The following is a 57671-nucleotide window of genomic DNA, read 5'->3' as shown; positions in this document are numbered from 1 at the left end:
GGAGAAGCACAACCCGGGTTCCGACCACGACGACTTCGCCAACGTGATGTCGCAGCGGATCATGAACGGGCTGGTCAACTGCGTGAACCGCGGGCGGACCTGCCGGGCCTGACCACTTCGGACGCCCCTTCGAGCGCCCCGTCACCCCTCGTGGGTGGCGGGGCGTTCGTGCGTGCGTCACCCGGGCTCCCGTGGGTTTCGCACATCCCCGCCCGTGCACAACTCCGGAGCCCGGGTGTGCGGATCGCACTTTTGAAGACGTCAGAGTGCACCCCCGGACCACAAACTTGTTCACGTCACCCCGTCCCGGAATCCACACCGGAGACCCGACCCAGCAGGAGGAAACCTTGATCTCGTCCTTCGAGCGCCCCACCGCCGCCGTCGTCCACAACCGCGCCGTGGTCCACAACCGCGCCGTCGTCCACAACCGCGCGGTGGTCCACAACCGGGCCGTCGTCCACAACCGCGCTTCGGCGAAGTAGCCCGCCCGCTCTTCCGCCCGGCCCGTGCCGCGGCCCCGCCCCGGGGCCGCGGCACGCCCGTATCCGACCAAGGGGGTCCGCCATGCCGTCCGACGACGTCCGCCTGGAACTGACCGGGATCGAGGTGCACGACCTCGAACCGGCGCTGTGCCTGCTCATCACGCCGAACGGCGGCCAGTACCGGATCACCGCGCCCACCGGGGAGTTCCGCGCGTGGCTCGCGCGCTGCGACGGCACCCGCACCCGCGCGCAGCTGCTGTCCGGAGTGGACCCCGCCTACGCGGAAGTGCTCGACGTCCTCGCCGAGGACGGCAGCCTCCGCCCCACCGCGGACCGCGCCGGCGCCCGGACCCCCGCCTCGACGACCGTGCTCATCGCCGGCACACCCGAGTTCACCGTGCCGCTCGCGCGGATCCTCGCACCGGCGGGCTACGCGCGGGTCGAAACCCTTTCCGACTTCGACGGCCGCCCCTTCCCCGCCGACCCGGCCGACACCGTAGTCGTCGCCGCCTTCACCCACCCGGCGTATTCCGAACTCACCGCCCTCGATGCGTACTGCACGGACCGCGGGCTGCGGCTGCTGCCCTTCCGCTGCGAGCGCGGCCAGGGCCTCGCCGGGCCGGCGATCACCCCCGGCGGCACCGGGCCCGACTTCGCCGACGTGCTCGCCCGGCGCCGCGCGGCGGCCCTCGACCCGCGGGTGGTCGACGCCTTCGCCACCGCGGACCCGCCACCCGGCCGCCGGTTCCGCCCGGGCGACGCCCAGTGGATGCTGACCGTGCTCGCCGTCCAGCTCGACCGCTGGCTCGCCGGCGAACCCGCCGAGACGACCACCGGCGAGCTCGAGCTCGACCCCGCCCGGCTGACCGTGCTGCCCCGGCCCGTGCTGCCGCTGCCGGACCGCCCCCGGCCGGTCGAGCCCCGCGGTCCGCGACCCGACCTGCTCGTCGACGACCGGACCGGCATCGTGACGGCGGTCCACGAACTCCCGCCCGCCCAGGGCATGCCCGCCCGGCTGAAGGTGTGCGCGGTCGACGTCGCGGACATGCGCCGGGTCGTCGGCTGGCCCAACGACCGCCAGGCGTTCGGCACCTCCTGGCACGACTTCGACCTCGCCCGCGACTCCGCGATCGGCGAAGCCGTCGAGCGCTACTGCGGCAGCTGGCTGCCCCCGGAACGCGAACTCCGGCGCGCGAGCTACCGGACGTTGCGCCGCGACGGCGTGCCCGCGCTCGACCCACGCCGGCTGAACCTGTACTCGCCACGGCAGTACGCCACCCCCGGCTTCCCCTTCGAGCCCCTCACGCCCGACACGGAATGCACGTGGCTCGAGGCCTTTTCCCACACCACGGGAGAAGCCGTGTGGGTGCCCGCCTGCCTCGTTTCGCCGGAGGCCGACAGCGGCCGCTTCACCGATCCGCTGATCGCCGGGCTGGCCGGCGGGACCAGCGAAGAGCACGCCGTGACGTCCGGGCTGGAGGAGGTGCTCGAACGCGACGCGACCATGATCTGGTGGGCCAACACCCCGCGGCTGCGCCGGCTGGCGATCCCGGCCGAGCTGCAGGCGCTGATCGCGGACACCACCGGGACCTACGACGTCACGCTGATCCCGCTGGACAACGAATTCGCCGTCCCGATCGTCGCCGCGGCCGTGTTCGACCGCGCCCGGCGCTGGCTCTCGATCGGGTTCGCCACGCGTCCCGACGCGTTCGAGGCGGCCAAGAAGGCGCTGGCCGAAGGGTTCACGCTGCACCACACCTGCCTCGCCCTCGACGACGAGCGTGAGCTCGCCGGGATGCAGGCGGACCTGCCGCACCTGGGCAACCTCAAGCCCTACCGCGCCGACCGCCGCTACCTCGACTCCTACCGCGAAGACTTCGGCGACGTCGTGGACCTGCTGTGCCAGCAGCAGGTCTACCTCGACCCGCGGGCCGCGACGCGGGTGGCGCCGTGGGTGCGCGACCTGCCGGTGCGTTCGTGGGAAGGCCTGCCCGCGCTGGGCGAGCGACGGCTGAAGGCCTACCGGGAACGCGTGGAGGAGCGCGGGTTCGAGGTGCTCAGCGTCGACCTGACCACCCGGGACGTCGCGGCCGCCGGGTTCCGCGCCGCGCACACGATCGTGCCGGGCCTGGTGTCGAACTTCCCCGCCGGGCTCCCGTACTGGGGTGACGGCCGGGTGCGGCGCGCCGCCGTCGACCTCGGCTGGCGGTCCGCGCCGCTGCCCGAGGAGCGGCTGAACACCTTCCCGCTCCCCCACGCGTGAGGACGGCGATGACGGTCACCGAACTGCTCGGCCTGCCCCGCACCCGCGGGCGGCGGCCCCTGGTCGCCGCCCAGGCCGTCGACGCGCTCGGCACGGGGCTGTTCCTGCCGTTCGCCGTCGTGTACTTCCACGCGGCCAAGGGCCTCCCGCTGACCGTGGCCGGCGGGGCGTTGTCGGCCGCCGCGCTGCTGGCGCTGCCCGCGGGCCCGCTCGCGGGGCCGCTGGTCGACCGGCTCGGCGCCCGTCGGGTCGTCGTCATCGCGAACCTGCTGCGGGTGCTGACGTTCGCCGGCTACGTCGTCGCGGGCTCGCTGTGGCAACTGGTCGCCCTGGCCGCCCTCACGTTCTGGGGCGAAGGACTGTTCTGGCCCGCCTCGAGCGCGCTCGTGGCGCAGGTGGCCGACGACGGCCAGCGCGCCCGCTGGTACGCGATGGACCGCGCGCTGCGCAACGTCGGCATCGGCGCCGGCGGACTGGCCGGCGGCGTGCTCGTCGCCTGGGGCGGCACCGGTGGCTACACGGCGATCGTGCTGGCGAACGCGGCGACGTTCCTGGTCGCGGCCGGGCTGGTCGCCTCCTGGCGCGGAGCGGCCGCCGCCCCCGCACCCCCGCCCCGCGAGCCGGCGGCGCGGGCGGGCTACCGGGCCGTGCTCGCCGACCGGGCCTTCCGGCGCGTGCTGGTGACCGTGTTCGTGTTCGCCCTGTGCGACCTGGCTTTCACCGTGCTGCTGTCGGCGTACGTGATCGACACCCTCGACCTGCCGTCGTGGCAGCCGGGCCTGCTGTTCGCCCTCAACACGGTGCTGGTGGTGGCCGGGCAGACGGTGGTGGCGAGCCGCCTGGAGGGCCGCGGCCGGCCCCGGGTGCTGCAGGTCGCGGCCGCGGTGTGGGCGCTGTCGTTCGTGCTGTTCGCGGTGGTGCCGTCGGCGGTGCCCGGCGTGGCGATCGCCGTGCTCACGGTGGCGACCGCGGTGTTCACCGCCGCGGAACTGCTGCAGGCGCCGACGAGCAGCGCGCTCACCGTCGCGCTGGCTCCGCCGCACCTGCGCGGGCGCTACTTCGGGCTGGAGGAACTGCTGTGGGGCGCCGCCCGCGTCATCGCGCCGGTGACGTTCACCGCGCTGCTGGCCGGGAGCGCGCTGCTACCGTGGCTCGTGCTCGCCGGGTGCTGCGGGCTCGCGTTCACCGTCCTCGCCGGACTGAAGCCGGTGACGGCGGTGGTGGCCGAAGCGAAGGAGCCGGCGGGTGCGTGACCGGTGGGACGAACTGGCGGACGCGTACCTGTCGGTCTACCGCGAGCCGCCGTACGGCGAGAACGCCGCCGACGCCGCCCGCTTCCGCGAAACGGTGGTGGCGCACGCGCGGCTGCCGGGGTTCGCGGTGGCGACGGTCCGCGACGGCGACGCGCTCGGCGGGTTCGCCTACGGCGTCGGACACGAACCCGGCTGGTGGCACCCGGCCGCCGCGACGCCGGCGCCCGGGTGGCTCGCCGCGGGTCCGCTGTTCTACGTCTACGAGCTCGCCGTCCTGCCGGGCCTGCGCGGGCGCGGGCACGGCGGCGGGTTGCTGCGTGACCTGCTGGCCGGGCGGCCCGAGCCGTTCGCGGTGCTCGCGGCCGCGCCCGCGGCCCCGGCGTACGCGATGTACCTGCGCTGGGGCTGGGAACGGGTCGGGTCCCTCACGCCCGGCCCGGCGCTGCTGGCCCGGCCCCTCGACGTTCGCGCGGGAAAGCACGGCTGAGCCGCGAACGGCCCCTGCCCGGGGATGGTGGGCAGGGGCCGGTTCCGCGGTGAGGCGGTGGAAAACGCCTGCGGCGGGGTCAGCGGGTCAGTGGTTCAGTGGTTCACCTTGAACCACGGCTGCGACCAGCCGAGGTAGGTCTGGCCCCACTTGCTCTTGATCTGCGCGATGGTCGTCTCGGTGTAGCTGCCGTAGCCGTTGATGTCGTTCGACAGGAACTTGCCGCCGCCGATCGAAATCATCGTGTGCCCGGCGCCGCTGCTCTTGAAGAACGCGAGCCCGCCGGCCGGGACCTGGTAGTCACCCGGGTGCTTGAACGACGCCGGGATCTGCGTCCAGTGGACGTAGGCCGTCTCCGAGCCCGAGGCGGACCAGCCGTAGTTCTGCGCGTTGATCCGGTCGCACCAGCCCTCGTAGGAGTCGAGGTCGCCGGTGTGGATGCGGGACTTCGCCTTGGTGACCGCTTCGGCGCAGGTGTTCGGGTCGCCGGTGCCCGCGGTGGAGCAGGTCAGCGTCGAACCGGCGCAGTCCGGCGCGACCCGGCCGTCGGAGCCGGTGTAGACGTAGGCGTCGCTGACGTAGCCGTTGCCCACCTTGTCCCAGATGTCCGAGGTGCCGTACTTGCCGTCGACCGTCGAGCCGTTGGTCTGGCAGCTGATGGTCACCGCGGTGCCGTCGGCGATCGAGCCGACGGCGCTCCCGCTCGCGCTCGGGGTGGCCCGCACGGTCAGCGCGGCGCCCGAGTCGGTGTGCACCGTGCCCGACGCCGCGAAGGCCGGGCTCGCCCCGACGACCGCGATCGCCGTGGCGATACCGGCCACCCCGGCCACCCGCTTCAGGATCCCCATGTTCATTCTTCCGTCCTCCAGTTTCGGTGTGGGGACAGCATGGGGACCGCCGGTACAAGGGCCGTACAAACCGTGGCCGGATTTGTGGAGATGCGGCAAAGCGGACGAAACCCCGCCATGGTCGCGGGGTTTCGCCCGTTTTCAGGCCAGATATTCCGCGGCGGCGCGCAGACTGACCCAGGAACCGCTGAACGTGTCGATCCGCGGGCCGTCGCCGGCGGGCCCCGGCACGCCGGTTTCCACCCGGATGAACTCCACGGTGGACAACGCGGCCAGCAGGTCCCGCACCCGCGGGTGCCGGTGCGCCTCCCGCGTGACCACGACGACGCTGCGGAAGCCCCGCGCCGCTTCGAGTACCGCCTCGGCGTCGTCCGGCGTCGCGGTCATCGCCCGCGTCCCCGGCACCAGCTCGGCCAGGTGCGCGCCGAGGCCCCACGGCATCGGCCCGGCGGCGATGGTCGGCTCGGTCTGGACGTCGACCACCAGCGGCGGCCCGGCCAGCCGCGGCGCACCCTGCACCCGCAGCGCCTTGCGGGCCGCTTCCAGGCCGAGCCGCCGATCCACCGGGCCCACCGAGGCGGGCGCCGGGTCGGTGCCCAGCGCCGCCGTCCGCGAAGCCGCCTCGGCCAGCCGGTCCAGGGGCAGCTCCCCCGCTTCGACGGCGGCCACGATCGCCGACACGCACGCGTCCAGGTGCTCGGCCTCGAAGGCCGCGCCGCCGAGGCACAGGGCGTCCGCGCCCGCGGCCAGCGCCCGCACGGCCGAGCGGCCGAGGCCGTCGTGCTTGCCGTACGCGCCCGACACCGCGCCCATCTCCAGCGCGTCGGTGATCACCGCGCCGGTGAAGCCGAGCTCGCCGCGCAGGACGTCGGTGAGCGCGACGCGGTTGAGCGTCGCGGGCTCCTCGCCCCAGGCCCGCACGACCAGGTGGCCCGACATCACCGAGCGCACCCCGGCCCGGATCGCCGCGGCGAACGGGACCAGCTCGATCTCCCGCAGCTCTTCGACCGTCCGCGGCAGCACCGGCAACGCCACGTGCGAGTCCTCGGTCGCGGCGCCGTGGCCCGGGAAGTGCTTCGCGCAGGCCGCGACGCCGTACTTCTGCAGCCCGGTCACGTACGCGGCGACGTGCGGCGACGCCTTCACCGGGTCGGACCCGAACGCCCGGACGCCGATGATCGGGTCCTCGGCGGCCAGCGTCAGGTCGGCGCACGGCGCCAGGTCGACCGTGACGCCGCAGGCCGCCAGCCGTTCGCCGAGCGCGGCCGCGACGGCCGTGGTCAGCTCCGGGTCGTCGGCCGCGCCGAGGGCCAGCGGCCCCGGCACGAACGAGCCGGTGTTCACGTCGAGGCGGGTGACGTCGCCGCCCTCCTCGTCGATCCCGACGACCACGCCGTCCCGCTCGCCCCGCAGCTGCGCGGTGAGCGCGGCGACCTGCTCGTCGTCCTCGACGTTGCGGCCGAACAGCACCACCCCGCCCAGGCCGCCGGCGATCCGGCGGCGCAGCCAGTCCGGCGCGGTGGTCCCGGCGAACCCGGGCAGGAGGACGGCATCGGCGAGCTTTGCGGCTTCCGAAGTCAACGCGCTACCCCTTCACGGCGCCGGCGGTCGCGCCGGACACCAGCTTGCGCTGCACGAGCAGGAAGAAGACCAGCGCCGGGACCGCGTAGATGACCGACGCGGCCATCACCCCGCCCCAGTCGGTGGCGAACGCCGTCCGGAACGACGCCAGCCACACCGGCAGGGTCTCCTTCGGCTTGTCCTGGATGAAGACCAGCGCGAACAGGTACTCGTTCCAGGCGGTGATGAAGCTGAACACCGACGTGGTGACCAGGCCCGGGCCGAGCAGCGGCAGCGTCACCCGGCGGAACGCGCCGGTCTGGCTGCAGCCGTCGATCATCGCCGCCTCTTCCAGCTCGTACGGGATCCCGTTGACGAACCCGTAGAGCATCCACACCGTGAACGGCAGCGTGGTGGCGAAGTAGATCAGCAGCAGCGACGGCAGCGTGTTGAGCAGCCCGGCGTCCCGCATCAGCAGGAACAGCGGGATGAACAGGGCCGACACCGGCGCCAGCTGCGCCACCATGACCAGCACCAGGAAGCCCTTGCGGCCGGTGAACCGCAGCCGCGACAGCGGGATCGCCGCCAGCGTACCGGCGATCAGCGCGCACAGCACCGAACCGACGGTGACGATCAGGCTGTTCATCAGGTAGGTCGGGAAGTTGTCCTTGCCCAGCGCGGTGGCGAAGTTGCCGAAGGAGAACGATGTCGGGATCAGGTCGTACTTCGGCGACAGGATCTCCCCCGGCGTCCGCAGCGACGTGACGAACATCCAGTACGTCGGGAAGAGGATCAGCAGCGCCACGACCACGCCCACGACCGAGAGCACGATCCGCTGCGGCAGCGACTTCCTCACTTGAGATCACCTTCCGGGGTCCGGACCAGCAGCTGGATGTACCGCCCGGTGATGAGCGCGAGCACGATCAGCATCAGCGTGGCGATCGCGCCCGCCGCGCCGAAGTGGTTGCCCGCGATGCCCTTGAGGTACAGCACGACGGCCAGCGTGGTGCTCCCGCCGTCCGGGCCGCCCTCGCGGATCGCCCAGATCTGCGCGAACGCGTTGAAGTCCCACAGCACCGACAGGAACGTCACCATGGTGGTGATCGGCCGGATCGCGGGCCAGGTGACCGCGCGGAACGTCTGCCACGCGCTGGCGCCGTCGATGCCGGCGGCCTCGTACTGCTCGCGCGACACGCCGATGATGCCCGCGTACAGCGAGAACGTCACGAACGGCACGGCCTGCCAGACGATGAGCAGCCCGATCACGGTCAGCGTGCTGGGGCCGCTGGAGAACCACGAGAACCCGATGAACCCGGGGAAGCCCAGCTTGTCCAGGGTCTTGTTGAGGATGCCGTACTGCTGGTCGAAGATCCACTGGAACACCGTGGTGGTGGCGATCACCGGGGTCGCCCAGGCGAGTACCAGCGTCACCTGGACCATGATCCGCACGACCGGGCCGAGGTGGCGCATCAGGATCGCCAGCAGCAGGCCGCCCAGGATGGTGGCGGCCACGATGGCGGCGGTGAAGACCAGGGTCCGGACGGTGATCGTCCAGAACTCCGGGTCCGAAAGCGTGTTCGTGTAGTTGTCGAACCCGATCCAGATGGTCTTGCCGGAGACGAGCTGGCCGATGTCGAGCTTGCGGAAGCTGATCGCGAGCACCTGGACCAGCGGCCAGGCGAGCAGGACGAGGATCGCGACGAGCGCGGGGAGCAGGAGCAGGTACGGGAGCACCCGGTCGCCGAACCGGCCCCGCCTGCGCCGCTTGACCCGCGGGTCGCGCGGCGATGCCGGCGGGGTCGCCCCCGCCGGCATCGTCACGTTCGCGGTCGCTGTCATCCGCCGATGAGCTTGTTCAGCGCTGCGTTGGCGTCGGCGGTCGCCTGGTCGAGCGTCTTCTTGCCGGTCAGGTACGCGGTCAGCATGTCCTTGACCGGGTTCTGGCCGGACTCCACGTCACCCCACTTGGGGCTGGCCGGCACGGCCTTGCCGTTGGTGGACGCCTTGGCCATCACGCTGCCCAGCGGGTCCTTGTCCAGGCCGGTGAGGTCGGTCGACGTGCCGGGCACGACGCCGGCGGCGGCGAGCTGGCTCTGGTACTTCGCGCTGGAGAGCAGCTTGATGTACTCCTTGGCGGCGGCCGCGTTCTTGCTGTTGGCCGGGACCGCCAGGTTCGAACCACCCAGGAACACCGGGGCGCTCTGGCCGGCGGTCTTGCTCGGGATCGCGAACGCGCCGGTCTTGGCGGTCAGGCTCGGGTCGGTCTTCGCCGCCGTCGCCAGCTCCCACGGGAGACCGATCATCATGGCCACCTTGCCGGCGCCGTAGACGGTCGCCTGCTGCGGCTTGGCCTCGTCCGCGTCCTTCGGCGCCTTGGTGCCGGAGACGTCGACGAGCTTCTTGTAGAAGTCCAGGCCGGCCTTGGCCTCGGGGGTGTCGAGGGTGGCCTTGAAGTTCTTGCCGTCGGCCTTGGCGATGTCACCGCCGTTGTCCCAGATGAACGACAGCAGGGCGTACCAGTTCTGGCCCGGCATGTACAGCGGCTGGAACTCGGGGTCGGAGCCGAACTTGGTCTTCAGCTTGCCGATCGCGTCGACCCACTCGTCGTTCGACGCCGGGGCCTTGGTGATGCCGGCCTGCTCGAACATGTCCTTGCGGTAGATGACCTCGCGGTTGGCCGCGTAGAACGGCACGCCGTAGGTCTTGCCGTCGTAGGTGCCGGAGTCCGCGAGGCCCTTGAGCCACTGGGCGCCGTTGAAGCTGTCCTTGTCACCGGACAGGTCGGTCAGCACGCCGTCCTGCGAGGCGAACGCCGCGGTCTGCGTGTTGCCGATCTCGATGACGTCCGGCGGGGTGCCGCCGGCCAGCGCGGTGGTCAGCTTCTGCTGGATGCCGTCCCACTGCTGGATTTCGTACTTGACCTTGACCCCGGGGTGCGCGGCCTCGAACTCCTTGTTCAGCGCGTCCGTGAGCGTGGTCGGCGCGGAGCCCGTCATCAGCCAGACCGTGACCGTGCCGCTGAGCTGCGCGGGAGCGCCGCTCGACGAAGCGGCCGTGTCCGAGCCGCTGGAGCCCGCGCAGCCTGCGGTCGCGAGGGTGAGTGCGGCGGCGCCCGCCGCCAGCTTGAGCCAGCGTTTCACTCGATGCCGTCCTTTCGATGCCCGGCCATCGTGGCCAGGCGCCCCAAATGGTGTAGACCAATGTTGGGGTTAGAGTGGTACGTACCACAGGCCCTGTCAAGGCGGTTGCCGGAACGTTGTAAACGCATGCGAGGAGTAGCCGGGCGGTTACCGGTGATGCGGCCGCCGCGGCAGAAGTCGTCCGGATAGGAACGTGTCCCGGACGTTTTTCACCGCCTGCGCACCGGAATCCGGCGCGCCCGCGGTCGCGGGGCACGACGAAAACCGCCCCGGGAAAGGGTTCCCGGGGCGGCGGTGGCGGTCAGGCCGGTGTTTTCACCGGTGGCGCCGCAGGTCGCCGGGCGCGGTGCGCGGCCATCCGCACCGGCGCGTTCGCCACCCCGTACCCGCGGTACCCGCCGATCCGCTGCACCACCTCGAAGAACATCCGCGCCCCGGCCAGCGCCGTGTAGAAGTGCAGGAACTCGCCGCCGGTGTCGCGGTCGTACAGCACCGAGTGCGCCCGCAGCCCGGCCAGGCGCCCGGCCGGCAGGTCCAGGCGCGCCTCGAGGTCGTCGTAGTAGTTGGCCGGCACGGCCAGCAGCGGCGCGCCCGCGGCCCGCATGGCCGCGGCCGCCGCGAGGGCGTCGGTGCAGGCGAAGGCCACGTGCTGCGGTTCGGGGACCGCGGGCGCCCATTCGCCGCGGCGGACCAGGGCGCTGTCCAGCGTCAGCCGGACCTCCCCCGCCGCCACCGCGCGGCTGCGCACCAGCCCGAACGGCGCCGCGAACTCGGTCACCGGCGACGGCGTCAGCCCGAACACCGACCGGTAGAACAGCGCGGCCTCGTCGAAGTGGTCGAAGGGCTGGGTGAGCGCCACGTGATCGATTCCGAAGACCCCCGCGCCGGCCGCCGTTTCGCCGGTCGGCACGAAGTCGTCGCGCCAGTCGTCGCCGCAGAGGAACACCTGGGTGCCGTCCGGCGCCGCCACCGAGGCCAGGTCGGCCTCGCGCGGGCCGTGCACCCGCGGCAGGACCGGCGCGAGCAGCGCTTCGGCCCGCCGGGCCGAGCGGGCCGGGTCGGCGCTGGCCAGGGCCACCGCGCCGACGGCGCCGTGCGCCGCGCCGCCCTCGTTGACCACCACCCGGGCGTCGCCCTGCTCCCACAGCTCGACCGGCTTGGTCCGGTGCACGCCGGTGCGGGCGAAGCCCAGCGAGGCGAGCACCCGCCCGCCGCCCGGGTCGGTGACGACCTCGGCGAACGCGTGGCCGGTCAGCGCCGGTGCGGGCGGCAGGTCGCGCACCCCGAGAGCTTCTTCCAGCGCCAGCAGGGACCGCATGGCGTCGACCGCGGCCGGCCGCGGGTCGGCTTGGCGGAAGACGTCGTTGAAGACCTCCAGGGACAGTGGTCCACGGTAGCCCGCGGCCAGCACGTGCCCGGTGAACGCCGTCAGGTCGAAGTCGCCCTGGCCGGGGAAGAGCCGGTGGTGGCGGCTCCACGGCAGGACGTCCATCGGCAGGCGCGGGGCGTCGGCGAGCTGCAGGAAGAAGATTTTGTCGCCGGGGATCGCGCGGATCGGTGCCGGGTCGTGGCCCCGGGAGAGGATGTGGAAGCTGTCGAGGCAGACGCCGAGCGCGGGGTGCGCGGCGCGGCGCACGATGCGCCACGCGTGTTCGTAGCCGCTGACGTGCCGGCCCCAGGCCAGTGCCTCGTACGCGATCCGCATCCCCCGCTGCGCGGCCAGCTCCGCCAGCGCGTGCAGCTGCCCGGCGGCGAGCTCGTCGTCGTCGATCGCGTCGGGGGAGACCGACGAGCAGACCAGCACGGTGTCCGTGCCGAGCTCGGCCATGACGTCGAACTTGCGCGCCGCGCGCCGCAGGTTGGCCGCGTGCACGGACGGCGGCACGGCTTCGAAGTCGCGGAACGGCTGGTAGAGGTCGATCGACAGGCCGAGGTCGGCGCACCGGCGGCGGATTGCGGCCGGGCTCGACGGGGCCACGACCAGGTCGTTCTCGAACAGCTCGACGCCGTCGAACCCGGCCGCGGCGGCCGCGGCGAGCTTGTCCTCGAGCGTGCCGGAGAGGCAGACGGTGGCGATCGCGGTGCGGGGTTCAGGCGGCACGGGCGGCCTTCCCTTCGAGGGTGTCGAAGTGCCGCAGCATCCGCGCCGGATCCGGGTCGACGCCGGTGAACAGCCGGAACGACTCGGCGGCCTGCAGCACGACCATGCCGCCGCCGTCCAGCACGCGGCACCCGCGGGCGCGGGCGGCGGCCAGCAGGGCGGTCTCCAGCGGCCGGTAGACGATGTCGGCGACCCACAGGTCCGGGCGCAGCAGCTCGGCCGGCAGCGGCGAGCCGGGGTGGGCCGCCATCCCGGTCGGGGTGGCGTGCACCAGGCCGTCGGCGCGGCGGACCGCTTCCAGGCCGCCGGTTTCCGCGCGTCCGGCGCCGAACCTGCGCCGCAGCGCCTCGGCGAGCTTCCCGCTGCGTTCGCGGTCGACGTCGTGGATCGTGAGCCGGCCGGTGCCCAGCGAGAGGAGGGCGTGCGCGACCGCCGCGCCCGCTCCCCCGGCGCCGAGCAGGACGACGTCGTCGAGCGGGACGTCCGGCAGGCCGCGGCCGAGGCTGCGGGCGAACCCGGTGGCGTCGGTGTTGTGGCCGACCGCACGGCCGTCGCGGAACACGACGGTGTTGACCGCGCCGAGAGCGGCGGCCTCGGGCGAAAGCTCGTCGAGGTGCTTCAGGACCAGCTGCTTGGCCGGGTGGGTCACGTTGAGCCCGTCGAACCCGGCGAGCCGGGCGGCGGCGAGCACGTCGGCGACCGGGCGGCGCAGGACGTCGAGGTCCAGCAGCCGGTAGACGTACCGGAGGCCGAGCTCGCCGGCCTCGCGTTCGTGCAGCGCCGGGCTGGCCGACGGGCCGATGCCCGAGCCGACGAGTCCGATCAGGTAGCTGGCCAAGCGTCGCCTCCGCATTAATGTACGAACTAGTACGTTCACGGTAGCGCGGCGGCCGCCCGCACGGTAGGGCTGGGCTAGAGTGGGGCCGTCGACCTGCAGCGGAAGGAGCCCGGTGGCCGCACCATCGTCGGAGGCCGAGCGCCAGCGCGACAAGGACCGCACGCGCGCCGACATCCTGGCGGTGGCCACCCGCGAGTTCGCGGACAAGGGCTACACCGGCGCCCGCGTCGACGAGATCGCCGCCCGCACGAGCACGACCAAGCGGATGATCTACTACTACTTCGGCGGCAAGGAACAGCTGTACATCGCGGTCCTGGAGAAGGCGTACACGACGATCCGCGTCCTGGAGCAGCAGGTCGACGTCGAGCACCTGGACCCGGAGGACGCACTGCGCCGGCTGGCGGCCCTGACGTTCGACCACCACGAGGCCAACCCGGACTTCATCAGGCTGGTCAGCATCGAGAACATCCACCACGCCGAGCACCTGGCCCAGTCGGAAATCCTGGCCGGCCTGGCCGACCCGGCCCTGGGCAGCCTCACGGTGGTCCTGCAGCGAGGCCGCGACGCCGGCCGTTTCCGCGAGGACGCCGACGCCCTCGACGTCCACATGATCATCAGTTCGTTCTGCGTGTTCCGCTTGGCCAACCGCCACACGTTCCAGGCGATCTTCGGCCGCGACATGCTGGCCCCGGCCCGCCGCGAGCACTACCGCACCATGCTCGGCGACCTGGTGATCGACTACCTGACGGCCTGAAATCCCGCTCCGACGCGAACGAAGTGTCACATTTTCCCTGCCCACGGCGACTTGCTCGACAGGAGAGCCGGGCAGGAGGCTTCGCTTTGCGGGTGGTGTTCACCGATGACAGCCGGCAGCAGGATGCTGAAGGCCGCTGCCTTGAGAGACGTCAAGAGCATGGTCGTGCTCCTCGGCCACTCGGCTCGGTACAGCAGCCGCACGCAAGCCGAAGCCGGGGCCGAGATCCTCAAATGGCTCTACGAGCGGGTGTCCATGCACCTCGGCGACGTGGGCGATGCCGGCATCGTCATCGCGGACAAGCCCGGAGGCGGCGCTGCTGAAGAGACCAAGTGGCCGGCTGCCTCCCTTGACCTCACCGACCACGGCACCGAATATATCCAACCCGGCAAGATCATCCTGCCGATCGTGACTGCGCACAGTCATCACGTTCCCCACCTGCAATTGGCCGATCTTGCCGTCGCCGCCACCACTGCCGCCTACGCGGGCCGCCCGAGGGTCACCGGTGCGGGAATCGTTCTGTATCCCGAGCGCATGAACCTCTGCTACTGGGCGTTCGGCGAAACGGGCTGGGCTCGGCCATCTGCGTCGAGCGGCTGGGCATTACCGCGAACGGACCTTCCCTACGCCGACGACCCCGGCCTCCCGCCCGGAACACCAGTACAGGCACCAGTCGACGGGCCAGAAACAGCCACGCAGTAGCGCGGTCGCGGCACGCGGACGTCCCACCACGGCTTGCCTGCGAAGCCCGCTTCCGGCGGCGACCTCATGATCGACTGCCTGAACGCCTGAAATCCCGCTCTTGACACCCGGGGTCCGGTCTCGCACCCTCTATTAACTAACTAGACCGTACATTGCTTCCCCGCCGCAGCCTCAGCAGCACAGTCTGAGCAACGAAGCACGGACGTCAGGAGCACCTCCCCGTGACCGGATCGATGCCCCGCAAGGCGGCGCTGGCCGCCTGGATCGGCAGCGCGCTCGAGTACTACGACTTCTTCATCTACGGGACCGCCGCCGCCCTCGTGTTCTCCAAGGTGTTCTTCCCCGCCTCCTCCCCCGCCACCGGTACCCTGCTCGCCCTGGCCACCTTCGGGGTCGGGTACCTCGCCCGGCCGGTCGGCGCCTTCGTGCTCGGCCACGTCGGAGACCGGTTCGGGCGCAAGCGGGTGCTCGTCTTCACCCTGCTGCTCATGGGGTTCGCGACCTTCTGCGTCGGCTGCCTGCCGACGTACGCGAGCGCCGGCGTCCTGGCCCCCGTGCTGCTGGTCGTGCTCCGGCTGCTGCAGGGGCTTTCCGCGGCCGGCGAGCAGGCGGGCGCCAACTCGATGTCGCTGGAACACGCCCCGGAACACCGGCGCGCCTACTTCACCAGCTTCACCCTGAGCGGCACCCAGGCCGGGCAGATCCTGGCCACCGCGATCTTCCTGCCGGTCGCCGCGCTCCCCCAGGCGCAGCTGCTGACCTGGGGCTGGCGGGTGCCGTTCTGGGGCAGCGCGCTCGTGGTGGTCGTCGGGTTCGTGATCCGCCGCAAGCTCGAGGAAACGCCGGTGTTCGAACGCACCGAGGTGGCGAAGCTGCCGGTCGCGATCCTGTTCCGCCACCACTGGGCGGACGTCCTGCGGGTGGTCGTCGCGGCGACGATCGCCTCCGTCAGCACGATCTTCACCGTCTACGCCCTGAGCTACGCGGTCAACACGATCGGCCTCGCCCGCACGCCGATGCTGTGGGTCGGCGTGCTGGCCAACGTCGTCGCGCTGGCGGCAATCCCGCTGCTGGCCCGGCTCGCCGACCGCGTCGGCCGCAAACCGGTGTTCATCGCCGGGTGCCTGGCCTGCGGGGTGCTCATCTTCCCGTACCTGTGGTCGATCTCGATCGGCTCGTACGCGCTGCTGTTCGTGCTCGGCATCGCGCTGTTCGGGGTGGCGTACTCCGGGGTCAACGGCGTCTGGCCGGCGCTCTACGGCGAGATGTTCAGCGCCCGGGTCCGCCTGTCCGGCATGGCCATCGGCACCCAGATCGGCTTCGCCGTGGCGGGGTTCGCCCCCAGCGTCGTGGCGGCCATCGGGTCCGGCAAGCACGACTGGCTCGGCGTCGCGATCTTCACCGCGGCGGTGTGCGCGGTGGCGGCGATCGCCGCGGCGACGGCCCGCGAGACCTTCCGCGTGCCGACCGCGGAACTCGGCGGCACCGCATCCGCGCCACCCCGGGTCGCGTCCACTGTGGACGGCTAGAACGGCACGCCGAACACGGCGGCGAGCGCCCGCACCGCGGTCCACAGCCCGGCGCCGGCGCTCGCGAGCCCGCCGGCGTCTCGGAGCAGGTCCCGGGCCCGCCGGACCTTCGCGCCGGCTCCCGGCCCGCCGTGCACGACGTCCCGGTCGACCTCGTCAAGGGCGTCGTGCACGGCTTACTTGGTGGCCGAGGGCAGCCGGGCCGCGTCGAGTTCGCCGCGGACCGCCCGCACCAGCGCCGCGACCTGCCGCGCGTCCGGGCCGCGGCGGATCTCCTGGTGTCCACCGTGGACGGTGTTGATGTCGCCGTGCACGGCGTTGTTGACCGTCCCGGCCCGCACGTCGCCGTGGAAGTGGATGCCGTCCACCTAGCGCCTCCGGTGCCGGGCGGCCTTGGACAGCACCAGCCCGATCGTCGCGACCACCCCGCCCAGCCCGAACAGGGCGAAGCCCACCGCACCCAGCGGCACGCCGTCGAAGACGTCCGGGCCCAGCAGCGACGGCGGCGTCTCGAAACCGGCGTGGGCGACCGCCTTGGCGAACCGGAAGATCACCGACGCCCAGATCGCGAACCCGGCCAGGACCATCAGCAAGCCCAGCACCATGACCGCGCGGCCGGCGCCCCGCCCGGTGGCCAGCTCCGAAATCAGCTGCCCTTCCGGGGTGCTGAATTCGTAGTGCCGGCGGTTGTCGTAGCTGTGGTTGACGTCGCGCCCGGCGTTGTTGATCGTCCCGGCCGACACATCGCCGAAGGAGACGCCCCGCTGCCAGGTCCTGGTGGGCCCGGCGCCGGCCACACCGTCGGAGTAGACGGCGGTGACCGGCCCGAAGTCCAGCCGGTCCCCGTGCCGCAGCGGGTGGTCCTGCCCGGCGCCCAGCCGCCGCCCGTTGAGCCGCGTCCCGTTGCGCGACCCGGCATCGGACACCCAGGTGCCCCGCCCGTCCCGGCGGACCCAGGCGTGCCGCAGCGACACCTGGTCCGAGTACAGCCGCAGGTCCGCATCGGGCCCCCGCCCGACAAGCCACGAACCCCGCCGCACGGCCAGCCGCGCAACGGCCCCGTCGACCGTCTCGATCTCCGCCTCAACCCGCCCGGCCATCGGCCCTCCTCCCGCCACACGACGTCTTCGCGAAGGAAGAGCCGCGCGACGCGGGCGGGAATATAGGACGAACGGGTGAACCCGGTCCAGCGGCGGTCGGGCGCCGTAATGACCATTCCCATCCCCGCCCGACAACCGCCGAACCGCTGATCAGCCGAAGTTTCGTCAAGAGCTGATAAGATCACGAGGTCACGATTCCGGACGACGGGAGGCAGGCGACGTGAAACCCTCGCCGGCATTCTCACCGGGACGCCCGGATCGCGTGCGGATCTCCTTCAGCGTTCTCTTGCGACTCGCCGAAGACGACCGTTTCGTGTTGTTCGACGCACCCAAGCGTCCGGGCGCCTTCGGACCACCCGGCGGCGTCGTCAAGTACTTTCCCCCGGCCGGGCGAATACTGGACAGCCTGGGGTTTCAGCCCGAGCGCACCGGCTCTCCCCACCGCAAGCTCAAGGCGGACCTCCGCGGCATCCTCCCAGGCGGCGCGCTGCGCCGGTTCCGCACCTGGTTCGCATCCGGGTCGTACCGCGAGACTGCCGACGAATGCCTGCGCCGCGAACTGCGCGAAGAGCTCGCTGAGGTCGGGGTCCACGGCCTGGACCGGGTCGTTTCAGAATTGCGGTTCACCGCCGTGCGAACGGTACGCGAGGGCCCACATCACGTGCCGGGAAAGAATTACCGGCAACTGCGTGGATTCGATGTTCGCGAGCTGGCGATGACCAATTCCGCGGCACGACGCCTGAACCGGGAGCTGGTCGACGCGGCCGAGGACAACGCATGTCCGGGCGTACTGCTGGCCGGACCCGACGACATCGCCCACGGCCGGCTGGATCGCGCCCTCATCGCCCCGCAGAGTGCGTTTCTCCTCGGCCCGGCGCGGCTCTCGCCAGACCTGCCGCCGCTGCGATGACCACCCCCGAATGGCGCATCGCGCAGCTGCGCACCCCCTTGCGGAAACGTCCCCTCGGCGAGGTCCGGCTCGACCTGCCGGCGGTGACCCCGGCCGAGCCGGCCGACGAAGCGCCGGAAGGGCTGAGTCTCGTGGAATTCCGTCAGCGGTACAGCGTGGAGCCCGCCGGACGTCGTGCCCGGATCGCCGCCGCCTACCTGATCACCGGCTTCTCGGACCCGCGGGTGCGCATCAAGGAGTTGTCCGGCGTGACAGCCGAGCCCACCACCGAGCTGATCGTTTCCGAGCTGCCGCACGGCTGCGGCTGGCTCGCCGGCGATCCGCTCGGGGTGACCGCGGCGCCCCGGACCGGCGAGGTCCAGGCCACCCTCTGGGTACCGCAAGACCAAGCCGAGCTCTCCGGTGTCAACCGATTCGACACCACGATCCTGCGTCCCGCCTGGCACCGCCGCCGGCTGCACGCCGGTATCGGCCCGATCCCGTTCTCCGTCGCGTTGCCGCACGAGCGGACGCGGCGCCCCCTGCCGCTGCCCCGGCCGGTCAGCAACCGGAAGCCGGCCGTGCGCCTGTGCATGGCCGCGGACACCTCGTCCTACCGACGCTTCACCACGAGCGAAGCAGCGCGGACGCAGGAACGGCTGGTCGCGGTCCTGGCTGAAGCAAGGCGGGCCGCCGGAATCCCCGAGCCGGAGGTCGACCTGCAGCCCTCCGGTGACGGCCAGTTCGCGATCCTCCCGACCGGCCTGGACGAGACGGTCGTGATTCCCCGGCTCGTGGAAGGGGTCCGCACCGCCCTGGCCACGGTGAACGCGGATCTGAGCGACCGGGCACGGCTGCGGCTGCGGGTCGCGCTGCACCGGGGCCACGTCGCCCCCGGCGTGAACGGCTGGGTCGGCGCGGTGACCGTGGCTGTGCACCGGCTCCTCGACTGTGCGCCGCTGCGGAACCGGCTCGAACGCGACCGGTCCGCCGACTTTGCGCTGATCGTGTCGGACGTGCTCTTCGGGGACGTCATCGCCGCCGCCGGCGGCCGGCTCGATCCGGCCGCGTTCGAGCCGGTCGACGCAGTCCTGCCCGACAAGGACTTCGCCGAACGCGCGTGGGTCCACACACCGCGGTCGTGACCCGCTCACGGGCCGCGGTACAGCACCGGGACGTGCTGCCCGTGGATCCGCTCATCGCCCAGGGCCATCGCCGCCCGGGCCCGCCCGAACGCCGGCTCGATCGCCAGGCCCGCGGCCAATGCCTGGTAGAACGCCACGCTGAAGTCCGTGGCCGATCGGTCACCGAGCCAGCTGCGCATGCCGATGACGTAGCTGATGTGCTCGGAGAGCGCTTCGGCCAACCGCGCGCTGTGACACGCGTTGACGATCACGCACTCCACACTGTCCGACACCTCTTTGAACAACGCAGCGAGACCCGGCACGGAGAGCACCCGGCCCGCGCCACCGGCGGACTCGGCGAGGAACCGCCCGTCGTCGGTGCCGTGTCCGGAGAGGTGGACGATCCGCGGCGAAAAGTCGAGCAGCGCCTGGGTCAGGTCCCGCACGCGCAGGGCACCGCGTTCTTGCAGGTCGAATAAGTCCCGGTGGACGCCCATCCGGAGCGTGTCCCGCACATCCCGCACTTCGGCATCCCACCTGATCCGTTCGGTGTCCGTCGGGTTGGCTGCGAGGTAGAGAATCTGCACCCTGCCGGCTCGATGCTGGCCGAGGTGTCCCACCGCGACCGTTCGCCGGACCCGGCGCTCGATCCGGCCGCCGGCTCCGCCCGCGCACTCGGCCGAGAGGTGCACCGGCACGACCTGCCCCGGGTCCCGGGCCAGGACGTGGAACTCGAACGGCTCGCGCTCCCCTGGCGGCAGGTTGCCGAGTGAGACGGCGACCCCCTTCGGGTCGACCGAGAACGGCCCCCACAGGGCGAGCCGTCCCGAGGTGATGGCGGTGGCCCCCGTGTTGACGATCTCGCCCTTGATCGCGTCCCACTCGCCGCAGGCGATCCGCACGGTGGACAGTTCGATCTCGAACTTCGGCGGCGGAGCCGGTGGCTGCTCGACGGGCTCCGACACCTCAAGCGCGGCTCGGAAGTCGGTGACGCGGTGTCCGTTCCCCACCTCGTCGCGGAACGAGAAGTTCGTACTGGTCGCCGTCCAGGAGCCCGCCCGCAACGGCCGGACCTTCACCGTCGCCGTCCACTCGGTGCCTGCCTCGAGCCGGACGACCGCGAACTCCTTGTTGCCGCGCAACGCCGGGATCTGGGCCGGCAACCGGAGGGCGAAATGAATGTTCGTACAGGCGCGCGAACCGTCGTTGCGCAGATGAACGACGATGTTCGCCTCTTCGCCGACGTGCAACCCAGCGGCGGTGACCTCCGCGTGGATCATCGCGGCCTCCCGTCCATGACCGTGGCCCGGGGGTGGTGGGCCCGACGGCAGCTTTCGCAGTGGACGGCGATCCGGTCCACCGGGATCAGGCGGGCGGAATCGATCGCCGCGAAGGCATCGTCGATCACGGCCTGCTGGTGCGACCGGCAAAGAGGCTTGCCACAGTGGTGGCAAACGGCATCGACCAGCACCTTGCGCTCGTTGTCTTCCTCGGCGTCGCAGTCACTGCATTTCCAGGTCATTTCGCCCTTCCCAGTTCTGCGGGCCGCCGTAGCTTTCGTCCAGCTCGGCGGTCTCACGGTCGATGCGGGCGATGAAGGCTCGGCAGGCGTCCTCGGAGATCCGACGGTCCAGCAACGCGTCCTCGAACTTCTCGCGCCGCCGCTTCAGCTCCTGGATCCGCAGGTCCGACGCGGGATTCCGCGCTCCAACGCCGTGGTGGTCGTGCGATCGGACCACCTTGCGCTGCTGCTGCAGAGTGTCCGAGATAATGCCCTGCAGCCCGTACCAGACCGACTCGATCTCGTCCTCCATGTCCTTGCTGGCGAAAGCGCCTTTCACGTACAGCCGCACCTTGGTGTTGCCGGCCTCGGCGCGGATGTCGCTGCCGTAGACCTCCTCGCCGGTCAGCACGACGTGGAAATCGACCGGGTAGACCCCGAAGTAGCGGCGGCCGGCGACGTCCCAGGCCCGGTTGACGAGATCCGCGCGACCGCGGTCGCGCGGCGGGTTTTCGATGACGCGCTTGACGTAGTAATCGTCCCCGCTCATCGCGTCGGTGAGCGCGATGAGCGTCTCGTGGTCGGGGATCACGCCCGGGAATTCATGGATCTCCGGGATCCGGGCGGGATGATCCTTACGCGGATCCGGGACCACCCGAATGTCCTGGTAGCGGACACCGTTCAAGCTCAGCTCGATGTCCGCGGTGACTTCGGTCTTGACATCGGAGTACCGGAAGCCCCGCCGCCGTCCGCCGAGCGGCTCGAACAGGTCCACTCCCTCCAGCCCGGACAACGCCCCGCGGAACGAAACGACCAGTGATCCCGTGATCACGTCGGTGAGCTTGATCTGCTCCTCGAAGTGGACAGCGAGCTCCAGCCGACGCTTCGCCTGGTCGAGGGTTATCTGCTTCCATTCGATGCGCCGGCGGCCGGTATCCGGGTTGGCGCGGCTTTCGACCGCGGCATCCTCGACGAATTCGACGTTGCCCCACGCCGCCGGCACGTAAAGCGTCAAACGCTCGACGCGGTCGGCGTCGAGACTCGAGTCCGCCGACGGCCAGTTGCCGAGCCATTGCAGGTCCAGCTGGAGGGTGCGCTGATCGGATTCCGGCATCAGGGCCGGGGTGAGCCACAGCGGGATTTCGCTCCGTCCGGGCACCCCGGTGACGCGGTGCCCCAGGCGCACCTGCCACTTCGCGCTCACGGGGACGTCCGGGGAAGCCAGGAAGGGCTGCATCCCGGCCAGGCCGGCCAGCGGAACGACCAAGCCGCCACCGACCCGGTCGGTGAACTCGAGTCCGGCCGGGCCGCGCAGCACCAGGTAGCCCGCCGAGAACGGAATGTTCTCGGTGCTGCTCAACCCGAACTTCTTGCGGTACTCGCGCAGTCGGTCCTGATCCGGACGGCCGAAGGTCGTCTCGACCTTGATGTGCCCGTCGACCGGCGTCACCGACGTCCGGTAGGTGCCATCCGCTTCGAGCACGAGTTCACCGTGCAGGACTTCCCGCACCTCCACCGCGTCGATGCTGGGGACCACCGGCAGCGACGGCCGGTCGAGCAACGCCGCGCGAGCGCGCCGGCGATCCGCGTACCGGATCAGCACAGCAGCACCGGCGCAGCCGAGCAGCAGGATCACCCCGGCCGGCGGGAGCAGGAACAGCACGACGAGGGCAGCGGCTGCGATACCGCCCACGACGTAGTACATCTGCCGGAGCGACGCACCGACGACGTGGTCGTGCGTGGCGCAGTGGTGGGGCTGGGTCTTGCGCAGGCCGAGTCCCTCGAATTCGCTCGTGACCACCGGTTTGCGGACGTGGTCCGCGCACAGGGGCCGGCCGCAGTGGTGGCAGACAGCGGAGATCTTCGCCGAGCCGCAGCTGTGACAGCGAACGCGGGGAGCTCGTTCGCGGAGTTCATAGGACATTCGTCGGCGCTCCTCGTCGAGTTCCGGGTTTCACCGCAGGGCGCGGATCCGGTCGAACCGGTCGCGGACCGCCGCGTGCAGCGCGTTCATCTCACGGGTGACCGCCCGGCTGGCCCGCGGCAGTTCGCCGTACATGAAGACCTTCAGCTCTCCGCTGGGCAGCTTGCTCGTGTAGGAGTGGCCGCCCGGCTTGTGGACCGTGCGCTCGGTTTCGTGATGACTGCCCTCCACGAAAATGAACAAGATCATCGTCTCCGGCCCCTCCGCCCGTTTGGCTCGCCCCTGCCACCGGCGCGTCCCGCCTTGCTCCGGCTTCTCCGTGAAAGCAACATCGAATCCTCGGTCGGACAACGCGTTCTCGATGTCGGCGATGCGGGCCTGCTCCGGGATGACTTCGTCGAAATGGAGGTGCTGATGCGGTTTGAGTTTCCGCCTCGCGAAAGCCTCCCCCAAGATCAGGTGCACGCGCGAAGTCAGCCGGGTGCACTCGCGGTGTCCTTCCTCGGCCACGCGGCCGAGGCTGTCGAAGAGCCGGGTCCGCATGCCTGAGAGCAGGACGTCCGGGATCTCGAGTTCAACCGTGCCGTCGAGGCTCGGTTGCCGGTACAGCTCGCCGGGCTGACGGATCGATACCACCATGGTGTCGCTCACGAAGCGAAGTTCGTCGCGCCGCTGGTGGTGCTCGTCCACCTGCATGGGAACATCGCGCCACTCGATGGTCCGGTCCACCGGGTTGTAGGTGATGGGCCGTTCGGTCACGTTCGTGCCGCGCTGCTCGACCGTCAGGACGTGCAGGGAGGTGATCGTGGGCCAGTCCAGCGAGATGCGGTTGACGACCGGGGCCGGCTCGGGTCGATCGTGCGGCCAGGGGATGATCAGCGTGACCCGCACCCGGAGCCACAGGTAAGGCCGAAAGTTCGGTTGCTCCGAAGGACGAGCGAAGTCGGGTGAGTCCTGCGTCGTGACCGTTCCCCCGTAGGTGTCCGGGTCGAGCAGGTCGATCCGGACGTTCACCGGGACCACCTCGAGCTGGTTCGGCCGCGGCCGGTACTCGTGCCGGATCACTCCGGCCTGGCGGTCCCGGCGCAGCTCGTGCCGCCCGCCCGGCGCGTCGGGCCCGGTGACCGGAACCTCGATGGGCAAGGCTCCGTAGCTGTCGTCCAAACCCAGCACCGCACCCAGGTCGGTGTGCTGGTGCCCGGCGAAGGCCAGGTGGCCGATCACCGCGTTCCGGGGATCCTTCCCCCCGGCCTCGAGCACGGGTGCGACGTCGGCACAAGCCCGGCGCGTGAAGTGGTCGGCCCCGTCGAACGGCACGACGATCTCGATCCGCCCGGTCGGCGCGCCGACGCTGCCGATCGCCGGGTTGCGCGAAATCTCCTGTTCGTAGTGGTGGCATTCGGTCACCGTGACGCGCTCCGGATGCGCCCGGGCGAACAACTGGTCACCGACGGGCGGTCTGGTGGCGCCCGCGGCCAGCACGCTGAAAACGGAGCGGAACTTACGGCGGAGAACGTCGCGGAGATTCGGCATGCGCGCCCTTTCGGACGGTTCACGGTGGTGCACGAGACTGACGTGGATCACTCTGTGACAGATCGCGACAGGCAACGCCGTACTATTACGGGATTCCGCCAGGAAGTTCCCCGAATCGGCGGAGGCCGGGCAGATCGATGATCAGTACCCGCCGGTAGCGGCGGCCGAGCGCGCCCGCCGACTCGAGCCGCCGGAAGGTCTTCTCCACCGTGCTGAGCCCGGTACCGGCCATGGAAGCGATCTCTGCCTGTGACAGCGGAATTCCCACCTCCCACCCCGCGGCCGTGCACGAGCCGTGCTGCTGGACGACGTCGAGCAGCACCCGGACGACGCGGACCGGGGCCGGGCACACGACGAAGTCGATTCCCCTGCGGTCCGCGAACCGCAGGCGCTCGCTGAGCATCTGGGCGACGGCAAGACACACCACCGCGTTGCGGGAGAGGAAGGCCGCGAGGTCGGCGCTGTGGATGACCCGGGCCTGCACGGGAGAGCACGTGACGACGTGCGCCGATCGCGGCCGGTGCTCCAAGGTCGCCATCTCGCCCAGCAAATCGCCGCGGCCCCGCACGGCGATGACGACGTCGCGGCCGCGCTCGGTGTCCACGACGACCTTGACGGCTCCCTGGAGGATCAGCAGCGAGTGCTGAGCAGCATCGCCCTGACGGATGACGCGCTGCTGCGCCGGGAGCCTGACCGGCCTACCCAGACGGAGCAGGCCGTCGGCGTCCGGCCCGCGAAGCCGGCCGAGCAGGGACGCGGGTGGCCAGGACATGGCGTTCACCGGACGGACTGTGCCGTACCTCGGTGCGGCGAACCCCGTGCAAGAACGGGATTGACCGGCTCAGTCCGGCAGACCGGCCAGGAGGTGCAGCCGGGGCAGGTCGAGGATCGTCATCCTCCGGTAGCCCGTCTCGAGCACCGACTTCCGGCGCAGCTCGCTGAGGGACTTGTGCACGGTGGGCTCCGCCGCGCCGATCAGGGCGGCGAGCTCCGGCTGCGAGAGCGGGAAGCCGATTTCCCAACCGCGCTGCGTGCGCGTTCCGTGGGACCGGACGAGGGTGGCGAGAACGCGAGCGACCCGGACCGGGACGTCGTATCCGCTGAAGTCGACCCGCCGGGCGGTCGCCCAGCGCAGTTTCGCGGCGACCGATCGGCTCACGGCGACACCCGCGTCCGGATGGTCTCTCAGGAACGCCTGGAACACCGCCTGGGTCATGACCCGCGTGTTCACCAGGCCGACCGCCGTGACGGTCGCCGAGCGCGGCCGTCCGTCCAAGCCGGCGAGCTCGCCGATGAGCTCGCCGGGCAACCGGACCGCCAGCAGCGCCCGGCCGCCGTCGGTCGTGCCGGCGGTCACCTTCACACAACCGGAGAGGAGCAGGATCACGTGCGTGGTCGGCTCGCCTTCCAGCAGCAGGACTTCGCCGGGCCGGAACCGGCGCTCGACGCCCACGCCCAGCAGGGCCTGCACAGTGGCCGGTGGCAGCGCGGTGAACAGGCCAGGACCGGCCGGGGTCTCGCCCACCGCCATCACCTCCCCTTCGACCACCCCAGCAGCAGGAACGACGCGGCCACCAGGGCGCTGACCCGTTCGGCGTAGCGCTACTACGGAAGCAAGGCGCCCCGCCGGCGTTCGACCTCGAACAACAGCTGCTCGGTGAGAGACCGCGGTCCGGCCCGGAGCGCCGTGTCCGCCAGCCGCTGCTTGAGCCACGATGCGATGGCATCGGGCTCGCTGAGACCGGCGGGCGTCGCGGGACCAGGCACCCAGTGGCGCAGAATGTGCCGGGTGGCGCTGTCCATCCACCCGGCATCGCCTGGCGCGGCCTCGACCACCGGGACCCAGTCGCCGAGGTATCCGAGGGCGATCGCCTTCCCGTGCGCGACGCTGGAGTGGAGTCCAGCGGGGTCCACGTCGGCCAGAGCCCGGATCGCCGCGTCGGCTCCTCCGGATCGGCGGGCCAAAAGGCCGTAGGCCGGCAGGATTTCGGCCAGCGGGGCGAGCTCGACCAAGCCGTACCGGCCGGAGGAGACCGTCGACGCGGTCGCACCGAGGCTCCGGTCGGCCAGCAACCCGGCGATCTCCGGCAGCCCCTCGGCCAGCCCCGCTGCACAGAGAGCCAGTGCGCGAACGACCGGTTCGCCGCTCCGGTCGGTCACCAGGAACCGGCGGGCGGCCTCGCCGAGTTCCACGGCGTCGGCGGGAGCACCGTCGAACGTCGTGCACGCGGCCGCCACGTCGGCGATCGCGCGGGAATCGCCGGCGGCCAGCAGGACGTCCAGCTCCTCCGGACCGGGCCGGGTGTGGGCGAGCATCGTGGTCCACGGCCAGTGCAACCGGGCGGGAACCGCGCGGTCCCGCAGCCTGCGGGCGGCATCGCGGCTGGCCCGGAACCCGATGGCCGGATCGGCCTTGACGACCGCGTGCGCCAGCGCCGCGAGACCTTCGATCCGCTCCCCCGTCTCTTCCTCGGCCAGTTCGGCCACGAGACTCGCGGCGTGCTCGACCGTCGCGGGAGAGCGCACGGCCGCTGCCGCGATCAGCAGCACCGACGTCGGCGAGCCACGGTCGGCCGCGAACACCAGCTCGTCACGCAGCCGGGGATGTTCCGCCAGGATGCGGCGGGCCAGGACGTTCGCCGCACCGACGTCCAGCGACCCGAGGCGACGAACCGCACCGGGATCGACCGGTCCGTCGAACAGGCCGTCGACCTGGTCGGCCACGTCGTGCCGGATTCCGTAGGAGTAGAGGCGCGCCGACCAGAACGCGGGATCGTCCAGCCGTTGCAGCAGCCGGAGCCGATCCGCCCGCATGGCCTGGATCTCGGCGTCCACTGCCAGGGTGGGAAGGATGCGTTCGATTTCGGCCAGCCGCGCGGCGACGAGCCCCGGGCGTCGGGAACGGAGCGAGCCGGGCAGGACGACGTCCAGGACCGACAACGCGTCGTCTGCCGCTTGGGCGACCTCGGCGTCGGCGCCGGTGACGAGGCCGGCCAGCATCAGATCCAGGCCGCGCACCCGCCGTTCCTTCACGATGCGGACAGCTTCGAGGCGCGTCCACTGGGGCTGGTCCGCGTCAAGGAGCTGACCGAGCAGGTCACGCACCCAGTCGGTCGGCACCGCGAAGTCTGCCGGTTCCGGCGGCGAGGCGCCGGTCAATGCCTCCAGCGCAGCGCGCAGCAGCTCCGGTGACACCGTCCGGGCCGTGAGTTGTTGCCTGAGCTGCCGCAACGCATCAGGGGTATCGACGGTCCCGAGCGCTTGGACGGCCCTCAGCGCCGCGAACCTTCCCCGGGCGGGGTCGCCCAGGACGCCCGCCTGGGCGCGGACGAATTCGTGGCAGCACGGCAGGGACGGCCGCCGGCGCAGGAGCCGTGCCGCGAATCCGGGATCGCCGTCCGCGACGGCCCGGACGACGGTCACCAGCACATCGTCGGGCACTCCGGGCAAGTGAGCTGCCAGCAGGGTGATCGGTCGCCAGGCGAAGCTTCGGGCGCGCTCCCGAAGGATGTCTTCGGACGCTTCGGTGAGGGACATCGCGGCGAAGAAGTCACGCTCGATACCCTGCGCGAACCGGACTTTCCCGTCTTCACGCCGGAGCATGCCGCGCGCGACCAGATCGTCGGTCCCGGCCGGCGCCGGAATCGGGCCGCCGACGTCGACGCTCACCTCCGCGACGCGGGTCAGCAGGGACGGGTCCAGCCCGTCCAGGCGGCTGACGAAGTACTCGTGATAAACGTCCGTAAGGGCGACGAACGCGCGACGATCGCGGAGGACGTCGAGGTACATCACCAACAGTCCCGGCGTGACTCCCTCGACAGCGTCGAATTCCCGCCGCAAGCGCGAATAACTCCAGGTCATCCCCGGAAGGGTGTGTTCGACCATGAACTGCTTCGCGAGGCGAGGGGGCCAAGGTTCGATCCGCACCACGTCGAATCCCGTCCGGACGGCCGGCTCCGGATTCCGGGCGGCCACGATCACCGGAGTGCGCGGGAATCGCCGGTGCAGGTCGCCGATCTGCTCGAACAACCGGGCCTGTTCGGAGGCCGGGACCTCGTCGACGCCGTCGACCAGCAGCCGGACCGCACCGAGGGCCAGCGCTTCCCGGGGAAGGCTCCCCGCCGCGCCCTCGTCGAGAAGCCGGCGGGCGTCGACCAGCCGGGGCATCTTGAGCGCGACCACGCCGGCTTCGGGACGGACGACGTCCATCGCGGCTCGGTAAGCGAGCTCGCGGAGGATGCGCGTTTTCCCGCTGCCCGCACCGCCGACCACAACGAGCGGCTTCGGCGTCTCTTCCGGGACAACGCCGAGGAAATCGTCGTGCTCCCGGGACAACTCGATCACCATTTCGCGCGCTCCCGCCAAGAAGTGGCGGGCCACGTAGCGGTCGGTGAGTTTGCGCAGGTCCAGGTCGGCCACCGGCTGCTGCGCCCGGTCGACGGCCGCCACCAGCCCGGCGAGCACGTCCACCGTGTCCGGGTCCGCGGGATCGGCGAAACCCGTCATGCACTTCAGCACCTCGTCCGGGTCCGCCCAGTGCACGAACGGGTCGTCGTCGGCGAGCCACTCCGTCGCCACCGCGGCGGCGGAGTGCACCGCCCGCAGCTTGTCCGCGGTCTGGACCGCGCCCTCCCACTTCGCGGTCCGGTAAGCCGTGAGATGGACCTGCGCCAGGTAGTCGCGCCACGCGACGACCTCTGGTGGGTACGTACGAGCCGCGCTCGTCCGGATCGTCGCCAGGATCCGGAAAGCGACCTTCGCCGGCCGCCCATCGAGCAGGTCCGCCAGCTGGTCGGCGGCGCCGGGGACCGGGAGCCGGCCGGCCAGCGCCAGGAGCCGCTGGATCCGGACCAGTTCGCCGTACGGCAGTTCGGCGAAGACATCCCGGAGCAGGCTGATCTCCAGGCACGCCGCGTCGGCGAACACCGGTTGGCCATCGGTGGTGGCCGCGAAGTCGATCAGCACCGGACGGTCGTCCACGCACATCACGTTCCGGGCGTTGAGGTCCCCGTGCACGACGCCGCGGACCCGGCCCAGCTCCGGATCGGTCAGCACGCACGGCAGCCCATGGGCCGGATCAGCCGTGCGGACACCGTCCGCGACGACGACGCCCGCGGTGCGCTCGACGGTCTCGAACGCCCCGTCGAAGCGAGCCCGTCGTTCGGCGAACCTCGTACTCACGACCACCCCGGCGATCGGGCCGTCCGACGGCGGCGACAGGACGACCCGCACGGCCGAATGCGCCGGATCGGCCAGCCGGATCGGCGTGCCTGGCGGGAAGCTCGCCGCGCCTCCGAGTGACGCCTGCAGGATGTCCTCGGGATAGGACAGTTTCGCGGTCACCGCACCGGGTTCGATCACGATGTCCGGTCCGAGCACGGGATTGAGGTCGCGCAGGCTCCGCTCGGCTCGCACCTCGCGCCGGTTGTGGAACGGTGTCGCCATCGCCGCGAACAACGCGGTGATCAACTCGTGGGCGAGCTGTTCCGTTCCCCCGCCGACGAACGCCGCCGCGACGACGTCCTCGAGGGTGACCGCAGGCACCTCCCAACGGCCGACGTACTCCTCGACGTGCGCGTAGACCACGGCTTCCGTTTCGACGCCCGGGTCGGCTCCCTCCGTGCGGGCACCGTCCGTGGCTTCCTGAATGGGTGCACACACCGCGGCTGGGTAGTCGCCGAGATATCTGCGGAAATTCGCGAACTCCGCCGCCATTTCCGCGGATGGCCCGATTTTGACGACCCGCTGGCGACGTTCGGAACCCGCCCGCAACACGACGTCCAGCACCAGGGCACCGCTACGCCCGCCATCGAAGACCCGGCGTATCCTGACCGATTCCACCGGTCCGTGCCAGCCCTGCGCCGAGGTGGTGATCCGCAGGATCGCGTCGTGGATCCTTCCCCGGCTGCCGTCGGGAAAAGGAAAATCCCGGGGAATGATCTCGGGAACCGACGACATCGACACCTCCCTGCGTGGTGTGCCACCTTACCCAACGGACGACCGCGTTCCCGTGATCGGAGACGAAATGCCGGAAGACCGCCGGAAGCTGTGGGCCGACATCTGCATCCGCTTGCCGCGGATTCACGACGAGGCCACCGTGGTGCAGGAACGCGACCGGTACGAACGCCTACTGGCCGACACCCGCGCGGGACTGGACACCCTCGACGGCTGGAACGCACTGACGAGGAAGATCGACCAGTTGCTGCGGAACGCGGGCACGCAGGTCATCCGTGACGGCGACTCGGCCAGCAGGACGCCATCGTGGCTGCGCGGACAGGTCCGCGTCCCCCACCAGTGCCCGTTCGACCATTGCGATCGCCGAGTCATGGCCGCGCCCGGCAACGCACCCTCGTGCGCACTCTTCGCGGCCCGGATGGACCCCGAGGAGTCCCGGCGCGATAGTCCGTTCGAGTGAGGCGTTGACCGAGCACATCCGTCCGGTTGTGGGGCGTTTTCCTGCCCTTCGGCTGCCAGCCGCCCCGGTCAGACCTTCGGCACCGGGGTGTCCGCCGTCTTCACTCGTTCCAGCAGCAGCTGGGCGACGTCGCGGACGTCGACGTTCTCCGCCTTCTGCTCGCTCTGGCGCTGGACCAGCCCGTCCGTCAGCATCACGCGGCAGAACGGGCAGCCCGTCACGATCGTCTCCGCGTCCGTGGCGATCGCCTCGTCGACGCGCTCCAGGTTGATGCGCTTGCCGATCTGCTCCTCCATCCACATGCGTGCGCCGCCTGCGCCGCAGCACAGGGCGCGGTCGGCGTGGCGGGGCATTTCGGCCAGCGTTGCGCCGGTGGCGCCGACCAGGTCGCGCGGTGGGGTGTAGACCTTGTTGTGGCGGCCCAGGTAGCAGGGGTCGTGGTAGGTGACGCGAGGGCCGTCCTCGACCGGCTTCACCGGGGTCAGCTGACCGCCGCGGACCAGGCGGTTGAGCAGCTGCGTGTGGTGGACCACCTCGTAGTGCCCGTCGAGCTGGGGGTATTCACGGCTCAGCGTGTTGAGGCAGTGCGGGCAGGTCGTGACGATCTTGCGCAGGCGCGGCTCGCGGCCCTCGAACACCGCGTTGAGCGTCTCCGCCGTCTGCTGGGCCATCATCTGGAAGAGGAACTCGTTGCCCGCGCGGCGGGCCGGGTCACCGGTGCACGACTCCTCGTTGCCCAGCACCACGTACCGCACCCCGGCGATGTGCAGCAGCTCTGCCGTGGCGCGGACGGTCTTGCGGGCCTGGTCGTCGAACGCGCCCGCGCAGCCGACCCAGTAGACGTACTCGACGTCCTCGGCCAGCTCGCCGTCGAACACCGGGACGTCGAAGCCGAGGTCCTTGGTCCACGCGAGGCGCTCGGAGTTGTTCTGGCCCCACGGGTTGCCCTTGGTCTCCAGGTTCTTGAACAGCCCGCCCAGCTCGGTCGGGAACGCGGATTCGATCATCACCTGGTAACGCCGCATGTCGACGATGTGGTCGACGTGCTCGATGTCCACCGGGCACTGCTCGACGCACGCACCGCAGGTCGTGCACGACCAGAGGACGTCCGGGTCGATGACGCCGCCGTCGTCCTCCGGGCCGACCAGCGGGCGCGCGCCCTCGTGCTCGGTGCCCGCGAGGATGTAGGGCGCTTCCTCGAACAGGTTGTCACGCAGGTTCATGATCACGAGCTTGGGCGACAACGGCTTCCCGGTGTTCCACGCCGGGCACTGCGACTGGCAGCGGCCGCACTCGGTGCACGTGGCGAAGTCCAGCATGCCCTTCCAGGTGAAGTCGCCGATCTTGCCGCGGCCGAAGGTGTCGTCCTCGCCCGGGTCCTCGAAGTCGATCGGCTTGCCGCCGGACTCCATCGGCAGCAGCGGGCCGAGCGCGTCCGGCAGCCGCTTCGCCGAGACGTTGATCGGCGCCACGAAGATGTGCAGGTGCTTCGAGTAGAGCACGATCGACAGGAACACCAGCATGACGCCGATGTGCAGCAGCAGGCCGACGGTCTCCAGCACCTCGGTCGTCGAATGCCCGAGCGGCGCCAGCAGCTTGCCGACGCCGAGTGAGACGTACGCGCCGTTGTCGTACGGGAAGTTGCCGGACGCCGAAGACGCTCCACGGAAGAAGAACATCGTCCAGACGACGTTGAAGATCATCAGCAGGATGAGCCACGCGCCGCCGGTGTGCGAGCCGTAGAACCGGGACGCGCGGTCCTTGCGCTCGGGGGCGTTGCGGATCCGGATGACGGTGAACACGCCGAGCGAGACGGCCACCGCGACGGCGATGAAGTCCTGCAGGAAGCCGAGCACCGCCCAGTGGCCGATCCACGGGATCGCGAACCGCTCGTCGAAGAGCGCGCCGTACGCCTCGAGGTACACCGATGCGAGGATCACGAAGCCCCAGAACGTGAAGAAGTGGGCCAGGCCGGGCACCGACCACTTGAGCAGCTTGCGCTGGCCGAACACCTCGCGCACCTGCGCGAAGACCCGGGCGCCCAGCTCGTCGGACCGCTTGGTGTCCGGCTGGCCGGCGTTGATCAGCCGGTACAGGAAGTGCACCCGCTTGCCGGCGACGGCGAGGCCGGCGACGGTCATGAGCAGGCCGAGGATGAGACGAACGAGCACGAGTCCTCCGCGTCGTGATGGAAGGACCGGCTCAGTGCGAGCCGGTGTAGTACCGGCACGCCTGGCACGCGTACCGCATTTTCGCGACCCGCCAGCGTTTCCGGTACAGATCGAGGTCGGGCGACCGCCGGACGCCGAGGCGCTGGTAACGCCCGGGCCGCCGGCCGGTTTCGAACTGCTCGGTCGCGCGGCCGAGGTGGGCGCGCCGCAGCACGCACCCCCGCGTCCGGCAGCGGCCGAGCGCGCTGCGGCAGAACCGGTGCAGCAGCACGAGGTCGCCGGTCAGTTCTTCGACCACGCCGTAGCCCGGGTGGTCGCCCGGCCCGGCGAGCCGCACCGGCAGCCCGCAGTACACGCACTTGAGCGTGCAGGTGAGGCAGCCGGTGAGGTGCCTGAGCCGCAGTTCGCGCCGCTCTTCGGAGCCGGGTCCCCGGACGCGCGCCGCCATCTGGCCTCCTGGAGCGACTGTGATCGGCACCACTGTCTGCTACTGGAGGGTAATGAGGAGATCACTTCGGGCGACAGGACCGAACAGCCCAGTTCCCTTGCGCTGTCCGGCGCAATTTCCGAAGCAAGGATCACCTTACTGTCCGTAGACCGGACGCTTCACGCCGCGAATCGTACGTTCGGCCCTGCTGCGCCCGTCGTGTTCCCCGCCACAATCCGGACATGACCTACCACCCGGTCCCCTACCGGCCCGCCCGGCTGCCCGACGACGAAGCCCTCGCCCGGGCCGCCACGCTGCGGCGGCGGATGGAGGCGCGGCGCTCGGTCCGGATGTTCTCCCCCGACCCGGTTCCCGAGCGCGCGGTGCTCGACGCCATCGCGGTGGCCTCCACCGCGCCCAGCGGGGCGCACCAGCAGCCGTGGACGTTCGTCCTCGTCACCGACCCCGAGGTGCGCCGCCGGATCCGCGAAGCCGCCGAAGCCGAGGAACAGGTGTCCTACGACGGCCGGCTCGGCGACGAATGGCTCGCCGCGCTCCGGCCGCTCGGCACGGACGCGGTGAAGCCGCACCTGACGGACGCGCCGTACCTGATCGTCGTGTTCCAGCAACGGTTCGCCGTCGACGACGACGGCGGTGTCCGCAAGCACTACTACGTCGACGAGTCGGTCGGGATCGCGGTCGGCATGCTGCTCACGGCGCTGCAGGTGGCCGGCCTGGCGGCGTTGACGCACACGCCGTCGCCGATGCGGTTCCTCGGCGAGCTGCTCGGCCGTCCCCGCAACGAAAAGGCGTTCGCGGTGATCCCGGTGGGCTACCCGGCCGACGACTGCGTCGTGCCGGACCTGCGGCGCAAGCCCCTCGACGAGGTCCTCGTCCGGATCTGACTCAGCAGGACGGCAACCCGCCCGGCAGCGCGGGGAACGCGGGCCCGGACACCAGGTCCGCGCCGCGCTCCTGCCACCACTGCGCCTGTCCGGGCGTCTCGACGCCGTCGACCGACACCGTGGCCCCGGCGGCGTGGGCCGCGTCGACCAACGCCGAAAGCGTGCCGGTCACCAGCGGGTTTTCCCGGCGCGCCACGAGGTTCGCCGCGATCCGCACCGCGCGGGCCGGGAACTCCGTGAGGCCGGTGACGTCGGCGAAGCCGTGGATCTCCACCGGGACGCCGATTTCCGCCAGCACCCGCAGGTTGTCCGCGGTGTCGCCGGCCTCGGCGCGCAACGCCGCGGCCGGGAAGCCGGGGCGCACCCGATCCGGCGGCAGGCCGGTGGCGGCCAGCACCTCGCGGATCTCGCCGACCAGCTCGGGATCGGCCGCCTGCGGCGCCGTCAGCTCGACGACGAGCGGCACGCCGAGCCCCGAGGCCGCCAGGTCTCCGGCCGCGGTGCGCAGCAGCCAGGTGCCCAGCGGCAGCGCCAGCCCGGTTTCCGCGGCCAGCCGGACGCACCTTTCGTGCGCCAGCACGCCTTCACCCGGGTGGTTCCAGCGCAGCCGGGCCTCGACACCCTCGATCGAGCCGTCTCCCGGACGCACCAGCGCGCGGTAGCCGATTCCGACCTCGCCGTTCTCCCACGCGCCCGCCATCGCCGCGGCCAGGCCGAAGTCGTGCCGGTCGCGCTTGTCGAGCTCGCGGTCGAACAGGCCCCACTGGTTCCCGGTCCGCTGCACGCGCCGCAGCGTCAGGTCCGACGCCCGGAGCAGCTCCGCCGGCGTGACGTCCCGCGGCGGCCGGTGGACGACGCCGATGGCGGCCGACACCGCGACCCCGTGCTGCCCGTCGACGTACTCGGGCTCGGCGAGCTCGCGGGTGATCCGGCGGACGAGCGTCACCACGTCCGGCGTGTCCGCGGTGTTCTGCACCAGGACGCCGAACTCGTCGCCGCCGAGCCGGGCCACGAGCGCCTTCTCCCCTTCGAACAGCGTCTTCAGCTTGGCGGCGACCCCGCGCAGCACCCGGTCGCCGAGCTCCTGGCCGAGGCCGCCGTTGATCTGCGAGAAGCCGTCGAGGTCGAGGTGGAAGAGCGTGACACCGCGGGCCGCGTCCGCGTCGCGCAGCAGGGTTTCCAAGCGGGTGCTGAAGAACTGCCGGTTCGGCAGCCCGGTGAGCACGTCGTGCAGGGCCTGGTGGCTCAGCCGCCGCTGCAGCAGCGACACCTCGGTGTCGTCGTCCACGATGGTGAGCACCTGCCGGGGCGTGCCGACGGCGTCCCGGATCACCGAAGCGGCGAACGTGGCCCACATCGGCTCGCCGTCCTTGCCGACCAGGCGGCGCCCGGTGCGCAGCCGGTGCAGCCGGCCCGCCACCAGTTCGCGGTAGCCGTCGCGCAGCTGCTCGACGTCCTCGGGGTGGACGAGGTCGAACAGGGTCAGCGCGGCGATCTCGGCCGGCGTGCGGTTGAGCGTCTTGGCCAGCGCCGCGTTCGCCCGCAGCACCCGGCCGTCCAGCTCGGTGAGCGCGACACCGCTGGCCGAGCCGGCGAACACCTCCTCGAACTGCGCACGGGTGATCACCTGCTTCTGCCGCGTCTCCTGCTCGACCTTCAGCAGGGCGCGGCTCAGGCCCTCCTGCCGCTTCTGGATGTCCTCGCGCAGCATCTCGCCGTAGCCGGAGCTGAACGCGCCGAGCACCAGCACGACCCGCTCGGCGAGCGCGTCGACCCCGTGCAGTTCCGGTTCGCGCAGCAGCGCCTTGGCCAGCACCTCCAGGCTGCGCCGCAGGCTGTCCGCGCCGACGCACCGCAGCTCGACGAGCCGCCCGCCCGCGGCGGCGGCCCCTGCCAGGTCCGGTGGATCGCTCACGACCGCCTCGAACAGCCGACCGGACAGCACCGCCAGCTCACGCTCGATCTCCTCGGGGGTGTGCGGTAGGTACGCCGTGGTGCTGATCAGGTAGCCCCACTTGCGCGCGAGCGTGCCCAGCCGGCGCGCCGCGCGTTCGGCCGACGGTTTCTTCCGCGGGCCGTCGCCGCGGGGATGAGGAGCAGTCACCTCAGGCTGTCCCAGGGTTCAGTGCATCCACCGGTTCGGGGTAACCGATCTATCTTGGCCTGAAATTGCGTGGGACGCACGGATTCAGTTTCGTCCGATCGGGTGATAACCCTGCGGAGCGACGCCCAGCCGGTCCTGCAGCCACGTGCGGGTGGCACCGCGGTATTCGCCGGCGTTTTCGTGCAACGCCACGGAATGCCCCGCGCCGGGCAGCACGTACATCGACAACTTCGACGGATCGGCGTAGTACGGCGCCTCCTGCGCCCGCAGCACCCCGGCGTCCGAACAGTCACGCAACGCCAGCACCCCGCAGAAAAGGACGTCCTTTTCCCCCACCACCTGGAAAACCGGTACGGTGATTCCCCACGTCGACGGCACCACGATGCCGAACAACGCGACCGTGCCCATCCCGGGAACGGAAACCTGGTCCTTCGTCGCCTCGTCGGCGGCGATCACCGCGGGGTCGGCGTCGCCCGCGGCGTAGAACAACCCGGCCCGTGCGCCCGGCTTCGTCGTGAAGTACAGCGGGTCGCTGCCCAGGGTCGACAGCCGGCTGTCGAGCATCGCGGGCTGCAGGCCCAGCGCCGCGCCGAGCGCGAGCACCGGCAGCGCGGGCAGGTGCGTGATGCCGGTGAGGACGACGCCGTCGACGTCGTGGTAGGTCGACGCCTCCACCGCGACGACCCCCGAGCCGACCGAGTGCCCGACGATGACCACCTTCGCGAACGGCACCCCGCCGGCGCGGCCGGCGCGCAGGTGGCCGACCACCTCGTGCAGCGCCTCCGCCTCGGCCCAGACCGACAGCGGCAGGCTCAGCGGCCGGCTGCTGCGCCCGGCGCCGAGCTGGTCGGCGGCGAAGGTCGCGTAGCCGTGCGCGGCCATGTCGCGCTGGTAGGAGTAGCGCTCCGGCTGGTACGGCAGATCCCAGTACACGCTGTTGTACGTGCCGCCGTGCACGAGCAGCTGGACGGTGCCGGGTGCGTCCCCGGCGGGCAGGCACAGCCGGCCGTGCACGGTCGCCGGAGCGCCCGGCACCAGCGGTGGCAGGCCCGGCCCGGTGACCGGGAGATCCGTGTCACTGCAGGAGATCGCGACGGCCTCGGCCGGCACCGCCGCGGTCAGCGAGGCGAGCAGGACACCGCAGGCGACCAGCGCCGACGTCAGCTTGAGCGGCCGTCTCACGCCGTACTTCCCTTTCGTCGGGCACAGCTGCTGTTCGGGACCCGGGAACACTACACCCGGTAGTGGAACCGGCACCCTCAGGTCCGGCGGGGCACCACGGTCATCGGCAGCCGGTTCGGCTGCATGGTCGCCTTGATCTGCGCGTACACCCGCTGCCCCGGCACCGGGACCAACCGCCAGCGGGCGCCGATGGTCGCCGCGACGATACCGATCTCGGCCGGCGCGAAGACGTGCCCCGGGCACAGCCGGGCGCCGGCCCCGAACGGGATGTACGCCCCCTTCGGCAGTTCCGCGGTGCGGCCGGGCGTCCAGCGGTCCGGGTCGAACCGATCCGGCTCGGGGAACCAGCGCGGATCGCGGTGCAGCGTGTGCTGGCTGACGGCGACCTCGCTGCCCGCCCGGAGCACCACCCCGCCCAGCTCGACGTCCTCCCGCGCGCGGCGCATGAGGATCAGCGGCGGGGTGCGGCGGACGATCTCGTTCACGATCTGGTGCGTGTAGACCAGATCCGGCAGGTCCTCGAAGCGCGCGGGCCGGCCGCCGAGGACGGCGTCGACCTCGGCGTGGAACCGGCGTTCGACCTCCCTGTGCTGCCCGAGCTCGTGGAAGAACCAGGCCAGCGCAACCGCGGTGGTTTCGGCGCCGGTGGTCAGGATGGTGATGACCTCGTCGTGCACCTGGCGGTCGGACATGCCCTCGCCGGTGTCCTCGTCGCGGGCCAGCAGCAGCATCGAGAGCAGGTCGCCGTGGTCGGCGCCGGTTTCGCGGGCCGCGACGACGGTTTCGCCGATCACCGCGCGCAGGCGCGCGGCCGCGGCGTCGAACTCCCGGTTCGCCGGGATCGGCAGCTTCTCGACGAACCGCGGCGAAAACGCCCGCACCAGCACGTACTTGAGCATGATCGGGATCGAGCGCCGGATCTCGGCGAGGGCTTCGTCGCCGAGCGCGGTGGAGAACATCGTCTGCCCGGCGATGGTCAGCACCAGGTCCTGCATCCGGCGGTCGAACTGGACGACTTCGCCGGGCTGCCACGAATCCACCAGCTCGGCGGCCAGTTTCGTCATGGTGTGCTCGGCGTAGCCCGCGATCCGGGCGCGCCCGAAGGCCGGCATCACCAGCCGGCGCCGGCGGCGGTTGAGCTCGCCGTTCGAGGTGGCCAGGCCGTCGCCGAAGAGCGGGCGCATCTTGTCGAAGACCAGGCCCTTGTCGAACTTGTCGGCCTCGGTGGCCAGCACCCGCCAGGCCAGTTCCGGGGTGGTGACCACGTGCACCGGCAGCGGGCCGAGCCGGATTTCGACGACTTCGCCGTGCGTGGGCAGGGAAGTGAAGAACTTCAGCGGGTCACGCAGCAGGGGCACGGTGTGCCCGAGCAGGGGAACCCGGCCGGGCGCGGGACGCGGGTTCGTCATGGCCTCGTCTCCTCGCGACCGCAACACCTTAGCGGGACGCCGGGCCCCGGGAGCGCGAGTCACACGAACGGCTGAGGGGGCTAAGCTTCGCGACCCGAGAGTCCACGAGGGTGGGAGGTCCCGTGACCGGAGAGCTGAGCTGGGTACCGCCGGAGATCGACACCACGGTGCCGAACCCGGCCCGGGTGTACGACTTCTGGCTCGACGGCGACCACAACTTCGCCGCCGACCGCGCCCTCGGGGAACAGATCCTCGAGATCATGCCCGGCATCCGCGACGCGGCCCGGCTCAACCGCGCGTTCCTGCGCCGCGCGGCGCGGCACATGGTGGACGCCGGGATCCGCCAGTTCCTCGACGTCGGCTCCGGCATCCCGACCGTCGGGAACCTGCACGAGATCGTCCAGCAGATCGACCCGGCGTGCCGGGTGGTCTACGTCGACCGCGAGCCGGTCGCGGTCGCGCACAGCGAACTGCTGCTGCAGGGCAACGACAACTGCGCGGTGCTGCAGGCCGACCTGCGCGACGTCAACGACATCTTCGACGCCGAGCCGGCCCGCCGGCTGCTCGACCCGGAGCAGCCGACGGGGGTGTTCATGTTGCTGCTGCTGCACTTCGTGCCCGACTCGTGGGACCCGGCCGGCATCCTCACCCGCTACCGCGATCGCCTCGCCCCGGGCAGTTTCCTCGCCCTCACGCACGTGGCGGCGGACTCCGGCTCGGCCGGCCTCGACAAGGCGATCGAGGTGTACACGCACCGGCAGAACCAGCAGAACCGCCCGTTCCCGCGCACGCACGACCAGGTGCTCCGGTTCTTCCAGGGTTTCGACCTGGTCGAACCGGGCCTGGTCGGCTGCGCGATGTGGAACCCCGAGGGCGCCGGCGACATGTCCGACGACCCGTCGGTCAACTCCCTCCCGTACGCCGGCGTGGGCCGGAAGCCCTAGCTCACCGCAGCGAGAACGTCGCCAGGTTCACCGGGCCGTCGAACGTCAGGTAGACGTCGTGCCGGCCGCTCGCCTTCGCCAGGGCGGCCGTCACCGTCGCGTAGGCGTAGTGGTCGCCGGTGCTCGCGACCGGAGCCGTGCCCAGGACGCGGCCCGTCGGCGAGTCCAGGCGGATCGTGATCTTCGACGCCGCCGGGGCGGACACCGAGGCCGAGAACCGCGCCGGGCCGGCCAACGCCACGTTGCGGTACGCCACCCAGCTCCCGGCCACGCCCGCGACCGAGGTGCCCGAAACCTTCGACGTGTCCGTCAAGGTCGTCCCGGCGTAGTCGTCGAAGTTCCGGCCCTGCGTCGGACGGCTCAGGTCGCGCGGCAGGGGGCGTTCTCCCGGCACGTGGACCGGCTGCGGTGCCGAAAGGTCGGTGGCGTTGCGCCCCACCGAGAACTCGTGGACCCCCTCCGCCACCACGGACCGGTTCCGCGCGACGTCCCAGGTCGCCAGGTCCGCCACGGGCACCTCGAACCGCAGCGTGCGAGTCTGCTTCGGCGCCAAGGTGACCTTCGAGAAGTCCCGCAACCGCTGCACGCCGGCGTTCTTCGAGTAGAGCTGGACGACGTCGGACCCGCTGCGGGCGCCGGTGTTGGTCACGTCGACGCTGACCTGGACCTTCCCGCCGGCCTGCGACGCGCGCACCTCGGTGTACCGGAAGCTGGTGTAGCTCAGGCCGTAGCCGAACGGGAACAGCGGCTTGCCGCGGTAGTACTGGTAGGTCATCCCGGTCTTGGCGATGTCGTAGTCCAGGATGCCCGGCAGCCCGGCGTCGGAGGCGTACCAGGTCTGCGTCAGCCGGCCGCTCGGGTCCTGGTCGCCGAAGAGCACGTCGGCGACCGCGTGCCCGGTCTCCTGCCCGGCGTGGCTGGTCCACAGGACGCCGGGCACGGACAGGCTGTCCCAGCCGGTCGTCGGGTAGCTGTTCTCCACCACGACCACGGTGTGCGGGTTCGCCTTCTGCACGGCTTCGACCAGCGCGCGCTGCGCCGGGGCGAGCTCGGTGCTCGTGCGGTCGTTCGCCTCGCGGCCGTTGATGAACGGCATGCTCCCGACCACGACGACGGCGGTGTCCGCGTCCTCGGCCGCGGCGACCGCGCTGCCGACGCCGCTGGTCAGCACGTCACGGCCGAACCTGGTCGCGTGGGCGGCGTCCGGGGACGAGATCGTCAGGATCCCGTCGGCGCCGACGACGGCGAACTTGTCCGGGCCGAACCAGGGCTCGTTGACCTCGTTGCCCGCGTACTCCAGCACGTAGCTGCCGTCGGGCTGGGCGTCGAGCTTCAGCTGCTGCTGCACGAACCAGCCGGCCGGCTGGTCGACGTCGTTGACCAGCGCGCCGCCGGAGTAGCTGAGGAACTTGCCGTTCGCGGCCGCGCGCAGGGTGTTCTTGCCCGCGCCCCAGTCGTAGACGTCGAAGGACTCCGCGGTGCCCGCGACGGTCCCGCCGGCGGTGATCTTGCCGGTGGTCGCGGGGGCCGTCAGGTAGCGGCCGGTGGCGAGGTCCTTCAGCGCGATCCGGTCGACGCCTTCGGACGACGCGACGGTGCCCGCCGAGCCGAGCCGCTCCTTGATGCCCTGCACCGGCGTGACCTTGTACTGCATCGCGCCGCTGTACCAATCTTCGTACAGGGTGTCCGAGAGCGGGCCGACGACGGCGATCTTCTTGTTCTGCGCGGCGTTCAGCGGCAGCGCGCCGCCGTTGTTGCGCAGCAGCACCATCTGCTCGTCGGCGGTCTTGCGGGCCAGGGCCTGGTGCTCGGGGGAGCCGATCACGGCCGGGGTGATCTTCGCGTACGGGTTGCGGCCCGGCGGGTCGAACTCGCCGAGGCGGAACCGCAGCGACAGCAGGTGCCGGTCGGCGTTCTCGACGTCGGCCATCGTGAGGAAGCCCTTGGCCAGCGCCTCCTTGACCGCGGCGACCGTGATCGAACCGTCGGTGTCGTTGTCGGTGAAGCTGTCGAGCCCCGCCTTGATCGCCGCTGCGTCGCCTTCGGCCTTGGTGGCGTAGTACTTCTCGGAGGTGACCAGGTTGGACGGCGCACCGGCGTCGCTGACGACGGCGATGTCCTGCGGCGCCCACTTCCGCAGTTTGCCGTCGAGGTCCGGGCTCACGTGGTTGGGCCGGCCGTTGACCAGGTTGTACGACGGCATCACGGCGTTGGCCGCGCCCGCCTGCAGCGGGATCTTGAACGCCTGCTCGTCGTAGTCGTGCAGGATCTTCGGCGGCACCGAAGAGCTGCTGGTGTCGCGGTTGGCTTCGTTGTTGTAGGCGAGGAAGTGCTTCAGCGTCGGCGCGGCCTGCAGGTACCGCGGGTCGTCACCCTGCATGCCGTGGCCGTAGGCCTTCGCGAACTCGCCGGTCAGGTAGGGGTCTTCGGAGTAGCCCTCCTCGTTGCGGCCCCATCGCGGGTCGCGCAGCAGGTTCACCACCGGCGCCCACAGGTTGAGGCCCCACAGCGTCGGGTTGCGGGCGTTGAACCCGCGGGCCTCCTGCCCGACGGCCGCGCCCACCTGCTTGACCAGCGCCGGGTTCCAGGTGGTGGCCAGGCCGATGGCCTGCGGGAAGACCGTGCCGTCCGCCTTCACGACGGCGCCCTTGTTGTCGTAGTCGGTCGACCAGGCCACGCCGTGCAGTGCTTCGGTGCCCGTCTTGAACACGCCGATGCCGAGCCGCGGGATGGCCGGTTCGTACTGGTGCAGCAGCGAGATCTTCTCGTCCGCCGTCAACCGGGACAGCAGGTCGTCGATCCGCGCCGGCAACGGCAGCGACGGGTCGCGGAACGGGGGTGGCGGGGCCGCGAGCGCCGGCGAAGGGGCCAGCAGCAGGGTCGCGGCCACCGCCGGGACGAGGGCACGGCGGAACAGGGACTTGCGCACGGACAGCCTCCGGAATCGTCGAATCGTTTCGACGGCGCGGCGCGGAACATTCGCGTCGAAGGGTGGGGAGCCTGACGACTATTACAGCCGTGTGAGCGTGGGGTCAAGACTGTCCGTGAGCGCTCCCAGACGGGGCGGCCGAGGGGCGGCAATCCCGCGCTGAGCTGCAAGAAAAACCGCCAACTGGGCTGTTCGACAATTTCGACGAAGGCGGCCGTTGTCGAAAGTGAATCGAATACGGGCGAACGGCGAATGGCGCTTGTGTTTCCGGCGGGTGTCACTTACCTTCGTGCCATCGTCGATGCGCTTCGACACCGACGCTCTCCTCCCCCGTCCCCAGGAGGCCGCCCGTGGTCACGATCAACGACGTCGCCAACGCGGCCGGGGTCGCCCCCAGCACGGTGTCGTACGTGATCAGCGGCAAGCGCTCGATCTCGCCGAAGACCCGGCGGCTCGTCGAGGACAGCATCCGCAAGCTCGGGTACCACCCGCACGCCGGGGCGCGGGCGCTGGCCAGCAGCAAGACCAACGTGCTCGCCCTGGTCGTGCCGCTGCGCACGGACCTCAACGTCGCCGTGGTGATGGAGTTCGTCGCCTCGGCGGTCACCGCGGCCCGCGCGCACGACCACGACCTGCTGCTGCTCACCAAGGACGAGGGACCCGCTGCGCTGCAACGGGTGGCGTCGTCGGCGATCGCCGACGCGCTGATGGTGATGGACATCGAAACCGCCGATCCGCGGGTGCCGATGCTGCTGGCCCTCGACCTGCCGGTGGTGCTCATCGGCGTGCCCGACCACCCGGCCGGGCTCAGCTGCGTGGACCTCGACTTCACCGCCGCCGGCTCGGCGTGCGTCGCGCACCTGGCCGAACTCGGCCACCGCTCGATCGCGCTGATCGGCCCCTCCCCCGCCGTCTACCGCCGCGGCACCAGCTACGCGACGCGGTTCCTGCGCGGTTTCGACGAAGCCGCGAAGAGCCGGGACGTCCGGGCGGCCTCCCGGTCGTGCGCCCATTCCTACGAAGCGGTGAGCGCCTGCCTGGACGACCTGCTCGCCACCGACCCGGACCTGACCGGCCTGGTCGTGCACAACGAGGCCGTGCTGCCCGGGCTGCTGTCGGACCTGCGCCACCGCGGCCTGCGGGTGCCCGAGGACATCTCGGTCATCGCCGTGTGCCCGGACAGCATGGCCGAGCAGCACGTGGTTTCGCTGACCAACGTGGCCATCCCGGCCGAGGAGGTCGGCACCCAGGCCGTCGAGATGACCATGCGCCGGCTCGCCGGCCACACCACCCCGGAGGTCCGGCTGCTCGGGCCCCGCCTCACCCGGCGCGAGAGCACCGCATCGCCGCGCGCCTGATCCGGTTCTGCTCCGCTGCCGAAGGAGAATCACCATGTCCGTAGTTCGACGCGCCCTTTTGCTGTCCGCGAGTGCCGCGCTGCTGGCCGCCTGCAGCCCCAGCCCGGCCCCGTCCGCGCCGGGCGGCGCCGGCGCCCCGGCCGCCACGTCGATCACCGAACTCGACTACTACGCCGACGAGCAGGGGTCCGCCGCCTGGCAGAAGATCCTCGACACGTGCGCCGCGCAGACCGGGATCAAGATCGAGCGCCAGAAGGTGCCGACCGCCCAGATGCTGCCGAAGGTGCTGCAGGGCGCCAGCTCGAAGACGCTGCCGAACCTGCTGTTCACCGACAACCCGACGCTGCAGCAGGTCGCCGCGACCGGCGCGCTGACCCCGCTGGACGGCTACGGCATCACCACCGACGGCTACTACCCGAGCATCGTCAAGGCCGGGACCTACCAGGACAAGGTGTACGGGGTCGCGCCCGGCGTCAACGGCCTGGCGCTGATCTACAACAAGGACCTCCTGCAGGCCGCGGGCGTCGAGCCGCCGAAGACCTGGGACGAGCTGAAGGCCGCCGCGGCGAAGCTGACCAAGGACGGCAAGTACGGCCTGGCCTTCTCCGCCGTCCCGTCCGAAGAGGGCACCTGGCAGTTCCTGCCGTTCTTCTGGAGCAACGGCGCGGAACTGTCCCAATTGGACTCCCCGCAGTCGGTGCAGGCGCTGCAGTACGTCACCGACCTGGTGAACTCGGGTTCGGCGTCGAAGTCCGTGGTGACCTGGAACCAGAACGACGTCGCCGACCAGTTCGTCGGCGGCAACGCGGCGATGATGATCAACGGGTCGTGGAACATCGCCCGGCTCGACGAGCAGAAGGCGCTGCACTACGGCGTCGTGCCGATCCCGGTGCCGCAGGCCGGCGGCAAGCCGGTGGTCGCGCTCGGCGGCGAGGTCGGCACGGTGCCGGTCACGAACGGACCGGGCCAGCAGGCCGCCGGCAAGGTGCTTTCCTGCATCCTGTCCGAGCCGACGATGCTCGAGTGGAGCAAGGCCCACGCCTACATCCCGTCGAAGACGGCCACCGCGCAGAAGTTCGGCACCGGGCAGCCGGCCATGCAGGCGTTCGTCGACGAGGTCGGCACCGCCCGCTCCCGCACCGCCGAGCTCGGCGAAAAGTACCCGAAGGTCTCGCAGGCGCTGGCCGACGCGCTCCAGGCGGCGCTGACCGGCAAGACCCCGGTCGACCAGGCCCTCAAGGCCGCGCAGCAGACGAGCGGCTCGTGACGCTCGCCGCCGCCCCGGCGGTCTCGGCGGCGACGCGCGCGCGCCGGAAGTCCCGCCGGGACAACCGGTTCGCCGCGTGGGCGTTCCTGCTGCCCGCGGTGGCCTACGTCGTCGTGTTCTTCGGCTACCCCCTGGCCGCGAACCTGGTGATGAGCACGCAGGACTACACGGTGAAGTCGTTCTACACCGGCGAAGCACCCTTCGTCGGGTTCGCGAACTACTCCGCCGTGCTGACCAGCCCGCTGTTCTCGACGGCGGCGCTCAACACGGTCCTGTTCACCGCCGGGTCGCTGGTCTTCCAGTTCGGCCTCGGCCTGGCGCTGGCGGTGTTCTTCAACGGCCGCTTCCTCGGCAGCGCGCTGCTGCGGTCGCTGCTCCTGCTGCCGTGGCTGCTGCCCCTGGTGGTCAGCGGCGCGGTCTGGCGGTGGATGTTCGACCAGGACCACGGCGTGCTCAACGCCTTCCTGCGCGCGGTGGGCCTCGACGCGGTGCCGTGGCTGAGCAGCACGAACTGGGCGCTGCCGGCGGTGATCCTGACCAACATCTGGATCGGCATCCCGTTCAACCTGGTCATCCTGCACGGCGGGCTGCGCGCGATCCCGGCGTCGCTCTACGAAGCCGCCGAGCTGGACGGCGCCGGGGCGTGGCAGCGGTTCCGGCACGTCACCTGGCCGCTGCTGCGGCCGGTCACCGGGATCGTGCTGATGCTCGGGCTGGTCTACACGATCAAGGTGTTCGACGTGATCATGGTCGTCACCGGCGGCGGCCCGGCCAACGCGACGCAGACGCTGACGACGTGGTCGTACCGGCTGTCCTTCCAGGACTTCGCGTTCGGGCAGGGCGCCGCGGTCGGCAACGTCCTCATCGTGGTGGCGACGGTGTTCGGGCTGCTGTACCTGCGCTCGGCGAAGGCGACGCTGGCGGAGGCGGCGGTATGAGGACTTCGAACTGGCCGCGGACGGTGTTCGGCGTCCTGATCGTCGCGGTGCTGCTGTTCCCGCTGTACTGGATGCTCAACGCCTCCCTGCAGCCGAGCGGTGCGCTGCTGCGCCCGGACCCGGCGTTCTTCCCCACCGGCGGCACCCTGGACGGCTACCGGAAGGCCCTCGCGACGCAGGGGCCGAACCTGCTCTCCAGCGTGGTCGTCGCGCTCGGCTCGGTGCTGGTCTCGCTGCTGGTGGCCGCACCGGCGTCGTACGCGCTGGCCCAGCTCAAGGTGCGCGGCGGGCCGGTGCTGATGTTCGTGCTGCTCATCGTGCAGATGATCCCGGGCATCGTGATGGCCAACGCGCTCTACACCGTGTTCAGCAATCTCGGCCTGATCGACAACTACCTCGGGCTGGTGCTCGCCGACTCCACCGCGACCATCCCGTTCGCCATCCTGCTGCTGCGGGCGTTCATGATCTCGGTGCCGAAGGAGCTGACCGAGGCGTCCCGGGTGGACGGTGCCGGGTACTGGCGCACGTTCTTCTCGATCATCCTGCCGGTCAGCCGCAACGCGCTGGTCACCGCCGGGCTGTTCGCGTTCCTGTTCGCCTGGGCGGACTTCCTGTTCGCCGTCACCCTGACCACCGGGCAGTCGTTCGAGCCCATCACCGTGGGCATCTACCGGTTCGTCGGCAACCAGTCCGCCGACTGGAACGGGATCATGGCCACCGCCCTCCTCGCCGCGATCCCCGCGGCCGTCCTGCTCGTCGTCGCCCAGCGCTATGTCGTCGCCGGGCTGACCAGCGGCGCCGTCAAAGACTAAGGAGTCCGCTTGATCGCCACGACCGAAGACGGCCGCTCGCTCGAAGTCAGCGTCCGGCACGAGGTGCTGCGCGTCGAGCCGTGGGGCGACGGCAGCCTGCGCGTGCGCGCCGGGCGGCACCGCATCCTCGACGACGTCCCGGGCGCGCTGCTGCCCGCGAAGCCGTCCGCCGCCACCGCGTCGGTGGACGGGCGCACCGGCCGGGTCGTCAACGGCCCGCTCACCGCCATCGTCGAGATCGCCGACACCGACACGGGCATCGACGCGCAGCTGCGGTTCGTCCGCACCGACACCGGCGAAGAGCTGCTGGCCGAGCAGCGCGCGCACTTCTGGTGGCCCGGCGCGCGGCTGTTCATGCCGTCGGGCAACGGGTACGGCCGGCTGGAGCAGCGGTTCACCGCCTACGACGACGAGCGGCTCTACGGGCTCGGCCAGCACACGCACGGCCGGCTCGACCAGAAGGGTCTGGTGCTCGACCTGGTGCAGCGCAACGCCGAGGTGTCGGTGCCGTTCCTGCTGTCCAGCCGCGGCTACGGGTTCCTGTGGAACAGCCCGGCCGTCGGGCGGGTCGAGCTCGCCGCCAACGGCACCCGCTGGGTCGCCGACGACGCGCGCCAGCTCGACTACTGGATCACCACCGGCGACGGCCCCCGCCAGATCCTGGGCCACTACGCCGACGCGACCGGGCACGCGCCGATGCTGCCGGAGTGGGCGGCCGGGTTCTGGCAGTCCAAGCTGCGCTACCGCACGCAGGAGGAGCTGCTCGCGGTCGCGCGGGAGTACCACTCGCGCGGGCTGCCGCTGTCGGTGATCGTGGCGGACTTCTTCCACTGGACGCACCTCGGCGACTGGCGGTTCGACCCGGCCGAATGGCCGGACCCGGCCGGGCTGGTACGCGAGCTTTCGGACCTCGGTGTCAAGCTCATGGTCTCGGTGTGGCCGTCGGTGAGCCCGCTGTCGTCGAACTACCGCGAACTGCACGAGCGGGGGTTGCTGGTCGCCGCCGAGAGCGGTGTCCCGGCGCACGCGCCGTGGAAGGACAAGGGGTTCGGCGTCGAGATGCCGGTGGCGTTCTACGACGCCACCAACCCGGAGGCGCGGCGGTTCGTCTGGAGCAAGGTCAAGCAGAACTACTACGACCTGGGGGTGCGCGCGTGGTGGCTGGACGGCGACGAGCCGGAGATCCAGCCGGGTCACCCGCACAACCTCGGCTTCCACGCCGGCCCGGGCGCGGAGGTGTTCAACCTCTACCCGCAGGTCAACGCGCAGACGTTCCACGACGGCATCCGCGCCGAGGGCGACGACGAGGTGGTGCTGCTGAGCCGGTCGGCGTGGGCGGGCAGCCAGCGCTTCGGCGCGGCGCTGTGGTCGGGTGACGTCGGCGCGACCTGGGAATCGCTGCGGGCGCAGGTGCGGGCCGGGCTGAACGTGGCCCTGGCGGGGATCCCGTGGTGGACGACGGACATCGGCGGCTTCCACGGCGGCGACCCGGATTCGCCCGGGTACCGCGAGCTGATGGTCCGCTGGTTCTCCTACGGGGTGTTCTGCCCGCTGTTCCGCCTGCACGGCTTCCGCGACCCGCGGCCGGCGTTCGGCCCGGAGATGACCGGCGGCCCCAACGAGGTCTGGTCGTTCGGCGAGCCGGCCTACGAGGCGATCACGGCGTCACTGCGGCTGCGGGAGCGGCTGCGGCCGTACCTGATGGAGCAGATGCGGGTGGCCCACGAGCAGGGCATCCCGCCGATGCGCCCGCTGTTCGTCGACTTCCCGGCGGATCCGGCGGCCTGGGACGTGGACGACGAGTTCCTGCTCGGCCCGGACCTGCTGGTGGCTCCGGTGCTCGAACCCGGGGTGACGGCCCGCCGGGTGTACCTGCCGGCCGGGGCGTCCTGGACGGACGCGGTGACCGGCACGCGGCACGACGGCGGCGGCTGGATCGACGCGCCGGCCCCGGCCGCGCGGATCCCGGTGTTCCTCCGCGACGGGGCGGAGCTGCCGATCCGCGAGGGTTAATGTGGACCCGTGAGTCCAAAGCTGACCCCGAAGGGTGCCGCGACGCGGCAGCGGATCGTCGAAGGCGCCGCGGCGGAGATCCGCGAGCGCGGGGTCGCCGTCACCACGCTCGACGACGTCCGGGCGCGGACGGGGACCAGCAAGAGCCAGCTCTTCCACTACTTCCCGGAGGGCAAGGACGAGCTCCTGCTGGCGGTGGCGCGGTTCGAGGCCGACCAGGTCATCGAGGTCCAGCAGCCGCAGCTGGGCCGGCTGACGTCGTGGGCGGCGTGGCAGCGCTGGCGCGACACGGTGGTTTCGCACTACCGCGGCCGCGGGCAGCACTGCCCGCTCAACGTGCTGATCTCCCAGCTCGGCCGCGCGACGCCGGGGGCGCAGGCCGTGGTGAGCGAGCTGCTGCGGCGCTGGCAGGACGAGATCGCCGCGGGCATCCGCCACCTGCAGGAAGGTGGCGAGGTCAGCCCGGACCTGGATGCGGAACGCACGGCGGCCGCCCTGCTGGCGGGCATCCAGGGCGGCGTGGTGGTGATGCTGTCGACCGGCCGCCTCGATCACCTCGAAGCGGCTCTCGACGTCGGGATCGGGAACCTGCGGGCGAGCGGGGGCCGGCGCTGACGCCGGTCCCCGCCCCCGGGGCTCAGGCGGACTTGATCGCGGAGATCTCGAACTCCAGCGTGACCTTGTCGCTCACCAGCACGCCACCGGTCTCGAGGGCGGCGTTCCAGGTGATGCCGTAGTCCTTGCGGCTGATCGTGGTGGAGCCCTCGAAGCCGATCCGGTCGTTGCCGAACGGGTCCTTCGCGGCGCCCTCGAACTCGAACGGGATGGTCACCGAACGGGTGACGTCCTTGATCGTCAGGTCGCCGGTCACCTCGAAGCTGGTCTCGCCGGCCTGCTTGATCTCGGTCGAGGTGAAGGTGATCTGGGGGTACTCGTCCATCGACAGGAAGTCGTTGCTCTTCAGGTGCCCGTCGCGGTCGGCGTTGCGGGTGTCGATGCTGTGGGCCTGGATGGTCACCTGGGCCGACGACTTCTCCGGCGCGTCGCCGTCGATGGTGGCGGAGCCGGTGAACTCGTTGAAGCTGCCGCGCACCTTGGTCACCATGGCGTGCCGGGCGACGAACCCGATCCGCGAGTGCGTGGGGTCGAGGGTGTATTCGCCGGTCAGCTGGGGGTAGGTGGTCGCGCTGGTCATCGCTGTTCTTCTCTCCTCGTGGTGGCGCCCCCCGGTGATTGAGGGTTCAACGACACTGTACTCACTTTTACTGGTTGCGCAAGCAAGCTTTGGGTAAGCTCGCCGGTATGGGTGATCTGTCCGCGCTCGACCTCGACGAAGCCGCCTTCTGGCGGCCGCTGATGCGCATCATGACGGCGCTGCCACGCGCGCTCGAGGACCACTTCCTGCCCGAGACGGGCCTCACCATCACCGACTACGGGGTGCTGGTCGCGCTGTCCGAGGCGCCGGAGCACCTGCTCCGCATCTCGGCGCTGGCCGCGACGACCGGCCTGTCCCTGAGCCGGATCAGCCGGGTGGTCGACGACCTGACCCGCCGCGGCCTGGTCGAGAAGCGCCGGTGCGCCGAGGACGGCCGCGCGTCCAACGCCGTGCTGACCGCGGCCGGATTGGCCAGACTGGAGGCGGCCTTCCCGAGCCACCTCGCCCGCGTGCGGGCTTCGGTGTTCGACCACCTGAGCGCCGAGGACATCCGCACGGCCGGGCCGGTGCTGGCCCGGCTGGCCGCGGCACTGGACACCACTCCCCCGACCGACGACTGCTGAGGACGCCGATGACCGACAAGGGCGAGTACAAGCGGGACCTGAACTACCTCCCGGACCGCATCACCGCGGACGGCCGCGACGGCTGGCCGGTCGAGCCGGGCCGGTACCGCCTGGTGGTGGCCCGCGCCTGCCCGTGGGCGAACCGCGCGGTGATCGTGCGCCGGCTGCTGGGCCTGGAGCCGGTCCTGTCGATGGGCATCGCGGGCCCGGTGCACGACGAGCGCAGCTGGAGCTTCGACCTGGACCCCGGTGGCCGCGACCCGGTGCTCGGCATCGAGCGCCTGCAGGAGGCGTTCTTCAAGCGCGACCCCCAGTACCCGCGCGGCATCACGGTCCCGGCGTTCGTCGACATCCCGACCGGCCAGGTGGTGACGAACGACTTCGCGCAGATGACCCTGGACATGTCGACGGAGTGGACGGCGCACCACCGCTCCGGCGCGCCCGAGCTGTACCCGGAGAAGCTGCGCGACGAGATCGACGACGTGGCCCAGAAGGTGTTCACGGACGTCAACAACGCGGTGTACCAGGCCGGCTTCGCCGGCTCGCAGCAAGCGTACGAGCGCGCGTACGAGAAGCTGTTCGCCCGGTTGGACTGGTTGTCGGAGCGCCTGGCGAACCAGCGCTACCTGGTGGGCGACACGATCACCGAGGCGGACATCAGGCTGTTCACCACCCTGGTCCGCTTCGACGCGGTGTACCACGGGCATTTCAAGTGCAACCGCCAGAAGCTGGCGGAGCTCCCGGTTTTGTGGGCGTACACCCGCGATTTGTTCCAGACCCCGGGCTTCGGCGACACGATCGACTTCCCCCAGATCAAGGAGCACTACTACGTGGTCCACAAGAACGTGAACCCCACGGGCATAATCCCGGCCGGCCCGGACACGGCGGGCTGGCTGACCCGCCACGACCGCGAACAGCTGGGAGGACACCCCTTCGGCGACGGCACCCCACCGGGCCCGCCTCCGGCGGAGGAGAGGGTGCCCGCACTGGTATGACGGGGGGGCTGCGGCGGGATCGCTGGTAGCGGCCGGCGCAGCACCGGGACTGCGGGGCAGCGGCGGCGGTCGGCGGGTGCGAGCTCGCGAGGGTGCCCTCGCGGGGCAGCTGCGGCGGGCGGCGGGCTCCGTGAGGCTTCAGTTGCCGCGGCGACAGGGGCAGCAGACGTTGCGGGCGGCGAGCACCGTGCGGCCGTGGAGCGACGGGCCCTGCGTGAGCAGCCGGTACCGCGGAGGCGGGCGCGGGTGTGGGCCCGTAGCCGTTAAGGCTGCGGGCCTATCCCGAGATTTAGCACCCGGCCCCCCGAGCCCGGTCAATATCAGGCCCGCGATAAAGCCGTTCCGGAATCCGCGCCAGCGTAGAAGGATGAACCTGAGACCCCAACCCATAGAACTTCTGAAAACTCATGATCAGCGGCCGCCAGGAATCCGGATCGATCCGATCCGAACTCCCGGCCAACCGAACCGAGTCATGAACGAAAACCCGCTGCACCCGAACCTCGAACGCAACCACACCCCCATCATCCCCCACCGGATGCACCGCCTCGACCACCGCCTCCATGACAACGGGACACTCCCCCACCCGCGGCGGCGCAACCGTCTCCGAAGGAACAGCCGTGAACCCGGCTCGCTCGAACTTGCCGGCCACATGAAAGTACCCTCGCTCCCGCTTCCCGGCCGGAACAGGATCCGACCCGGTGGTCAACGCCAACCGGTCGACCGACGACGCCTGGGAATCGGAAGGCAGATTCAGCACACACTCCCGCGTACGCAACATGTTCTGCGCAGTCTTGGACCGAGCCCCGAGCCCGAGAACAGCCCGCCACCCGAGCCAGAACGCCGACGACATCGGCGCCAGGTTGGCCGAACCGTCCTCGTTGACGCTGGAGATGAGCACCACCGGGGTACCGAAGTAAAGGATTCCGGGCTCGATAACCGTATGCACAACAGTTTCCACACACCGGAGTCTGCCGTCCACACGCGACTCATCGCTGGCGGTAATCGGCCATCGCGGTGCGGAGCAGCGACACGGGACGCGAGACGTCGTGGCCGGTCGTCCGGTGCAGCTCCGCGAAGTCGTCCAACGCCGCCTGGACGTCTTCGGCGTCGTGAGGCGCGGCCAGGGCCGCCCGGAGCTGGGTCAGGGCGGGTTCGGGAAGGCCGCGAGCCGAAAGGTGGACAGCCACGGTGAACTCACGGCCCGCCGCGCGCGGCAGGACCACCCGCTCCAGCTCGACCGCCTCCGCGAACTCGTTGTCCGCCAACGTTTTCTCGCCCTGCTGCCACCGCATCAGCCCGACCTGGTAGCGGACCCAGGCATTCTCCGGTTCGCGCCGGAGCACGTCGCCGAAGGTGGTGAGAGCCTCGTCGAAGCGGCCCATCGCCCGGTACGTCTCGGCGCGCTTCTCGACCGAGGGCAGCCCGTCGGGTTCGAGCTCGATCGCCCGGTCGAAGTCCACCAGGGCCTCCCGGAACCGTGCGGCGTCCCGGTGCAGGGCGCCGCGGCTGCTCAGGACCCAGTGGTAGCCCGGATCGGCCTCGAGGGCGTCGGCGAAGTCGGCGAGGGCCTTCTCGCGGCGGTCCATCAGGCGGTACGTTTCGCCGCGAATGCCGAGGGCCCACGCCGAGCCCGGGTCGAGCTCCAGTGCGCGGTCGAAGTCCGCGAGGGCGTCGGCGTACCGCTCCATCAGCTGGTACGTCAGGCCGCGGCAGGAGATCGCCCAGACGTACCCGGGGTCCAGGGTGATGGCCCGGCTGAGGTCGGCCACCGCCTCCTCGTACCGCTTCGCTTCGCGGTGGACCTCGCCGCGGAAGGCGACCGGCCAGACGCCAGCCGGGTGCAGAAGTCCAGGCGGCCGCGGCCCTCGTCCGCGTGCAGCGCCGCCAGCTCCTCGCCGCGGCGGCGAGCGCCGGTGTTCCGCTGTCCAGGCCCGCCTGCCGGATCATCGCCGTCCAGCGCGGGACGAACTCCGGGTCGAGGTGCAGGGTCTCGACCAGCGCCGTCAGGGCCGCCGGCACCGCCGCCGACGGCTGGGCGCAGAGCCGGTGGTAGTGCTCCTCCAGCACCATGGCCTCGAACCGGTCGTCCTTCCACGAGCCGTCCGCGGCCGCGCGGTAGTGCTCGGCCAGCTTCTCGTGCCGCGCGCGCCGATCGGCCGACGAACGCCGGCGCTGGACCCGGACCATCGCCTGCCGGACGACGTCGTGGTAGCGGTAGCCGGCGACGAACGGCAGTCCCAGCAGCCAGGCGAAGTCCGCCTCGGACGACGCCGACCCCGTCACGGCGGCGTAGGTCTCCTTGTCCAGGCGGCGGGGCAACGCGCCGAGCACGGCCGCTTCGCGGCGCCGGGGGTCGCTCTCCCACTCCAGGAACCGCTCGACGGCGTTGTCGCTGGGGTCGCTGACGTCCTCGGCCTGCCCGGGCCGGGCTTCGGCGAGCATCGCGACCAGCACCGGCAGCCGGCCGGTGAGCCCGAGCACGACGTCGACCACGCTCCGGTCCGTCACGCCCTTCGCGGCCAGCAGTTCGATCGCCTCCGCCTCGGTGAACACCGGCAGCGCGATGTTCGCGCGGATGCCCAGGTAGTCGCCCCAGGTGTTGACGTCCAGGGGGTGCTGGCCGGCCACGACGAGGACCAGGTTCGCGGGCAGGTCGCCGTAGCGGCCCGACAGCAGCGTCCGCAACCACGCGTCGAGGGAAGCCGCCGGTGCGCTCGTAGGTGTCGAAGAAGCGGACGACCGGCCGCTCGGCCGCGATCTCGCCGAGGTCGGCCACGAACAGCGGGGTGAGCACCTCGACCGGCGACAGCATCAGCCGGACGTCGTGGTGGCTGCGCAGCTTGCCGCTGAGGTAGGCCCGCAGCCGGTCGACCTGGCCGGCGACCGCGTCGGTGTTCAGCTCCTTCGCGAACGGCCCGACGAGCGGGATGTCCTCGGCGGCGCGGAGGCCGATGCGCACCGCCGAGCGCGTCAGCGCGGACGAAAGCCCCTCCGGAGCCGCCGGGTCGGAGTCCGGCTCGTACTGGTGCTTGCGGTAGGTCTCCGCCCGTTTCGCGAACTCCTTGCACGGCGCGTCCTGCCGCGCGCGGCTCGCCGAGATCGCTTCGAGGGCGGCCGGGATGTCGTAGACCGACTCGTCGATCGAGGCGGTGAGGCAGCCGCTCTCCTGCGCGAGCCGGGTGAACTGCCGGAGCAGGAAGGTCTTCCCGGTGCCCGCGTCGCCGTGGATGGCGAACAGGAACCGCCGCCGGACGTCGTCGACCGGGAGGCGGAGGTTGTCCTGGAACTGCCCGAGTTCCTCCCGCCGCCCGACAAAGCCGCCGGCCTGCCGCCGCCGGATCAGGTCTTGCAGGCTCACGGACTTGCGGTCCATGGCGCCCCCCGACCGGCTGGACAGACCACGGTAGCCGACCGGGGCGGCACCTCCGCGAACGCGAGGTGCCGCCCCGGGTCGTCAACTCCGCGAAGCCGCCTGCTGCAACGCCCGCCGGGTCAGCACCCGCGCCAGGTGACGCCGGTATTCCGCGGTCGCGTGCGGCTCGTCCGGCGGGTTCGTGCCCTCCGCCGCCAGCGCGGCCGCGTCTTCGATGGACGCCCCGGCCGCCAGTGCCTCCTCGGTGGCCGTCGCCCGGAGCGGGACGCCGCCCAGGTTCACCAGGCCGACGCGGCCGCCGGCGACCGCCACCCCGGCCATCGCCCAGTCGATCGCGCGGCGGGTGAACTTCTCGAAGCCCCAGCCCTGGCCCGTCTGGGCGGGCAGGCGGATCTCCGTCAGGAGTTCGGCCGGCTCCAGCGGCGTCGTGAACGGGCCCAGGAAGAACTCCGCCGCCGGGATGCGCCGCTCCCCCGACGGCCCGCGCGCGACCAGGACCGCGTCCGACGCCAGGACCGCCGCGGGCAGGTCGGCCGCCGCGTCCGCGTGCACCAGCGACCCGCCGATCGTGCCGCGGTGGCGGACCTGGCGGTCGCCCACGAGCCCGGACACGTGCGCCAGCAGGGGCGCGTGCGCCAGCAGCACCCGGTCCTGCTCCAGCGCGCTGTACCTCGACAGCGCGCCGATGACGACCTCGTCGCCCTCGAGCCGGACGTACCGCAGCTCGTCGAGCGGGCCGATGTCCACCAGGTATTCGGGCGCGGCCAGCCGCAGCTTCATCAGCGGCAGCAGGGAATGCCCGCCCGCCAGCACCTTCGCCTCGTCGCCGTGCGAGGCGAGCAACGCCACCGCTTCGTCCACTGTGGACGCTCGCAGGTACTGGAACGCAGCGGGGATCACCGGTCCACCTCCTGGCCCGAAGCGTCGATGACGGCGCTGACGATGTTGTGGTAGCCCGTGCAGCGGCAGAGGTTGCCCTCGAGCCCGGCGCGGACCTCGTCGCGGGTCGGCCGCGGGTTGTCCGCCAGCAGGGACACCGACGCCATGATCATCCCCGGCGTGCAGAACCCGCACTGCAAGCCGTGCTGCTCGCGGAACGCGCGCTGCACGGGGTGCAGTGCGCCGTCCGAAGAGGACAGACCCTCGACGGTGGTGACGGCGTGGCCGTCGGCCTGCGCGGCCAGCACCGTGCACGACTTGACCGACTCGCCGTCGAGCAGCACCGTGCAGGCGCCGCACGACGTCGTGTCGCAGCCGATGTTCGTGGCGGTCAGCCCGGCGGTGTCGCGCAGGAAGTGCACCAGCAGCGTCCGGTCCGGCACCTCCTCGGTCACCGGCCGCCCGTTGACCTCGATCGAGACCTTCACTGCGCGTTCCCCTCCGAAAGTGCGGCCCAGACCCGGATCGGGGTCGTGGGCATGTCCAGGTGCTTGACGCCGCGGGTCGAAAGCGCGTCCACCACGGCGTTGTGCACCGCCGGCGTCGAGCCGATCGTCGCGGCCTCGCCGATCCCCTTGACGCCCAGCAGGTTCCGGTCGGTCGGGGTGGCCATGTCGACCAGCTCGAAGTCCGGCAGCTCGACGGCGGTGACGAAGGAGTAGTCCGCCAGGGTCGCGGTCGTCGGGTTGCCGTCCTCGTCGTAGGTGACGACCTCCAGCAGCGCCTGCGCAGCGCCCTGCCCGAGGCCGCCGTGGCGCTGCCCGCGGAAGGTGAGCGGGTTGACGATCGGGCCGGCGTCGTCGACGGCGACGATCCGCCGCAACTCGACCTTGCCGGTTTCGGTGTCGACCTCGACCACCGCGACGTGCGCGCCGAACGGGAACGTCGGCTGGCCGTCGCCGAACCAGACGTCGGCGGTCAGCTTGCCGTCCGAGGCGGCTTCAGCCACCTGCGCCCAGCTCAGCACGGTGCTCGACGGCGCGCCGCGCACCTGCCAGACCCCGCGCTCGACGTCCAGTTCCAGATCGTCGGACGCGGCTTCCAGCAGGTCCGCCGCCAGCTCGCGGGCCTGGGCGATCACCGCGTCGGCCGCCTGCCGGATCGCCGAGCCGCCCAGCTGCAGCGACCGCGAGCCGAACGTGCCGATCGCCTTCGGCACCTCGTCGGTGTCGCCGTGGCGGACGGTGATCTTCTCCAGCGGCACGCCGAGCCGGTCGGACAGCAGCATGGCCAGGGACGTGCCGAGGCCCTGCCCGTGCGGCGAACTGCCGGTCCACGCGACGACCGAGCCGTCCGGATGGATGTCGACCCGGCCGCTCTCGCCACCGCCGTCGCCGCCGGTGATCTCGACGTAGGCGGCGATGCCGAGACCGAGCTCGACCGGGTCCCCCGCCTCGCGCCGCCGCTGCTGCTGCGCCCGCAGTTCCGGGTAGCCGGCGGCGGCCAGGACCTTGTCCAGCGCGGCCGCGTACTCCCCCGTGTCGTAGAAGGCGCCGGTCGGCGTCCGGTACGGGAACTCCTCGGGCCGGATGAAGTTGACCCGCCGGACGTCGGCCGGGTCCAGCCCGAGCTCGGCGGCGAACAGGTCCATCGCCCGCTCGACGGCGGCGGTCGCCTCCGGGCGGCCCGCGCCGCGGTAGGCCGCGACCGGCGTGGTGTTCGTGACCACCGCGCGGCTGCGCG

At 71.3% G+C, this 57671-nt stretch carries 52 protein-coding genes and 1 pseudogene (1 of these 53 running past the window's edge); 23 read left to right on the top strand and 30 right to left on the bottom strand.

What is annotated here, in order from left to right:
• The 5 genes from C2L59_RS10045 to C2L59_RS10030 form a co-directional block, all read left to right on the top strand.
• Positions 1-112 carry the end of a DUF1996 domain-containing protein gene (locus C2L59_RS10045; protein WP_103349248.1) on the top strand. 1319 nt of this gene lie to the left of the window's left edge, so only the last 112 of its 1431 coding nucleotides appear in the window; the start codon falls outside the window, past its left edge; it ends in the stop codon at positions 110-112.
• A 235-nt stretch (positions 113-347) separates the two neighbouring features.
• Complete coding sequence (locus C2L59_RS49800; protein WP_255410252.1) at positions 348-482, top strand: hypothetical protein; 135 nt, start codon at positions 348-350, stop codon at positions 480-482.
• Positions 483-564: 82 nt separating this feature from the next.
• Entirely contained in the window at positions 565-2745 is a 2181-nt protein-coding gene (locus C2L59_RS10040; RefSeq protein WP_103349247.1) for a YcaO-like family protein, read from the top strand.
• Positions 2746-2753: 8 nt separating this feature from the next.
• The gene (locus C2L59_RS10035; RefSeq protein ID WP_103349246.1) at positions 2754-3998 is read left to right on the top strand and encodes an MFS transporter; all 1245 of its coding nucleotides are present in this window, start codon (positions 2754-2756) and stop codon (positions 3996-3998) included.
• Positions 3991-4485 carry a GNAT family N-acetyltransferase gene (locus C2L59_RS10030; RefSeq protein WP_103349245.1) on the top strand — a complete coding sequence of 165 codons (495 nt, stop codon included), beginning with the start codon at positions 3991-3993 and terminating at the stop codon, positions 4483-4485. The genes C2L59_RS10035 and C2L59_RS10030 overlap by 8 nt, the downstream gene beginning before the upstream one ends.
• A gap of 95 nt (positions 4486-4580) precedes the next feature.
• Here the strand turns inward: C2L59_RS10030 and C2L59_RS10025 are convergent, their stop codons facing one another.
• From C2L59_RS10025 to C2L59_RS09995, 7 genes are all read right to left on the bottom strand, one after another.
• Positions 4581-5339 carry a hypothetical protein gene (locus C2L59_RS10025; RefSeq protein ID WP_103349244.1) on the bottom strand — a complete coding sequence of 253 codons (759 nt, stop codon included), beginning with the start codon at positions 5337-5339 and terminating at the stop codon, positions 4581-4583.
• Positions 5340-5474: 135 nt separating this feature from the next.
• Positions 5475-6914, bottom strand: coding sequence for a glycoside hydrolase family 3 protein (locus C2L59_RS10020; protein WP_103349243.1), 1440 nt, complete (start codon positions 6912-6914; stop codon positions 5475-5477).
• Between the two features lie 4 nt (positions 6915-6918).
• On the bottom strand, positions 6919-7749 hold the full coding sequence (locus tag C2L59_RS10015) for a carbohydrate ABC transporter permease (protein WP_103349242.1): 831 nt from the start codon (positions 7747-7749) through the stop codon (positions 6919-6921).
• On the bottom strand, positions 7746-8732 hold the full coding sequence (locus C2L59_RS10010; protein WP_103349241.1) for a carbohydrate ABC transporter permease: 987 nt from the start codon (positions 8730-8732) through the stop codon (positions 7746-7748). Before C2L59_RS10010 ends, C2L59_RS10015 begins: the two co-directional genes overlap by 4 nt.
• Positions 8729-10033: a sugar ABC transporter substrate-binding protein gene (locus tag C2L59_RS10005; RefSeq protein WP_103349240.1), complete on the bottom strand. Its 1305-nt coding sequence runs from the start codon at positions 10031-10033 to the stop codon at positions 8729-8731. The genes C2L59_RS10010 and C2L59_RS10005 overlap by 4 nt, the downstream gene beginning before the upstream one ends.
• Before the next feature lie 301 nt (positions 10034-10334).
• Positions 10335-12134 carry a sugar phosphate isomerase/epimerase and 4-hydroxyphenylpyruvate domain-containing protein gene (locus C2L59_RS10000; RefSeq protein ID WP_103349239.1) on the bottom strand — a complete coding sequence of 600 codons (1800 nt, stop codon included), beginning with the start codon at positions 12132-12134 and terminating at the stop codon, positions 10335-10337.
• Positions 12124-12972 (bottom strand): shikimate dehydrogenase, encoded by an 849-nt coding sequence (locus C2L59_RS09995; protein WP_103349238.1) that lies wholly within the window; start codon positions 12970-12972, stop codon positions 12124-12126. Before C2L59_RS09995 ends, C2L59_RS10000 begins: the two co-directional genes overlap by 11 nt.
• 112 nt (positions 12973-13084) lie before the next feature.
• Here C2L59_RS09995 and C2L59_RS09990 point away from each other — a divergent pair, with 112 nt between their 5' ends.
• From C2L59_RS09990 to C2L59_RS09980, 3 genes are all read left to right on the top strand, one after another.
• The gene (locus C2L59_RS09990; protein ID WP_103349237.1) at positions 13085-13726 is read left to right on the top strand and encodes a TetR/AcrR family transcriptional regulator; all 642 of its coding nucleotides are present in this window, start codon (positions 13085-13087) and stop codon (positions 13724-13726) included.
• Between the two features lie 105 nt (positions 13727-13831).
• Positions 13832-14428: a hypothetical protein gene (locus C2L59_RS09985; protein WP_103349236.1), complete on the top strand. Its 597-nt coding sequence runs from the start codon at positions 13832-13834 to the stop codon at positions 14426-14428.
• A gap of 221 nt (positions 14429-14649) precedes the next feature.
• The gene (locus C2L59_RS09980; protein ID WP_103349235.1) at positions 14650-15957 is read left to right on the top strand and encodes an MFS transporter; all 1308 of its coding nucleotides are present in this window, start codon (positions 14650-14652) and stop codon (positions 15955-15957) included.
• On the opposite strand, the gene C2L59_RS48740 is transcribed toward C2L59_RS09980, so the two are convergent.
• The 3 genes from C2L59_RS48740 to C2L59_RS09970 are packed head-to-tail and all read right to left on the bottom strand — an operon-like array spanning position 15954 to position 17057.
• Positions 15954-16130 carry a hypothetical protein gene (locus C2L59_RS48740; protein ID WP_233223381.1) on the bottom strand — a complete coding sequence of 59 codons (177 nt, stop codon included), beginning with the start codon at positions 16128-16130 and terminating at the stop codon, positions 15954-15956. The genes C2L59_RS09980 and C2L59_RS48740 overlap by 4 nt on opposite strands.
• A 3-nt stretch (positions 16131-16133) precedes the next feature.
• Positions 16134-16325 (bottom strand): hypothetical protein, encoded by a 192-nt coding sequence (locus C2L59_RS48735; RefSeq protein ID WP_233223380.1) that lies wholly within the window; start codon positions 16323-16325, stop codon positions 16134-16136.
• A complete protein-coding gene (locus C2L59_RS09970) occupies positions 16326-17057 on the bottom strand; it encodes an FHA domain-containing protein (RefSeq protein WP_103349234.1) in 732 nt (243 codons plus the stop codon).
• A 220-nt stretch (positions 17058-17277) separates the two neighbouring features.
• Here C2L59_RS09970 and C2L59_RS09965 point away from each other — a divergent pair, with 220 nt between their 5' ends.
• A complete protein-coding gene (locus tag C2L59_RS09965) occupies positions 17278-17967 on the top strand; it encodes a hypothetical protein (protein WP_146060302.1) in 690 nt (229 codons plus the stop codon).
• Positions 17964-19091 carry a hypothetical protein gene (locus C2L59_RS09960; RefSeq protein ID WP_103349232.1) on the top strand — a complete coding sequence of 376 codons (1128 nt, stop codon included), beginning with the start codon at positions 17964-17966 and terminating at the stop codon, positions 19089-19091. Before C2L59_RS09965 ends, C2L59_RS09960 begins: the two co-directional genes overlap by 4 nt.
• A 5-nt stretch (positions 19092-19096) precedes the next feature.
• Here C2L59_RS09960 and C2L59_RS09955 read toward each other — a convergent pair whose 3' ends face one another.
• The 7 genes from C2L59_RS09955 to C2L59_RS09925 all read right to left on the bottom strand — a co-directional run bounded on the left by C2L59_RS09955 (position 19097) and on the right by C2L59_RS09925 (position 29986).
• Entirely contained in the window at positions 19097-20350 is a 1254-nt protein-coding gene (locus C2L59_RS09955) for a CHAT domain-containing protein (protein ID WP_103349231.1), read from the bottom strand.
• The gene (locus C2L59_RS09950) at positions 20347-20592 is read right to left on the bottom strand and encodes a hypothetical protein (RefSeq protein WP_146060301.1); all 246 of its coding nucleotides are present in this window, start codon (positions 20590-20592) and stop codon (positions 20347-20349) included. The genes C2L59_RS09955 and C2L59_RS09950 overlap by 4 nt, the downstream gene beginning before the upstream one ends.
• Positions 20573-22495: a hypothetical protein gene (locus tag C2L59_RS09945; RefSeq protein ID WP_146060300.1), complete on the bottom strand. Its 1923-nt coding sequence runs from the start codon at positions 22493-22495 to the stop codon at positions 20573-20575. The genes C2L59_RS09950 and C2L59_RS09945 overlap by 20 nt, the downstream gene beginning before the upstream one ends.
• A 30-nt stretch (positions 22496-22525) precedes the next feature.
• Complete coding sequence (locus C2L59_RS09940) at positions 22526-24028, bottom strand: hypothetical protein (RefSeq protein WP_103349228.1); 1503 nt, start codon at positions 24026-24028, stop codon at positions 22526-22528.
• 85 nt (positions 24029-24113) lie between these two features.
• A complete protein-coding gene (locus C2L59_RS09935; protein WP_103349227.1) occupies positions 24114-24800 on the bottom strand; it encodes a Crp/Fnr family transcriptional regulator in 687 nt (228 codons plus the stop codon).
• Between the two features lie 69 nt (positions 24801-24869).
• Positions 24870-25559, bottom strand: a complete 690-nt coding sequence (locus C2L59_RS09930) for a Crp/Fnr family transcriptional regulator (RefSeq protein WP_103349297.1) — start codon at positions 25557-25559, stop codon at positions 24870-24872.
• A gap of 74 nt (positions 25560-25633) precedes the next feature.
• Positions 25634-29986 carry a hypothetical protein gene (locus C2L59_RS09925; protein ID WP_146060298.1) on the bottom strand — a complete coding sequence of 1451 codons (4353 nt, stop codon included), beginning with the start codon at positions 29984-29986 and terminating at the stop codon, positions 25634-25636.
• On the opposite strand from C2L59_RS09925, the gene C2L59_RS09920 reads away from it, so the two are divergent.
• Positions 29964-30443, top strand: coding sequence for a hypothetical protein (locus C2L59_RS09920; RefSeq protein ID WP_103349225.1), 480 nt, complete (start codon positions 29964-29966; stop codon positions 30441-30443). The two genes, C2L59_RS09925 and C2L59_RS09920, sit on opposite strands and share 23 nt — an antisense overlap.
• 68 nt (positions 30444-30511) lie before the next feature.
• Here the strand turns inward: C2L59_RS09920 and C2L59_RS09915 are convergent, their stop codons facing one another.
• Positions 30512-32614 carry a (Fe-S)-binding protein gene (locus tag C2L59_RS09915; RefSeq protein WP_103349224.1) on the bottom strand — a complete coding sequence of 701 codons (2103 nt, stop codon included), beginning with the start codon at positions 32612-32614 and terminating at the stop codon, positions 30512-30514.
• A 31-nt stretch (positions 32615-32645) separates the two neighbouring features.
• Positions 32646-33062, bottom strand: coding sequence for a hypothetical protein (locus tag C2L59_RS09910; protein WP_103349223.1), 417 nt, complete (start codon positions 33060-33062; stop codon positions 32646-32648).
• A gap of 221 nt (positions 33063-33283) precedes the next feature.
• On the opposite strand from C2L59_RS09910, the gene C2L59_RS09905 reads away from it, so the two are divergent.
• Positions 33284-33946: a nitroreductase family protein gene (locus tag C2L59_RS09905; protein WP_103349222.1), complete on the top strand. Its 663-nt coding sequence runs from the start codon at positions 33284-33286 to the stop codon at positions 33944-33946.
• Position 33947: 1 nt separating this feature from the next.
• On the opposite strand, the gene C2L59_RS09900 is transcribed toward C2L59_RS09905, so the two are convergent.
• The 3 genes from C2L59_RS09900 to C2L59_RS09890 form a co-directional block, all read right to left on the bottom strand.
• Complete coding sequence (locus C2L59_RS09900; protein WP_103349221.1) at positions 33948-36050, bottom strand: bifunctional diguanylate cyclase/phosphodiesterase; 2103 nt, start codon at positions 36048-36050, stop codon at positions 33948-33950.
• Positions 36051-36134: 84 nt separating this feature from the next.
• Positions 36135-37232: an alpha/beta hydrolase gene (locus tag C2L59_RS09895; RefSeq protein WP_103349296.1), complete on the bottom strand. Its 1098-nt coding sequence runs from the start codon at positions 37230-37232 to the stop codon at positions 36135-36137.
• A 77-nt stretch (positions 37233-37309) separates the two neighbouring features.
• Complete coding sequence (locus tag C2L59_RS09890) at positions 37310-38641, bottom strand: cytochrome P450 (RefSeq protein ID WP_103349220.1); 1332 nt, start codon at positions 38639-38641, stop codon at positions 37310-37312.
• A 122-nt stretch (positions 38642-38763) separates the two neighbouring features.
• On the opposite strand from C2L59_RS09890, the gene C2L59_RS09885 reads away from it, so the two are divergent.
• Positions 38764-39585 carry an SAM-dependent methyltransferase gene (locus tag C2L59_RS09885; protein ID WP_103349219.1) on the top strand — a complete coding sequence of 274 codons (822 nt, stop codon included), beginning with the start codon at positions 38764-38766 and terminating at the stop codon, positions 39583-39585.
• 1 nt (position 39586) lies between these two features.
• Here the strand turns inward: C2L59_RS09885 and C2L59_RS09880 are convergent, their stop codons facing one another.
• Complete coding sequence (locus tag C2L59_RS09880) at positions 39587-42514, bottom strand: glycoside hydrolase family 3 protein (RefSeq protein ID WP_103349218.1); 2928 nt, start codon at positions 42512-42514, stop codon at positions 39587-39589.
• A 350-nt stretch (positions 42515-42864) separates the two neighbouring features.
• Between C2L59_RS09880 and C2L59_RS09875 the strand changes: the two genes are divergently transcribed.
• Genes C2L59_RS09875 through C2L59_RS09850 form a run of 6 tightly spaced genes read left to right on the top strand, consistent with a single transcriptional unit; the run spans position 42865 to position 49517 of the window.
• Entirely contained in the window at positions 42865-43872 is a 1008-nt protein-coding gene (locus tag C2L59_RS09875) for a LacI family DNA-binding transcriptional regulator (RefSeq protein WP_103349217.1), read from the top strand.
• Positions 43873-43906: 34 nt separating this feature from the next.
• Positions 43907-45139, top strand: coding sequence for a sugar ABC transporter substrate-binding protein (locus C2L59_RS09870; RefSeq protein WP_103349216.1), 1233 nt, complete (start codon positions 43907-43909; stop codon positions 45137-45139).
• A complete protein-coding gene (locus C2L59_RS09865) occupies positions 45136-46077 on the top strand; it encodes a carbohydrate ABC transporter permease (RefSeq protein ID WP_103349215.1) in 942 nt (313 codons plus the stop codon). Before C2L59_RS09870 ends, C2L59_RS09865 begins: the two co-directional genes overlap by 4 nt.
• Positions 46074-46889 carry a carbohydrate ABC transporter permease gene (locus tag C2L59_RS09860; protein WP_103349214.1) on the top strand — a complete coding sequence of 272 codons (816 nt, stop codon included), beginning with the start codon at positions 46074-46076 and terminating at the stop codon, positions 46887-46889. Before C2L59_RS09865 ends, C2L59_RS09860 begins: the two co-directional genes overlap by 4 nt.
• Before the next feature lie 9 nt (positions 46890-46898).
• Positions 46899-48902: a TIM-barrel domain-containing protein gene (locus C2L59_RS09855; protein ID WP_103349213.1), complete on the top strand. Its 2004-nt coding sequence runs from the start codon at positions 46899-46901 to the stop codon at positions 48900-48902.
• 9 nt (positions 48903-48911) lie between these two features.
• On the top strand, positions 48912-49517 hold the full coding sequence (locus C2L59_RS09850) for a TetR/AcrR family transcriptional regulator (protein WP_103349212.1): 606 nt from the start codon (positions 48912-48914) through the stop codon (positions 49515-49517).
• 22 nt (positions 49518-49539) lie between these two features.
• Here the strand turns inward: C2L59_RS09850 and C2L59_RS09845 are convergent, their stop codons facing one another.
• Positions 49540-50097, bottom strand: coding sequence for a YceI family protein (locus C2L59_RS09845; protein WP_103349211.1), 558 nt, complete (start codon positions 50095-50097; stop codon positions 49540-49542).
• A 107-nt stretch (positions 50098-50204) separates the two neighbouring features.
• Between C2L59_RS09845 and C2L59_RS09840 the strand changes: the two genes are divergently transcribed.
• Both C2L59_RS09840 and C2L59_RS09835 read left to right on the top strand, forming a co-directional pair.
• Positions 50205-50681, top strand: coding sequence for a MarR family winged helix-turn-helix transcriptional regulator (locus C2L59_RS09840; protein ID WP_103349210.1), 477 nt, complete (start codon positions 50205-50207; stop codon positions 50679-50681).
• Positions 50682-50689: 8 nt separating this feature from the next.
• On the top strand, positions 50690-51676 hold the full coding sequence (locus C2L59_RS09835; RefSeq protein WP_103349209.1) for a glutathione S-transferase family protein: 987 nt from the start codon (positions 50690-50692) through the stop codon (positions 51674-51676).
• A 289-nt stretch (positions 51677-51965) separates the two neighbouring features.
• Here the strand turns inward: C2L59_RS09835 and C2L59_RS09830 are convergent, their stop codons facing one another.
• A complete protein-coding gene (locus C2L59_RS09830; RefSeq protein ID WP_199198994.1) occupies positions 51966-52634 on the bottom strand; it encodes a flavin reductase family protein in 669 nt (222 codons plus the stop codon).
• Positions 52635-52662: 28 nt separating this feature from the next.
• On the bottom strand, positions 52663-53520 hold the full coding sequence (locus tag C2L59_RS09825) for a tetratricopeptide repeat protein (RefSeq protein WP_255410253.1): 858 nt from the start codon (positions 53518-53520) through the stop codon (positions 52663-52665).
• A gap of 455 nt (positions 53521-53975) precedes the next feature.
• Here C2L59_RS09825 and C2L59_RS48730 point away from each other — a divergent pair, with 455 nt between their 5' ends.
• Both C2L59_RS48730 and C2L59_RS49795 read left to right on the top strand, forming a co-directional pair.
• Positions 53976-54263, top strand: a complete 288-nt coding sequence (locus tag C2L59_RS48730) for a hypothetical protein (protein ID WP_233223379.1) — start codon at positions 53976-53978, stop codon at positions 54261-54263.
• Between the two features lie 133 nt (positions 54264-54396).
• Positions 54397-54531: a hypothetical protein gene (locus C2L59_RS49795; protein WP_255410251.1), complete on the top strand. Its 135-nt coding sequence runs from the start codon at positions 54397-54399 to the stop codon at positions 54529-54531.
• Positions 54532-54704: 173 nt separating this feature from the next.
• Here the strand turns inward: C2L59_RS49795 and C2L59_RS50280 are convergent.
• The 4 genes and pseudogenes from C2L59_RS50280 to C2L59_RS09805 form a co-directional block, all read right to left on the bottom strand.
• Positions 54705-55049 (bottom strand): annotated as a pseudogene (locus C2L59_RS50280) (ATP-binding protein); the annotation flags it as partial.
• Positions 55050-55130: 81 nt separating this feature from the next.
• Positions 55131-55949, bottom strand: coding sequence for a xanthine dehydrogenase family protein subunit M (locus C2L59_RS09815; RefSeq protein WP_103349206.1), 819 nt, complete (start codon positions 55947-55949; stop codon positions 55131-55133).
• Positions 55946-56416 (bottom strand): (2Fe-2S)-binding protein, encoded by a 471-nt coding sequence (locus C2L59_RS09810; protein WP_103349205.1) that lies wholly within the window; start codon positions 56414-56416, stop codon positions 55946-55948. Before C2L59_RS09810 ends, C2L59_RS09815 begins: the two co-directional genes overlap by 4 nt.
• Positions 56413-57671: xanthine dehydrogenase family protein molybdopterin-binding subunit (locus C2L59_RS09805; RefSeq protein WP_158263032.1), on the bottom strand; the 1259-nt coding region annotated here is incomplete at its 5' end. The genes C2L59_RS09805 and C2L59_RS09810, both read right to left, overlap by 4 nt.

Source organism: Amycolatopsis sp. CA-128772, assembly GCF_002904295.1.
In the GTDB taxonomy this organism is placed as follows: Bacteria; Actinomycetota; Actinomycetes; order Mycobacteriales; family Pseudonocardiaceae; genus Amycolatopsis.
The sequence above is the reverse complement of the archived record's forward strand: the minus strand, read 5'-3'. Positions and strand labels throughout refer to the sequence as shown.

What these genes read in the sequence shown, in the direction of transcription:
- C2L59_RS10040 (WP_103349247.1), top strand. Translation starts at nt 565, where the DNA reads ATGCCGTCCGACGACGTCCGCCTGGAACTGACCGGGATCGAGGTGCAC.
- C2L59_RS10035 (WP_103349246.1), top strand. Translation starts at nt 2,754, where the DNA reads ATGACGGTCACCGAACTGCTCGGCCTGCCCCGCACCCGCGGGCGGCGG.
- C2L59_RS10025 (WP_103349244.1), bottom strand. Translation starts at nt 5,339, where the DNA reads ATGAACATGGGGATCCTGAAGCGGGTGGCCGGGGTGGCCGGTATCGCC.
- C2L59_RS10010 (WP_103349241.1), bottom strand. Translation starts at nt 8,732, where the DNA reads ATGACAGCGACCGCGAACGTGACGATGCCGGCGGGGGCGACCCCGCCG.
- C2L59_RS09985 (WP_103349236.1), top strand. Translation starts at nt 13,832, where the DNA reads ATGACAGCCGGCAGCAGGATGCTGAAGGCCGCTGCCTTGAGAGACGTC.
- C2L59_RS09970 (WP_103349234.1), bottom strand. Translation starts at nt 17,057, where the DNA reads ATGGCCGGGCGGGTTGAGGCGGAGATCGAGACGGTCGACGGGGCCGTT.
- C2L59_RS09960 (WP_103349232.1), top strand. Translation starts at nt 17,964, where the DNA reads ATGACCACCCCCGAATGGCGCATCGCGCAGCTGCGCACCCCCTTGCGG.
- C2L59_RS09955 (WP_103349231.1), bottom strand. Translation starts at nt 20,350, where the DNA reads ATGATCCACGCGGAGGTCACCGCCGCTGGGTTGCACGTCGGCGAAGAG.
- C2L59_RS09950 (WP_146060301.1), bottom strand. Translation starts at nt 20,592, where the DNA reads ATGACCTGGAAATGCAGTGACTGCGACGCCGAGGAAGACAACGAGCGC.
- C2L59_RS09945 (WP_146060300.1), bottom strand. Translation starts at nt 22,495, where the DNA reads ATGTCCTATGAACTCCGCGAACGAGCTCCCCGCGTTCGCTGTCACAGC.
- C2L59_RS09940 (WP_103349228.1), bottom strand. Translation starts at nt 24,028, where the DNA reads ATGCCGAATCTCCGCGACGTTCTCCGCCGTAAGTTCCGCTCCGTTTTC.
- C2L59_RS09935 (WP_103349227.1), bottom strand. Translation starts at nt 24,800, where the DNA reads ATGTCCTGGCCACCCGCGTCCCTGCTCGGCCGGCTTCGCGGGCCGGAC.
- C2L59_RS09930 (WP_103349297.1), bottom strand. Translation starts at nt 25,559, where the DNA reads ATGGCGGTGGGCGAGACCCCGGCCGGTCCTGGCCTGTTCACCGCGCTG.
- C2L59_RS09920 (WP_103349225.1), top strand. Translation starts at nt 29,964, where the DNA reads ATGATCTCGGGAACCGACGACATCGACACCTCCCTGCGTGGTGTGCCA.
- C2L59_RS09925 (WP_146060298.1), bottom strand. Translation starts at nt 29,986, where the DNA reads ATGTCGTCGGTTCCCGAGATCATTCCCCGGGATTTTCCTTTTCCCGAC.
- C2L59_RS09910 (WP_103349223.1), bottom strand. Translation starts at nt 33,062, where the DNA reads ATGGCGGCGCGCGTCCGGGGACCCGGCTCCGAAGAGCGGCGCGAACTG.
- C2L59_RS09905 (WP_103349222.1), top strand. Translation starts at nt 33,284, where the DNA reads ATGACCTACCACCCGGTCCCCTACCGGCCCGCCCGGCTGCCCGACGAC.
- C2L59_RS09890 (WP_103349220.1), bottom strand. Translation starts at nt 38,641, where the DNA reads ATGACGAACCCGCGTCCCGCGCCCGGCCGGGTTCCCCTGCTCGGGCAC.
- C2L59_RS09870 (WP_103349216.1), top strand. Translation starts at nt 43,907, where the DNA reads ATGTCCGTAGTTCGACGCGCCCTTTTGCTGTCCGCGAGTGCCGCGCTG.
- C2L59_RS09860 (WP_103349214.1), top strand. Translation starts at nt 46,074, where the DNA reads ATGAGGACTTCGAACTGGCCGCGGACGGTGTTCGGCGTCCTGATCGTC.
- C2L59_RS09845 (WP_103349211.1), bottom strand. Translation starts at nt 50,097, where the DNA reads ATGACCAGCGCGACCACCTACCCCCAGCTGACCGGCGAATACACCCTC.
- C2L59_RS09840 (WP_103349210.1), top strand. Translation starts at nt 50,205, where the DNA reads ATGGGTGATCTGTCCGCGCTCGACCTCGACGAAGCCGCCTTCTGGCGG.
- C2L59_RS09835 (WP_103349209.1), top strand. Translation starts at nt 50,690, where the DNA reads ATGACCGACAAGGGCGAGTACAAGCGGGACCTGAACTACCTCCCGGAC.